Source organism: Labedella gwakjiensis (assembly GCF_003014675.1).
Lineage (GTDB): Bacteria > Actinomycetota > Actinomycetes > Actinomycetales > Microbacteriaceae > Labedella > Labedella gwakjiensis.
This window is the reverse complement of sequence record NZ_PYAU01000001.1, coordinates 1638558-1696228: the sequence shown is the minus strand read 5'-3', so window position 1 is coordinate 1696228 and position 57671 is coordinate 1638558. Positions and strand designations below refer to the sequence as shown.

The window sequence follows — 57671 nt, the reverse complement described above, 5'->3', positions numbered from 1 at the left end:
CGAGTCCACGGAGAGGATCGACAGTCCCATGTTGAGGACACCCATGATCATCGCACCGATGACGGCGCCGATCACGGTGCCCACACCGCCCGTGACCGCCGCGCCACCGATGAAGGCGGCCGCGATCGCGTCGAGCTCGTAGGCGTTACCGGCCGACGCGACCGCACCACCCGCTCGAGCCGCCGTCACGATCCCGGCGAGCGCGGCGAGCACTCCCATGTTCACGAAGATGAAGAAGTTGACCCACTGCGTCTTCACGCCGCTCATCTGCGCTGCGAAGAGGTTGCCGCCCATCGCGTAGACGTGCCGCCCGAAGACCGTGCGGTTGAGGATGAACGTGTAGAGCAGGATGAGGGCCGACAGGATGATGAGGATGATCGGCAGTCCGCGGTGTCCCGAGAGGAGCCACGCGAAGAACAGCACGGCCACGGACATGAGCACGAGCTTCACGATGAGCATCCGGCCCGACTCCACGGGGAGACCGAGGGACAGCTGCTTCCGCCGGGCGCGCACCTGCTGCAGCGCGACCGCGATGACCACGACGATCGCCGCGATGAGGGTGATGACGTCGTGACCGCCGAGCATCGTGCCGAACGGTTGCGGGAGCGTTCCCTTTCCGATCGCCACGAAGCCCGCGGGCAGCGCGTTGATCGTGCCGCCCGTGAGCAGCACGAGGGTCAGTCCGCGGAACAGGAGCATGCCGGCGAGTGTCACGATGAACGCCGGTATACCCACGAAGGCGATCCAGAAGCCCTGCCAGACGCCCACCAGAGCACCCACGAGCAGGCCCACCAGGACGGCGCCGAACCACGGCAGGTCCCACTGCACGATCGCCGTGGCCGTGACGGCACCCACGAGGGCGACGACCGACCCGACCGAGAGGTCGATGTGGCCCGCGATGATCACGATCACCATGCCGACCGCGAGGATCAGGACGTAGGCGTTCTGCTGGATGAGGTTGTTGATGTTCGCCGGCAGCAGGAGCTTTCCGCCCGTGAGCACCTGGAACAGGATCACGATGATCGCGAGGGCTCCGAGGATGCCGTACTGCCGGAGGTCCACGCGCAGGCGCAGGCGGCGCCCCTCGGAACCGGGTTTCTGCGCCGAGATGGTGCTCATCGCTCGTCGTCCTTTCCTGCGGTCATGTAGTGCATGAGCGTCTCCTGGTCGGCGTCCGCCCTGGACACCTCGCCGGTGATCCGGCCCTCGGAGATCGCGTAGATCCGATCGGACAGCCCGAGGAGCTCGGGAAGCTCCGACGAGATGACGATCACGGCCTTCCCCTGCGCGGCGAGCTCGTTGATGAGGCCGTAGATCTCGTACTTCGCCCCCACGTCGATCCCGCGGGTGGGCTCGTCGAGGATGAGGACGTCCGGGTGCGTGTGCAGCCATTTGCTGAGCACGACCTTCTGCTGGTTGCCGCCCGAGAGTCGACCGGTGAGCGTGGCGACCGACGACGTCTTGATGTTCATCGACGAGCGGTAGCTCTCCGCCACCTGGTACTCGCGCAGCCCGTTCACGATGCCCCACTTCGCGAGGCGACCGACCGCGGCGGCCGAGATGTTGACGCGGATGTCACCGATCAGGTTGAGCCCGTACCGCTTCCGGTCCTCGGTGGTGTACGCGATGCCGTTGCGGATGGCCTCGTCGATCGTCCGCGTGGAGATCTTCTTGCCGTCCTTGAAGACGGTGCCCGAGATGCCCACGCCGTAGCTGCGACCGAAGATGCTCATCGCGAGCTCCGTGCGCCCGGCGCCCATGAGTCCCGCGAATCCGACGATCTCGCCGGCCCGCACCGAGAAGCTCACGTCGTCCGAGACGAGCCGCGAGGAGTCGACCGGGTGATGCACGGTCCAGTGCTCGACCCGGAACTTCTCCTCGCCGATGTCCGGCGTGCGCGGCGGGAACATGCTGCTGAGCTCCCGGCCCACCATCGCCTTGATGATGCGGCCCTCGTTCGCCGACGGCTCGGACATGTCGATCGTCTCGATCGTGCTGCCGTCGCGGATGACGGTCACGCGATCCGCGATCCGGCGGATCTCCTTGAGCTTGTGGGAGATGATGATGCTCGTGATGCCCTGCTCGCGCAGGTTGTTGATGAGGTCGAGCAGGTGGGCGGAGTCCTCGTCGTTGAGGGCGGCCGTGGGCTCGTCGAGGATGAGGAGCTTGACCTCCTTCGACAGGGCCTTCGCGATCTCGACCAGCTGCTGCTTGCCCACCCCGATGTCCTGGATGCGGGTGGCCGGGTTCTCGTTGAGGCCGACCCGCTCGAGGAGCACCGCCGCCTCCTTGTTCGTCCGGTCCCAGTCGATGACGCCGCGCGTCTGCAGCTCGTTGCCGAGGAAGATGTTCTCGGCGATCGACAGGTAGGGACTCAAGGCGAGCTCCTGGTGGATGATCACGATGCCGTCGCGCTCGCTGTCGTTGATCGTGCGGTAGCGCGCCTCGTGACCGTCGAACTCGATCGTCCCGCCGAAGGTCCCGTAGGGGTACACCCCGCTCAGCACCTTCATGAGCGTGGACTTCCCCGCGCCGTTCTCGCCGCAGATGCCGTGCACCTCGCCGCGCTTCACATCGACGCTCACTCCGGAGAGGGCCGGAATCCCGTTGAACTCCTTCACGATGTCGCGCATCGTGAGGATGGTGGAGCCGTCCTCTGACGTCATCCTGAGTGCCTTTCGTTTTCAGGGTCGAGCGGTCGGGGTGGCGCTCATCGCGCCACCCCGACCGAGCGGTGAATCAGAGTCCGACGTCCTCAGCGGTGAGGAAGCCCGAGTCGATGAGCTTCGTCTGGACGTCGTCCTTCACGACGACCTCCGGCTGGAGGAGGTACGACGGCACGACCTTCTCGCCGTTGTCGTACGTTTCGGTGTCGTTCACCTCGGGCTCGTCGCCGGCCTTGAGCGACTCGATCATCGCGAAGACCTGCTCGCCGAGCTTGCGGGTGTCCTTCCAGACCGTCATGGACTGCTTGTCGGCCAGGATGTTGATGACGCTCGCCTTGTCGGCGTCCTGTCCGGTGAGGATCGGCCAGTCGGAACCGGGGGTGTAACCGTTCGAGGCGAGCGCCTCGGAGATGCCCTGGGCGAGGCTGTCGTTCGGGGACAGGACCACGTCGACCTTGTCGTCCGTGTAGAACGAGGCGAGACGGTTCTCCATCTCGTCCTGAGCGCCGGCGCTCTCCCAGCCCTGGATGCCGATGGTGGCCCAGTCGTCGTTCGAGGCGGGCTCCTTGCCCGACTTCACGACGAGCTTGCCCTCGTCGATGTACGGCTTCAGCACGTCCCACGCACCCGAGAAGAAGAACTTCGCGTTGTTGTCGTCGGGGCTTCCGGCGAAGGGCTCGAGGTTGAACGGGCCGTCCTCGTTGTCGAGGTCGAGCGTGTCGACGATGTACTGGCCCTGCAGCTGACCGACGAGGTAGTTGTCGAAGGTCGCGTAGTAGTCGACGTTCTCGGTGCCGTTGATGAGGCGGTCGTAGGCGATGACCTTGATGCCCTCGTCTGCGGCGTCCTGGAGCACCGGAGCGAGGACGGATCCGTCGATCGCGGCGATGACGAGAACGTCGGCGCCCGAGGCGATCTGGTTCTGGATCTGGCTGATCTGGGTGTCGGTGTCGTTCTCCGCGTACTGGAGATCCGTGGTGTAGCCGGCGTCCTCGAGGTTCGCCTTGAGCTGCTCGCCGTCGTTGATCCAGCGTTCGAGCTCGCGCGTGGGCATCGAGATGCCGACGCTCTCGATGTCGCCTCCGCCCTCTCCGGCGGGGGTGTCGGACGGGGCGTCGCACGCGGCGAGCCCGATGACGAGCCCTCCGGCCAGGGCGAGACCCAGCAACTTCTTCGTTACGGACATCGGTGCATTTCCTCTCTGAAATGTGATGGGCAACACCGGGATCCGCGTCAGGGTGCGCATCCTCGTAAGTTGCTTGCGTCAACATATAGCACCGCGAGCCCACCATGTGAACGTTTCATCTCAAATCGGCGGCAATCGAGACCTGCGCGTGATTTTGGACTCTGACAGATGCTCCGGGTGCACCGTCGCCGACCGTGACCTTTGACAGGACGGGGCCTGCGCGGATATGTTGTGAGCCGATACTTATCACCGACGTCGTTGAGAACGGAAAGCACCATGTCCCTCACCCCCACACCCGCCGACCGCTTCTCCTTCGGTCTCTGGACCATCGGCTACAACGGTGCCGACCCGTTCGGCGGACCCACCCGCGAACCCCTCGACGTCGTGCGCGGAGTCGAGAAGCTCGCCGAGCTGGGCGCCTACGGCCTCACCTTCCACGACGACGACCTGTTCGCCTTCGGATCGACCGACGCAGAGCGCCAGACGCAGATCGATCGCCTCAAGGGCGCCCTCGCCGACACCGGCGTCATCGTGCCGATGGTGACGACCAACCTCTTCTCCGCGCCCGTCTTCAAGGACGGCGGCTTCACGTCGAACGACCGAGCCGTGCGCCGCTTCGCCCTGCGCAAGGTGATCCGCAACATCGACCTGGCCGCCGAGCTCGGCGCCAAGACCTTCGTCATGTGGGGCGGCCGCGAGGGCGCGGAGTACGACGCGGCGAAGGACATCCAGGCCGCACTCGAGCGCTACCGCGAGGCCGTCAACCTGCTCGGCGACTACGTCACCGACAAGGGCTACGACATCCGCTTCGCGATCGAGCCCAAGCCCAACGAGCCCCGCGGCGACATCCTCCTCCCCACGCTCGGCCACGCGATCGCGTTCATCGAGACGCTCGAGCGCCCCGAGCTCGTGGGCGTGAACCCCGAGGTCGGGCACGAGCAGATGGCCGGACTCAACTTCACCGCGGGCATCGCCCAGGCGCTCTACCAGGGCAAGCTCTTCCACATCGACCTCAACGGTCAGCGCGGCATCAAGTACGACCAGGACCTCGTGTTCGGTCACGGCGACCTGCAGAACGCGTTCTCGCTCGTCGACCTCCTCGAGCACGGCGGCGTGCACGGCGGACCCGCGTACGACGGCCCGCGCCACTTCGACTACAAGCCGAGCCGCACCGAGGACGACAACGGCGTGTGGGAGTCGGCCGCCGCGAACATGCGCATGTACCTGCTGCTCAAGGAGCGCGCGCAGGCCTTCCGCGCAGACCCCGAGGTGCAGGCCGCACTCGAGGCCGCCCGCGTCGCCGAGCTCTCCACGCCGACGCTCGGCGAGGGCGAGACGTACGACGCGCTCCTCGCGGACCGCTCAGCGTTCGAGGACTTCGACGCAGCCGAGTACTTCCACGGCAAGGGCTTCGGCTTCGTCCGCCTGCAGCAGCTCGCGGTCGAGCACCTCATGGGCGCCCGCGGCTAGTCGTCCCACACCCCCGGGCCCCCGGGGTGGAGCGTTTGCGCCGATTCGCGGCGGTGTACTGCCGCGAATCGGCGCAAACGCATGATGTGGGGCGAGGTTCGACAGCGAAGAAGAGGACTACACGATGCTGGTAGCGGGGATCGACTCGAGCACGCAGAGCTGCAAGGTCGTCGTGCGCGACGCCGAGACCGGGGCGCTCGTGCGTTCGGGGCGCGCGTCGCACCCCGACGGCACGGAGGTGGATCCGGCTGCGTGGTGGACCGCCCTCGGCGAGGCCCTCGCGGCCGCCGGTGGGATCGACGACGTCGCGGCCATCGCCGTCGCGGGGCAGCAGCACGGGATGGTCGCGCTCGACCAGCACGGCCGCGTCGTCCGCGACGCCCTGCTCTGGAACGACACCCGCAGCGCCGGCGCCGCCCGCGACCTCATCGCCGAGTTCGGCGCAGAGCAGCTCGCCGAGCGGACGGGCCTCGTGCCCGTCGCCTCGTTCACGATCACGAAGCTGCGGTGGCTGCGCGACGCCGAACCCGACAACGCCGCCCGCGTCGCCGCGGTCGCTCTCCCGCACGACTGGCTCACGTGGCGCTTGCGCGGCTACGGTCCGGCCGACGAGAGCGAGCTCGGTCCCGTGTTGGAGGAGCTCGTGACCGACCGGTCCGATGTGTCCGGTACCGGCTACTGGTCGCCCACCACGGGCGAGTACGACCGCGAGCTCCTCGTCGCCGCCCTCGGCCACGATGCGATCCTCCCGCGCGTGCTCGGCCCGGACGAGTCCGCCGGCCGGACGTCCGCCGGTGTCCTCGTCGGTTCCGGAGCGGGGGACAACGCCGGAGCGGCACTCGGACTCTCCGCCGGTCCCGGCGACGTCGTGGTGTCGATCGGCACATCGGGCACCGTCTTCTCGGTGTCGGAAACCCCCGTCCAGGACGCCAGCGGAACGGTCGCCGGCTTCGCCGACGCCGCCGGACGGTTCCTCCCGCTCTCCGCCACGCTCAACGCCGCACGCGTGGTCGACACTGTCGCGAACGTGCTCGGCGTGGACTTCGACGAGCTCGCGCGCCTCGCGCTCGACGCCGAACCCGGCGCCGCCGGACTCGTCCTCCAGCCGTACTTCGACGGCGAGCGCACCCCCGACCTGCCCGACGCAACCGCGACGCTCTTCGGGATGACGCGTGTGAGCTTCACCCGCGCGGGCCTCGCCCGCGCGGCGATCGAGGGCATGCTGTGCGGACTGGCCGACGGGCTCGACGCGCACCGCGCCCTCGGAGTCGAGGCGAGACGTGTGCTGCTCATCGGCGGCGCCGCACTCAACCCCGCCGTGCGGGAGATCGCCTCGACCATCTTCGACGTGCCCATCGTGGTGCCCGCGCCCGGCGAGTACGTGGCCGACGGAGCCGCACGTCAGGCGGCCTGGGTCGCCCTCGGCGCGGCACCCGAGTGGCCGGTGTCGACCGTCGCAGAACTCGAGGCGCGGCCCGCCACCGTGGTGCGGGAGCAGTACGCGGCCCGTCGCTGACGCCTCACCCCTCCCCACCTGCAGCGTTTGAGCGCGTTTGCACCGCTATACCGGTGTCATCGCGCTCGAACGCTGCAGGTGGCGGCGACGGCCATCGCATCGCGGTCCTCGTCCGTCTCGATGCGGGCGTCGAAGCCGGCGTCGGCGAAGAGGGCGCGGGTGCGCTCGGACTGCTCTGCACTCGTCTCGATCACGAGCAGCCCGCCGGGCGCCAGCCACGCGGCGGCCTCCTGGGCCACGCGACGGTGCATGTCGAGGCCGTCCTCGCCGCCATCGAGGGCGATCGACGCCTCGAAGTCGCGCGCCTCCGACGGCATGTGACGGATCTCGTCCGTCGGCACGTAGGGGGCGTTCACGGCGATCACATCGATGCGCCCGCGCAACTCCACCGGAAGCGGTGCGAAGAGGTCTCCCTCGAACACCCGGTCGGCGCGTTCGACATTGCGTCGCGCACACCGGACGGCCGCCGAGTCGATGTCGGCCGCGAACACGTCGAGCGCGACACCCGCTTCCGCGTCGATTGACGCGGCGAGAGCACCGATCCCACAGCACAGGTCGAGCACGACGGCCCCCGGTCGCGCGGCCTCGAGCGCGAGGTCGACGAGGAACCCGGTCCGCAGCCGGGGGACGAAGACTCCGGGCTCCACCACGAGTCGGATCCCTCGGAACTCGGCCCACCCGAGGATCTGCTCGAGGGGCGTGCCGATGACGCGTCGCTCCACCAGCGCATCGAGCTCCACCTCGGAGGACGCAGACTCCACGAGCAGGGCAGCCTCGTCCTCGGCGAACACGCAACCGGCCGCGCGCAGGCGGGCGACGATGCCGTCGATGTCCGCCTCCGCTGCCCGCACCCCGTCAGGCTAGCGGCGCGACACGCCGGAGGGGAGACGCCGGCCCGCGTGAGGGGGTCGCGGACCGGCGTCGTCTGATCCCGCCGGTCCTCAGCGGAGGACGACGCTCCAGCCGACGGATCGCGGCCAGAGCGCGTGTCGCGGCAGCACGTCCGGACCGCATGCGCGCGAGCCGAGGCCGTGCTGCGCCGCGTCCAGGTACAACCACAGGGCGGAGGATGGGGGGAGTTCGTGGTGGTGACCGGCGCTGCTCAACTCCTGCGCGGTGTGGAGCGAGAGTTGGAAGCCCGGCTGCGGGAGTCCGGTCCGCGCGTCGTCGGAGGCGAGGTGGAGCGGACCGAGGTCGAGACGTCGCAGGCCGGGACGGTGTCCGGTCTCCTGCGGCCGACCGTACGTGACGGCCAGCCCGTCGACGGTCGAGACGAAGCGGCCGACCGTCGCGGCCGTGGCGCTGTCGGGATACGACTCCGCCGGTCCGGTGCCGAACCAGGTGGCGGGTGCGTCGGAGAGCTCGACGGGGAGCGCGAACCGGGCGCCGACGCGCGGCCACGTGCAGTCCCACTCGCCGACGGGACGAGCGTCGAAGCGCAGCCGCAACGCACCGTCCTCCACCGTCCACTCGAACGTGGACTCGATCCCGATGGACGCGTGGGCCGGGAGGGACCGGACGCGCTGGACGAGTCCCGACGCCGTGCGCTCGACGGAGAGGACACGGTGCTGGAGGCGATCGAGGCCGCGCTCGAGCCAGCGGGACGCCGCGGACGGGGCCTCCTCCTCGCCGCGACCGCTCGTGAGCGCCGGGTCTGCTGTCTCGTACGAGCCCGAGGACTTCCCCCTGTCGTTCTCGGTGGGTGCACGCCACAGCTCGGGAACGGGGCCCGAGATCGGGAGCGATTGCCAGGACGAGAGGTAGCCGCGGGCGTCGAAGACGGCGTCGCCGATGCGCCGATCGTCGCACCAGGACGCGTACAGCGGGGCCGGGCCGAGCTGCAGCTCCACGCCGAGTCGATGCTGGGCGCGGGCGACGACATGCCCGGCAGGGCCCCATGACGGCGCATGGCGCCAGGCGATCTCGACCGTGAGCCAGCGCTCCCCCTGCACGGTCTCGCCCACGGGTGGCGGGAGGGGAAGGGTCGACGACTCCCCGGGGGCCAGCGCGGGGAGCTCGATCACTCCGCTCTCCACCCCGACCCCGTCATCCTCCACCCGCCATCGCACCTCGAGGTGCTCGGTGCCGAGGGTGTGCTGACGGTTGCGGAGGTGGATGCCGTCGTCGTCCACGGATGTGGCGATCGGTGCCCACACCGTCGCGAGTTCGCCGAGCCCCGGGGAGGGGGTGCCGTCGGAGAGGACGAGTCCGTCCATCACGAACGGACCGTCGTGCACCGGCTCGCCGAAGTCGCCGCCGTAGGCGAAGAACTCGCGTCCGTCCGGTGTCCGGGAGCGGAGTCCGTGGTCTCGCCACTCCCAGACGAAACCGCCGTGCAGGCGAGGGTAGCGGTCGACGAGCTCCTCGTACTCCGCGAGCGCGCCCGGTCCGTTGCCCATGGCGTGGGCGTACTCGCAGAGGATGAACGGCTTCGCCCGCTGCCGGGCGCCGGCCGCCGGCCCCACCTCGTGCACGCCCATCGTCTGCTCGCCGCACACCGAGTGGATCTCCTCGAGCGCCGGATACATGCGCGAGTACACGTCGGTGTACGCGCCCTCCGTGTCTCCCTCGTAGTGGATCGGACGCGACGGATCGCGGCGGCGGGTCCACTCGGCCATCTCGGCGAGATTGCGACCCGTTCCGCTCTCGTTGCCGAGCGACCACATCACGACGGACGGATGGTTCTTGTCGCGTTCGACGGTGCGGCGCATGCGATCGATGCACGCGGCGCGCCACTGCGGGTCGTCTGTCGGGTTGTCTCGCCACTCGACGTCCCAGAAGCCGTGCGTCTCGAGGTCGCACTCCAGGATCACCCAGAACCCCATCTCGTCCGCGAGATCCAGGAACCGCGGGTGCGGGGGCTGGTGCGCCGTGCGGATCGCGGTGATGTTGTTCCGGCGCATGAGCTCGAGGTCGCGCCGGGCATCGACCTCGTCGAAGACCCGCCCCCTGTCGGGGTGCGTCTCGTGCCGGTTGACGCCGCGGAAGACGAGGGGCCGACCGTCGGCGAGGAGCCTGTCGCCCACGATCTCGATGCGCCGGAAGCCGACCCGGAGACTCACGGTCTCGCCGGGCGACGAGATGGTCAGGTCGTAGAGCCGCGGGATCTCCGCCGTCCAGGCGTCGACGCGGCCGACAGCGAGCGCCCGCACATCCGTGGGACCAGCCCACGTCTCGTCGACGCCGAGTTCCGGCAGACTGACCTGCAGAGGAAAGGCCGCCTGCACCTCGATATCGAGCAGGCCCTCGCCGGTCACGGGCTCTCTGTCTGCGTGAACGAAGACGTCGTCGATGCCGTGGGCGGGTCGGACGAGCAGGGTCACGTCGCGGAAGATCCCGGGGAGCCACCACTGGTCCTGGTCCTCGAGGTAGCTCGCGGCCGACCACTGGTTCACGCGCACCGCGATCACGTTCTCGCCGGAGACGAGCAGCTCGGTCACGTCGAACTCCGTCGCGAGGCGGCTCCCGGTGAACCATCCGACCTCGCGACCGTTGAGCCACACGGTCGCGAGGGACTCGACTCCGTCGAAGCGCAGCACGACCCGACCGCCCTCTCGAGCGGGGCCGTCCCAGTCGAACGTTCGGCGGTATTCGCCCGTGGGGTTCGCGTCGGGAACGAACGGGGGATCGATGGGGAACGGGTACTGGAGGTTCGTGTACGTGGGGTGGCCGTGCCCGTTCAGCACCCAGTGCGACGGAACGGGGATCCGGTCCCATCCCGACACGTCGGCGCTCGGATCGGCGAAGGCGGGGACGGCGTCGTCCTCCGGCGCCGTCTCGTGCAGCCGGAAGGCCCACTCGCCGTCGAGACGCACGACGGGGGCATCCGAGCGGAGAGCTGCTCGGGGCGGAAGTCGGCTCGGCGACCCGGGGGTCGGGTCGGAGACGCGGGTCACGCGGGTGTCCCGAGGGCCTCGTGGTCCGCGACGACGGTCACGTCGGGGTGCAGCTGGAGGAACGACGCCGGGACGTCGGCCGTCACAGGGCCCATGAGCGCAGCTCGCAACGCGTCGGCCTTCGCCTCCCCGCTCGCGAGCAGCACGATGCGGCGCGCCGAGAGAATGGTCGCGAGCCCCTGCGTGATGGCCCGGGCCGGGACGGCGTCGACGTCTCCCCCGAACGGACCGGCGTTGTCCCGGCGGGTCGACTCCGCGAGCTCCACGATCCGCGTCCGGGACGTCCGCTCGGACCCGGGCTCGTTGAATCCGATGTGCCCGTTCCGCCCGATGCCGACGATCTGGAGATCCACACCGCCGAGGGACGCGATCGTGCGCTCGAAGGCGAGTGCGTCGTCGTCGTTCGAGCCGGTGGGCACGTGCACGCGATCGGCGGGCACACCGAGCGGCTCGGCGATCGACGATCGCACGTACGCGGCGTACGAGCGGGGATCGTCGGCCGACAGCCCCAGGTACTCGTCGAGCGCCACGAGCGTGACGCCCGTGGTGTCGAGACCGTCGGCCCTGCGGGCGACGAGGTCCGCGTAGAGCGCGAGCGGAGAGGAGCCGGTCGCGACGCCGAGGACGGCTGCGGGCGACGACGACAGCGCGTCCGCGACGATCCCGGCCGCCGTCCGCCCGACCTCGGCGCGCGGCACGGGGACGAGCGACGTGTTCGGCGAGGCCACCCGCACGTCCGTCACGGCTCCCCTCACTTGACGGCGCCCTTCGCGATGTCGCCGATGAACTGCTTCGCCCCCAGGAGGAACACGACGAGAAGGGGGAGGACCGAGAGAAGCGCCCCGGCCATCACCATGCCGTAGTCCTGCCCGAAGGCGGTGTTCAGCTGGGCGGTCGCGACCTGGAGGGTGACATGGTCGGGGTTCGTGAGCACGATGAGCGGCCACATGTAGTCGTTCCACGCCGCGATGAAGGTGAAGATGCCGAGGAAGCCGAGGCCGGGTCGGATGAGCGGGATGCACACCGTGACGTACTGGCGGAAGAAGCCGGCTCCGTCGATGACCGAGGCGTCCATGAGCTCGTCGGGGATGGAGGAGAGCATGTACTGGCGCAGCCAGAAGATCCCGAAGGCGTTGGCCGCCGCCGGGATGATGAGCGCCTGCAGCTGACCCGTCCAGCCAAAGTTCGTCATGGTGATGAACTGCGGGATGACGGCGAGCTGCATCGGCAGCATGAAGGTCACGAGCGTGATCGTGAAGAGGGTGCGTCGGAACGGGAAGTCGAACTTCGCGAAGGCGAAGGCCGCGAGCGAGTCGAACAGCAGCACGAGGAAGGTCACGGAGCACGCGACGATGATCGTGTTGAGGAGCGAGCCGCCGAAGTCGATCCGCTCGAAGACCTTCGTGATGTTGGCGAAGAGCTCGGGACCCGGGAGGAATGTGGGGGGCGATTTGTAGATGTCGCTCGTCGAGTTGCTCGCCATGACGACGAGCCAGTAGAGCGGGAAGATGGAGATGAGGGCGCCGACGCCGAGCACGGCGTACAGGACGACGCGAGAGGTGCTCGCGGGCCGACGGCGACGCGACGGGTGGACTCCGCCGGTCGTGATGCGCTCGGTGGCTGTACGGGTGAGAGTGCTCATGACCGGGGTCCCTCTTCCTTCCGGCCCACGGTGGAGCGCCAGCTGATGATCGTGAAGATGACGACGATGAGGAACACGCCCCACGCGATCGCTGCCCCGTAGCCGAAGCGGTTGTAGCTGAAGGCCTGCTGGTAGAAGTACAGGACCATCGTCAGTCCGCCCTGTCCCGCACCGCCGCTGTTGGGGTTGGTCGTGCTCGAGCTGCCCGTGAGCACTTGAGCCTCCGTGAAGCTCTGCAGTCCCGTCACCGTGGAGACGACGAGCACGAAGATCACCGTGGGCCGCAGGAGGGGGAGCGTGATCGAGAAGAAGGAGCGGATGGGTCCAGCGCCGTCGAGCTTCGCGGCTTCGTACACCTCGCTCCCGATCGCCTGCATCCCGGCGAGGAAGATGATGGCGTTGTAGCCGGTCCACTGGTACGTGATGAGCAGCGAGATCGTGAGCTGGATGCCGAACGGCGTCGACAGCCACGGCACGTCGGCGATGCCGAGCGCGTTGAGGAACGCGTTCGCGATGCCGAAGTTCTCCCCGAAGATGGAGCCGAACAGCACGGCCATCGCCACGACGGACGTGATGTTGGGGATGAAGTACGCGATGCGGAAGACCGTGCTGAATCGCACGGCGTTGTTGAGCATCGCCGCCACCGCCACCGCGATGATGAGCATCGGGAAGGTCGAGAGCACGAAGATGACGAAGGTGTTGCGGACGGCGAGGTAGAACGTGTCGTCGGAGAAGAGACGGACGAAGTTCTCCGTGCCCACCCACTCGGGCGCGCCGAGCCCGTTCCAGTCCTGGAACGACAGCACGAGCGAATACAGCGTCGGGTACACGCCGAAGACGAGGAACAGGATGAAGAAGGGCGCGATGGCCACGTACATCGGCCAGTGCCTCACGAACCCGCGACGGCGGGGGCGCGACGAGCGCGCCCCCGCTGCCGCTACACGGGTGACAGATGTCACTGACCGGTCTCCCACACCTGCTTGGCGGCGGCCACGGCGTCGGTCCACGCCTGCTCCGGGTCCTTGTCGAGCGATTCGATGTTCGTGAGCTCGGTGTAGAACGCGGCGGACACCTCGTTGTCGAGCGGGCTCGTGTACGTGGTGGGCATGTCCTCGGATGCAGCCTTGAAGACGTCCGTCGTCACCTGCCCGCCGAAGAAGTCGTCGCCCGTCTGGAGCGCCGGCTCGTCGAGGGCTGCGGTCGACGACGGGAAGTTGCCGATCTCGGTGTACGTCGTTGCCTGGTTCTCCGGGCTCAGGAGGAACTTGATGATGTCGATGGCCTCGTCGGCGTTCTGGGTCGACGAGGGGATCGTGAGGAACGAGCCGCCGACGTTCGCCGGACCACCCGGCATCGACGTGACGTTCCACTTCCCGGAGGTGTCGGGTGCGTTGCTCTTGATGTCGCCCTGGTACCAGGCCGCTCCGAGCAGCGTTGGCAGGGTTCCGTCGTTGACGGCGGAGGCCCAGTCGGGGCTTCCGTCCTGGATGCCCGCGACGATTCCGCGGTCCCAGGCGTCGATCGTGAGGTCCCAGGCGTCGCGCACGGTGTCGCTGTCGCCGAGGAATTCCCCGTCCTCGCCCACGAACTTCGTCTCCGCCTGACCCATGACCTTGCTGAAGATGTCGCCGAGGGACACTTCGAGATACGACCCCGTCTCGGCTTTCAGCGTCTCGCCGAAGGTGAAGTAGTCCTCCCACGTCGACGTCGCCGCGGCCACCTCGGCCGGGTCGGTCGGCAGGCCGGCCTCTTCGAGGATGTCGGTGCGGTAGAACAGCGCCGTCGGTCCGATGTCGGTCGGGAGGCCGATGAGCTTGCCGTCGGCGGTCGTGGCCTCGGCGAGCTTCCACTCGGGGAAGTCGTCGAGGAGGTCGTCGATGCCGAGCGTGTTGAGGTCGGTGAAGAGACTGTCCTCCTGCAGGAAGTAGGGCATGTCCTCGCCCTTGACGCCCGTGATGCTGGGGATGCCGCTCTTGCCGGTGAAGACCGTGACGAGCTTCTGCTTGAAGTCGTCTCCGACGGTCGTGAACTCGATGTCGTCGTCCGGGAACTCGTCGGAGGCTGCGGCCGTGACGGTCTCGCTCAGTCCGCCTGGCCAGGTCCAGACGGTGACCTTGCCGGAGGCGTCTCCGCCCGCGGAGCCGGAGCACCCCGAGAGGGCGAGTGCGGCGACCGCGGTGACGGCGACCGCCGTCCAGCGGGATCGGTGGGTGGGGGTTCTCATGGGAGGGTGGTTCCTCTTTCGGTCGTCGGGTGGGATGTGGCGGGTCTAGGAGCGGTCGTCGTCGGATGGACGGGGGGTCGGCGCCGTGACGACGAAGGGGTTGTGCCCCTCCGCCCGCAGAGCGTCTCTGAGGAAGTCGAAACGGCCGGGCTCGGTGGCTCCAGGGTGCGCGTCGAGCCAGGGGACGAGTTCGCCGAGAGCGGGAGCCGCGGCTCCGCCGCCCGGTCGCGAGACGGTGATCGCGGCCACCAGGGAGGCGAAGTCCACCCGCTCGCACAGGTCCCACCCGGTGAGGCAGGCGGCGGCGAGCGCACCCCCGAAGACGTCGCCCGCTCCGGTCGCGTCGATCGCGACGACGCCGACGGAGGGGCGCACGGCCTCCTCCCCGGTGGTCGCGTCCACTGCGATGACGCCGCGCGAGCCGCGTGTGACGACGCTCAACGGCACGCGTTCGGCGAGGCGGCGGGCGGCGGTGATCGGGTCGTCGGTGCGCGTGTAGGCGAAGGCCTCTCGGTCGTTCGGGAGGAAGGCGAAGCTGCCCTCGAGGAGGTCGAGGAGGCCGCGATCCCAGTCGTCCTCCCACCCGACGTCCGCGAACACGCGCGTTCCCCGGGCAGCGCTCGAGGAGATCCAGTCGCCGAGGGAGGCGTCGAGGTGCACGCACGCCACGTCGGTCGTGGGCGAGTCGACGATGAGGTCGGCGAGCAGGGGCGCGGGGGTTCCGCCGGTGACGAGGGCGCGGTCGCCGTCGTAGCCGATCGACGCCGTCACCGGGAGCGTCCAGTCGTCGACCTCGCGCGTCGCGTCGATGATCCCCTCGGCCGCGAGCCGTGAACGGATGAGCGATCCGAGGTCGTCCGCCGGGCCGCCGACTGCTCCGGCGATCGCGGTGGGCACGCCGAGCCGAGCGGCGGCGACGGCGAAGTTCGCGATTCCTCCGGGGGTCCATCCGAAGGACGTCGTCCACCGCTCCTCGCCCAGCCGAGGCGCGTGGGGCAGGTCCGCGAACACGAAGTCCACGAACAACTGCCCCGCGGCCAGGAGCCGAGGAGTACCGAGCGGGAGTGCTGACGTCATCGTCCATCCGATTCTGCGTCGATGAGCGGGTGGTTTCAGCAGTTATAGCACCATTCACGCAGAATCGGTCAACATTGTGATCGAAAAGATTTGCACTGTGAGCGATTTTGAGCGATATAGTGACCGAGATGAAAGACCTTCGAGAGCGAGCAATCCTCCACCACCTCCGAGAGGCACGGGCCGCGTCCGTCGCCGAACTGGCCGAGTCCACGGGCTCGAGCATCGCGACGATCCGTCGTGATCTGCAGCGACTCGACGAGGCCGGTGTGCTGCACCGTACCCACGGGGGTGCGGTCATCGGCGAGGGCGACGCTCCCTTCGCCACGGTGGAGCCGGTGAACCGCGATGCGAAGGAACGGATCGCCCAGGCGGCGTCTGCGCTCGTCCACGACGGCCAGTCCGTGATCCTCGACATCGGCACCACGACGCTCCAGCTCGCGCGGCTCCTGCGTGGCCGACCGATCACGATCGTCACGCCGAACCTCGCCATCTATGAGGCGCTCCGCGACGACCGCGACGTACGCCTCATCCTGCTGCCGGGCGAGTACGACCCCGTCTACCGGAGCGTGTCTGGGCACCTCGCCACCGAGACCCTCCGCCTGATCCGGGCGGACATCGCCTTCCTCGGTGTGAGCGGGATCTCGAACGACGGCGACCTGCGGGACACGACGATCGCGCAGGTGCCGATCAAGCAGGCGATGGCGGCGGCGTGCGACAGTGCAACTGTGCTCGCCGACCACAGCAAGTTCCCGGGAAGCGGGGCCGGCCGCATCGCGATGCCGTCCACCGTCACCCGCGTCATCACGGACGAGAGGCCCCCGTCGGACGCGGGACTCTCGCTCACCGCCCACGACGTCGAGGTGGTCGTCGCGTGAAGCTCACGATGATCGGCGGCGGCGGATTCCGCACGCCCCTCGTCTTCGCCGCCCTCCTGCGGGACACCCAACCCGGGCGCATCGACCACGTCGCCCTCGTGGACACCGACGAGTCCCGGCTTCGCACGATGTCGAGGATCCTCGCCGACCAGGCGGCCGGCGTGCCCGACGCCCCACGAGTGACCGTGCACACCGATACACGAGAGGGCCTCACGGGCGCCGACTTCGTGTTCTCCGCCATCCGGGTGGGCGGGATGGATGGGCGCGCGGCCGACGAGCGCATCGGTCAGTCGCACGGCGTCATCGGCCAGGAGACCGTCGGCTACGGCGGCATCTCCTACGCCCTCCGCACGCTGCCCGTCGTGATGCGCCTCGCGGAACTCGTCCGCGACGTCGCGCCCGACGCGTGGGTGATCAACTTCACGAACCCCGCCGGCATCGTCACGGAGGCGATGTCGCGTGTGCTCGGCGACCGCGTCATCGGCATCTGCGACTCCCCGATCGGCCTCGCCCGGCGGGCACTCGGGGCTCTCGGCATCCGGTCGATGGAGACCACGGAGATCGAGTACGCGGGCCTCAACCACCTCGGCTGGGTCACCGCTCTGCGGGTCGACGGAGTCGACCGTCTCCCCGACCTCCTCGCCGCGCCCGATCGCCTGGGCTCCTTCGAAGAAGGCAAGCTCTTCGGTCCGGAATGGATCCAGACGATCGGCGCCCTCCCCAACGAGTACCTGCACTACTACGCGTTCCAGCGCGACGTGCTCCAGGCCGACCAGTACGCGCCGCAGACGCGCGGCCGCTACCTCCTCGTGCAGCAGGATCGGTTCTGGTCCCGCGCGGCCGACGCTGAACACCCGTACGCCGTGTGGCAGGACTTCCGCCACGAGCGCGAGACCACGTACATGGCGACCAACCGCGATTCCGCCGGTATGGGGGACCGGGACGAGGACGACCTCGTCTCGGGCGGGTACGAGGACGTCGCCCTCGCCTTGATGCGCGGCATCGCCTACGACCAGCGCGCCCGCCTCATCCTCAACGTCCGCTCCGGCGGCGCGCTCGAGGGCGTCGACGCCGACGCGGTCGTCGAGGTCCCCTGCATCGTCGACGCGAGCGGAGCGCACCCCGTCCCCGGAGCACGCGTCCCCGCCCACGGCCGCGGGCTCGTCACCGCCGTGAAGTACGTGGAGACCCAGACGATCGAGGCCGCGATCTCCGGCTCCCGTTCCGCCGCGCTCCGAGCGCTCGCGCTCCACCCGCTCGTCGACTCCGTCCGCGTCGCGGGGGCCCTCCTCGACGACGCCCGCTCGACCTTCCCCGACCTCTCCTACCTGCGCTGATCCGGCCCCGCGCCGACCACCGATCCGCCGATCTCCCGAAGGAACCACCGTGCACCGGAACCAGAAGCTCGTCGAAGAGCGCATCAAGCGCGTGCTCGATGAGCGCATCACGCCAGCCGTCTACTCCGCCCGCGTCCCGGTGACGCTCGCCGCGTGGGCGGTCCCCGATGAGCCGGTCCCCGCTGCTGAGGCTCTCGCCGCCGCCTACGAACCGTTCGCTGTCGGTGACATGTGGGGCCGCGCCTGGTCCACGTGGTGGTTCGAACTCACGGCCGACATCCCGGCGGAGTGGGCAGGCCGCACCGTCGAGCTCGTCGTCGACCCGGGCTTCCAGGGCGACTGGCCGGGGAACCAGGCGGAGGGCCTCCTCTTCACTCCCGATGGTGTGCCCGTGAAGGGCATCCACCCGCGGAACACCTACGCACGCCTGGCCGAGTCCGCCGTGGGTGGAGAGCGGATCCACCTGTATCTCGAGGCCGCTGCCAACCCGGACATCCTCGTGAACGAGTTCATCCCCACCCCGTACGGCTCGAAGAAGACCGCGCCGGCCGAGCCCATCTACCGCTTCCGCACCGCTGATCTGGCCGTCTTCGAGCCCGAGGTGTGGGGGCTGCGCTTCGACGTCGAGGTGCTGTACCAGCTGCTCAAGGAACTCCCGGAGACGGAGCCGCGCCGCCACGAGGTGCTCCGCGCGCTCGAGCGAGCGCTCGACGTGCTGCTGCTCGACGACATCGTCGGGACGGCCGCCATCGCCCGCGCCGAGCTCGTCGACGTGCTCAGCCGCCCGGCGAACGCCTCGGCGCACGTGCTCTCCGGAATCGGTCACGCCCACATCGACAGCGCCTGGCTGTGGCCCATCCGCGAGACCAAGCGGAAGACGGGCCGCACGTTCTCCAACGTCCTCGCGCTCGCCGAGCAGTACCCCGACTTCAAGTTCGCCGCCTCCTCGGCCCAGCAGTACGCGTGGATCAAGGAGAACCACCCGACCGTATGGGACGGCATCCGACGCGCCATCGAGGCCGGCCAATGGATCGTCGTCGGCTCCCAGTGGATCGAGCCGGACGGCAATCTCCCCGGAGGCGAGGCCATGTCGCGCCAGATCACTCAGGGCCTGCGCTTCTTCCGCGACGAGCTCGGTGTCGACACGCACGGCATCTGGCTGCCCGACTCGTTCGGGTACACGGCGGCGTTCCCGCAGATCGCACGCCTCGCGGGGCTCGATTGGTTCCTCACGCAGAAGATCTCCTGGAACCAGACCAACGAGTTCCCCCACCACAGCTTCTGGTGGGAGGGCATCGACGGCACCCGCATCTTCACGCACTTCCCGCCGATCGACACCTACAACTCCACGCTCGAGGGCGAAGAGCTGCACCACGCCGTGCGGCAGTTCCGCGACAAGGGCCGTGCCACCACCTCGCTCGTCCCGTTCGGCTACGGCGACGGGGGCGGCGGACCGATCCGCGAGATGATGGAGCGGCAGCGCCGCGTCGAGTCCCTGGAGGGGTCGCCGATCGTGAAGATCGAGCACCCCGACGACTTCTTCGCGCGCGCCGAGGAGGAGTACCCGGACGCGCCCGTGTGGGTCGGCGAGCTCTACCTCGAGCTGCACCGCGGGACGTTCACGTCGCACGCCCGCGAGAAGCGCGGCAACCGTGAGGCGGAGCACCTCCTGCGCGAGGCCGAACTGTGGTGGACGGCCGCGGCCCTCCGCGGCGCCGAGTACCCGTACGAGGTGCTCGACCGGCTCTGGCAGTCGACCCTGCTCCAGCAGTTCCACGACATCCTGCCGGGGTCGTCGATCCGGTGGGTCCACGAGGAGAACGAGGCCGACTACGCCCGCAACATCGGGGAGCTCGACCGGCTCGTCGCCGACGGTATCTCCCGCGCCGGTGGCGCCGGCGCCGTCGTGAACTCAGCCGACCACGAGCGCCGCGAGCTCCTGCTCGACGCCGACGGCGCCCCCGCCGGTGTCGTTCGGGTTCCCGGCAGCGGCTTCGCCTCGCTCGACGTCGTGGAGCCGGCCTCCCCCGTGACCGCGCACCGGGACGGCGACACGATCGTCGTGGAGAACGGCCTCGTCCGGATCGTCGTCGACGGACGCGGACTCGTCGTCTCCATCGTCGACCTCGGCGGCGACCGCGAGCTCGTCCCGGCGGGACGCGCAGCCAACCTCCTGCAGCTGCACCAGGACGTGCCCAACGCCTGGGACGCCTGGGACATCGACGCCCATTATCGCAACACCGTACGCGACCTCGACGTGGCCGACGAGGTCGACCTCGTGGAGGCCGGACCGCTACGCGCCGTCGTCCGCGTCCGTCGCGCCTTCGGCACATCGCGGGTGGAGCAGACCATCGCGGTCCATGCCGACGACGTCCGGGTCCACCTCGGCGTCGAGCTCGAGTGGAACGAGCGCGAGAAGCTCCTCAAGGCCTCCCTGCCCTTCGTCGTGCACGCCCAGCACCACAGCGCCGAGATCCAGTACGGGCACGTGCGCCGCGCCATCCACACGAACACGTCGTGGGACGACGCACGCTTCGAGGTCATGGCGCATCGATGGGTCCACGTGGAGGAGCCCGGCTACGGCATCGGCGTCACGAACGCCGCGACCTACGGCCACGACATCACGCGTCGCGTCGGTGCCACGGGCGAGGTCGAGACGGAGGTCCGCCTGAGCCTCGTGCGTGCCGCGAACTCACCGGACCCCGAGCAGGATGCCGGCCATCACTCGTTCCGGTACGCCGTGCATCCGGGCGCCGACATCGCCGACGTGGTCGCGAGCGGTTACGAGCAGAACCTGGCTCTACGAGCCCCGACGACGGACGAAGCGGTGGCCGTGGAGGCGTGGAGCGTCGTCGCATCGGCGCATCCCGCCGTACGCGTCGAGGCCGTGAAGCTCGCCGACGACCGTTCCGGCGACGTCGTCGTGCGCGTCTACGAGTCCCTCGGCCGCCGCTCGTCGACGACGCTCACACTCGGCTTCGACGTCGCGGAGGCGACGGAGGTCGATCTGCTCGAGCGCCCGCTCGCCGAGGACGGTCCGCGGGCTCTCGCGTTCGCCCGCGCGGACGAGCGCACGGTCACTCTCCGCCTCCGCCCCTTCCAGGTGGTGACGCTCCGCTTTCGGCGCGCCTGACGGCATGCATCGCTACCGTCGACGTGCCGAGGTGGAGCGGGCTCAGAGGCCGTCGTCGCGTGTGACGTCGGCCGGCGTCCTGTCCGGACGGAGGCCCCGCCACACGGGGTGACGGAGGCGGCCGCCGCCGGTCCAGTCGGCGAAGGTCACCTCGCCCACGAGATCCGCGCGCACCCACTCGGCGTCGTCGGCGTCGGGACGGGGCACATCGACGACCGGTGTCTTCCGTGCCCGCGCGTCGAGCTGCGCGCGCAACCGTCGACGAGCCGAGTCCGTGAACCCGGTGCCCACTCGACCGGCGTAGACGAGCGCACCCGAATCATCCGGCACGGCGACGAGCAGTGAACCGAGCGACTCGGCGAGCGCGTTGTTCCCCGGTCGCCACCCCACGATCACGACCTCCTGCGTCTTCTCGTGGACGAGCTTGATCCAGTCCCGCGACCGCCGCCCCGCCCGATAGACGGAGTCCGTGCGCTTCGCCACGACTCCCTCCAGGCCGAGCCGCTTCGAGGTCGACACCGCGTGCTCCACGTCGCCGTCGAGCGCCGGCGGGATCTGCACGGTGGCCTTGCCGCTCGTCGTCCCATTCCGCACGACGGCGAGCTCATCGAGGATCGCGCGGCGTCGCGTGTAGGACTCCCGTGTGAGATCCTCGCCCTCGCGCTCCAGCACATCGAAGACCATGACCGTCGCCGGGATGCGGGCCATCGCGCGCGCGACGTCCGCGGGCTTCGTGATCCCCAGCCGGTTCTGCAGGGCCGAGAACACGGGTCGCCCCTTCTCGAGTGCGACGATCTCCGCATCGAGGACGACGTCCGACGGGAAGGCCTCGGCGAGCGCCTCCGCGATGTCGGGGAACGTCGCCGTGAGGTCGAGTCCGTTCCGGGATCCGAGAACGGCGCCGCCGTCCTCGATCCGCGCGATGCACCGGATCCCATCCCATTTCATCTCGAACGCCCAGTCCCCGTCGGTGGAATCGACGTCGGACACGGAGCCGCGCGTCGCGAGCATGGGGGAGGGGAGGCGCCGTGACGATCGGTCGGTCGCGCCCACACGCCGCCGCGCCGGCGAGGCCGGTCCTCCGGCCGCGGTCGCCGTCGGTGCCGCGTCGTCCCCCTCGTGCTCAGCGGCCGTGTAGGTGCCCTCGAGCTCCATGCGGTGGAACAGCCAGTTCTTCGGATCACCGCCGGCTTTGGTGCGGATGAGGGCGATCTTCGCGCGCCCGCCGAGGCCGCCGTCCGCGCGGCCGTCGAGGGTCACGATGATCTCGTCATCCCGCCACTTCTCCGTGACATAGGTACCCGCGTCCCAGATCGTCACGGTGCCGGCGCCGTATTCCCCCGTCGGAATGCGTCCTTCGAAGCTCGCGTAGTCGAGTGGATGATCCTCGGTCTGAACCGCGAGGCGGTTCTTCTCGCCGAGGTCCGGCACCCCCTTCGGCAGCGCCCACGACACGAGCACCCCGTCGCGCTCGAGGCGGAAGTCGTGATGGTGGCCGCGGGCGTGGTGGTCCTGAACGACGAACGTGTCGTCGTTCCCCTGCGCCGGACTCTCCTCGGGGACGGGCTCCGGCGTCTTCGCACCGTCGCGCTTCGAGCGGTAGACGGTGAGCCTGTCCGGGGTCCGGACCACGGCTCCCTCGTCTCCGAGGATCGCGGCGAGCGGGTCGTCGATGGTCTGCATCCGGTCGAGCACCTCGGAGTATTCGAGGTGTCGCAGCTCGGGATCGTCGAGCTCCTCCCATGTGCGCGGCACGGCGACCGTGGGGTGCGCGCGGCCGCGGAGGGAGTACGGCGCGATCGTGGTCTTCGCTCCGCTGTTCTGACTCCAGTCGACGAGGACCCGCCCCCCGCGCTTCGCCTTCTTCATGTCGCTCACGACGAGGTCGGGATGGTCCGCCTCGAGTACCCGGGCCAGCTCGTGTGCGACCTCCGACACGGCGTCGGAGGTCTGCGAGCCGTCGAGTGCCGCATAGAGGTGGAGGCCTTTGCTGCCGCTCGTCACGGGCACGGGCTCGAGGCCCATCCCCTGCAGGAACTCGCGCGCGCTGCGTGCGACCGTCACGCACTCGGCGAGTCCCGTGCCAGGTCCCGGATCGAGGTCGAGCACGAGCCGGTCGGGGTTCTGCCGAGCGCCGTGAGAGTCCACTCGCCACTGCGGCACGTGGATCTCGAGGCTCGCGATCTGCGCGAACCACGCGAGCGTGGCCTCGTCGTTCACGAGCGGATACACGTTGTGATGGTCGCTGTGCTCGATGTCGACCCGCGCCACCCAGTCGGGAGTGGAGCCGTCGAGGTTCTTCTGGAAGAAGACCTCGCCAGGGTCGTCGTCGGTGCCCACCCCATGCACCCAGCGCTTCCGCGTGGCGGGACGGTCGCGCACGAACGGCAGCAGGTGCGGGGCGATCGACGAGTAGTAGCCGATCACGTCGGCCTTCGTCGTGCCGGTCTCCGGGTAGAGCACCTTGTCGAGGTTCGTGAGCCGCAGCCGGCGTCCGCCGATCTCGACGAGCTGGGGTCCCCCCGACCTGCCCGAACCTCGTGACACCATGCCCCACCATAGGCTTCGGCGCCTTCCGAGCGTCAACCCCCTCGGTATTGCAGGCCCCACCGGTGTTTACTGTGTTCATGAGGTCCATCTGGAAGGGCTCGATCACGTTCGGTCTCGTGAACGTGCCCGTGAAGCTGTACTCGGCCACCGAGGACCACGACGTCTCCCTCCACCAGGTGCACGATGCCGACGGCGGCCGCATCCGGTACGAGCGTCACTGCGAGATCTGCGGCAAGAAGGTGGCCTACGAGCACATCGACAAGGCCTACGACGACGGCGAGAACACGGTGGTGCTGTCGAAGGAGGACATCGGGAGCCTGCCGGAGGAGCGCAGCAAGGAGATCGACGTCGTCGAGTTCGTGCCGACGGACCAGATCGATCCGATCATGCTCGACCGCAGCTACTACCTCGAGCCCGACTCGAAGTCGACGAAGTCGTACGTTCTGCTGCGTCGCACCCTCGAGGCCACGGAACGCACGGCCATCGTGCAGTTCGCACTGCGCAGCAAGACGCGGCTCGCCGCGCTCCGTGTGCGCGACGACGTGCTCGTGCTGCAGACGCTCCTCTGGGACGACGAGGTGCGCGAGGCCGCGTTCCCGTCGCTCGACGAGGATGTCAAGATCGCGAAGCGCGAGCTCGACATGGCCGGACAGCTGGTCGCCTCGTTCGAGTCGGACTTCGAGCCGTCGAAGTTCACCGACGAGTACCAGCAGCAGCTGCGCACCCTCATTCAGGCGAAGATCGAGCAGGGCGACACGATCGACACGGACGCGACCTTCGGCAAGACGGAGGACGACGAGGGCGACGGTGAGGTGATCGACCTCATGGAGGCGCTCAAGCGCAGCGTGGAGTCGACGCGGAAGAAAACCGGGAGCAAGAAGGGCGCGTAATCCCGCCGGGCGAATCACTCCCCGGGGACGTCCTCCGGGACCGCCTCGTGGTGACGGAGGCCGTGCGTCCGCCGATCCTCCTTCATCTCCGCCTCGAAGAGGTGCCGCTTCCCGTCGGCGAGGGTCTCGCGCGCCTCGCGCTCGAGGTCCTTGAACGTGGCGTAGTAGCCGTCGTCGTAGTCCTCGACGATCTGGAAGGTCCACCGGCCCTCGATCGCGTTGCGTCCGACGAGGTCGCGCTGGATCCTGTCGGCCAGATCCGCGTGTCCGGCATCGCGGAGCGCGTCCACCGCCTCGCCGAGGTTGAGGTCGGCCTGACCCGTCATCCGATGGAACCCGTACAGCAGACCCCGCGCGTGCTCGACGACCTCGAGCGCCTCGGAGAGCTTGCCGAGCGCCTCGACGGTCGCGTCGTCGAGTCCGGCGGGTCGGAGGTGGGCGGCATCGGGTCGGTCCTGCTCGGAAGAAGTCATGTCCTCATCCTGCGTGCGGCCGTCCCGTCCGGGTAGGGGTCGACGCGAACACGTCGCTGTGGCACGTGCACATCACAACTCGATGTCGACGACCGCCACCCCGTATCGCGATGGGCATCGTCCCGACAAGATGGGGGAATGCGTGTCGTCTTCGCCCCCGATTCCTTCAAAGGCACGGCGAGCGCCGATCGCGTCGCGGCAGCCCTGGCCTCAGGCTGGCGAACCGTTCGCCCTGACGACGAGCTCGTCCTCGTTCCGATGGCCGACGGCGGCGAGGGCACGGTCGACGGCTTCGCGATGGCACGACCGGACGGCGTGCTCCATGATGTGGAGGTCGAGGGACCGGAGGGGCCCTCCCGTAGCGCGTGGCTCGAGCTGCCCGATGGCACGGCCGTCGTCGAGCTCGCGTCGGCGTGCGGGATCGAGCTGTGGGGCGACGAGTACACCTTCGATGCGGGGACCCACGGGCTGGGCGAGGTCATCACGGCCGCCCTCGACGGCGGTGCGCGCCGCCTGCTCGTCGGCATCGGGAGCAGCGCGTCGACCGACGGCGGTGCCGGCATGCTCGCCGCCCTGGGCGCACGCATCGTCGACGTGGACGGCGACGCGATCGGACCCGGCAATGCGGGGCTCGCCGAGGCCGCGACTCTCGACCTCTCGGATATGCGGCCCCTTCCCGAGGGTGGTGTCGTCGTGCTGTGCGACGTCACGAACCCCCTCCTCGGACCGGCGGGTGCCGCCGCGGTGTTCGGCCCGCAGAAGGGGGCGACCCCCGAAGACATCCCGTTCCTCGAGGAGAATCTCGCGCACCTCGCTTCGCTCGGCACCGTCGATCCGTTCACTCCCGGGGCCGGTGCTGCCGGCGGAACGGGCTGGGCTCTGCTCCAGTGGGGCGCCACGATCGAGGCGGGCGCGGGCGCCGTGGCCCGGGAGGTCGGACTCGAGGGCGTCGTCGCCACGGCCGACATCGTCGTGACGGGCGAAGGGCGCTTCGACGACCAGACCGCGGCGGGGAAGGTACCCGCGCACGTCGCCTCTCTCGCACCGGGGCGCGTCATGCTCGTGGCCGGGTCCATCGACGCGGACACGTCCTCGTTCCTCGCGGCCGTCGACCTCGTCGGACTGGTGGGGCAAGACCGCGCTCTCAGCGATACGGCCGAGGCTCTCGAACTCGCCGGATCCGAGCTCGCACGCGTCACTCCGCGCTGATCTCGTCCCGTCACCCGGCAGCGCGTGTCGGCGCGGGCACGGCTTGCACGCGCTCCCCCCTCACCTCACGGGCGAGCACCGCGGCGACTCCGGCTCCGCACAGCGCGAAGCCGGCGAGGGTCAGGCCGGTGAGCGGCTCGCCCAGAAGGACGAAACCGGCGAGCGCCGTCGCCGGTGCGATGAGGAAGAGGAGCGCGTTGAGCGCCGTGATTCCGATCCGTCCGAGCAGCCACCAGTAGAGCCCGTACGCCGCGAGGGTGGGCAGCACCGCTGCGAGCGACGCCGAGAGCCAGAACGACGCGGTCATCGGGGGAATGAGGGTGCCGGTCACCGCGGCGAGGACCAGGCACACCAGCGCGGTGACCGCGATGTGCACCGTGAGGACCACGATCACGGGGCTTCGGGTCGAGGAGCGCCGTTCGAGGAAGGTGCCCACGATGAGGCAGGCCATCGCGAGCACGGGGAAGGCGTAGGCGAGCGGGTGCGCGACCGCGCCACCGATCTGCGACCCGACCACGAGCGCGACCCCGATAGCTCCCGCGCCGAGCCCGGCCCACTGAGCCCCGTGCACCCGTAGCCCGAGCAGCGGACCGACGAGGGTCGCGACCACGAGCGGCTGCACCGCATCGATGAGGGCCGTCGTGCCGACGGCCACCCCCGACCCCACCGCAGCGTAGACGAAGACGCAGTATCCCGTCTGGGCGAAGAGACCGATGATCGCCTGCCGCTTCAGCGCGCCCCCGGTCACGTCACGATGCCAGCCGCGCCACAGGACGACGGCGACGAGGATCGCGGCGAGCGGCACGAACCGCCAGACCAGAAGGGTCGTCCACGACACGTCGGCCGGGAGGAGAGCCGGGATGACGAACCCGGAGCTCCAAGACAACACGAAGCCGATGGCCGCCCCGATCGTCATCAGGCGCGCCGTGACGACACTCGAATGTATACCGACCTGTTTACCCATGACGCCTACTATACAGATCTGTTTAGTCGGCTCCTCTCGACGTTGGGGCGGCAAGGAGGCCGACCGCGCCGTGCCTGAATGCTGGGGAGTGCGGGACGGGCCACAAGGGAGGACTCTTGACCTGGGACCCGCGATCCCGCGGGCCCTCTCGCCATCGACCTCGATGGCATGGAGAGGACGCATCATGCTCACGATCCAGAACCTGGCCCCCGTCTTAGACCTCGCATCGACTCACGGCGGTCTCCGTGACGACAGACACGTGTCGTCCGTCCTGGCCGAGACCGGCTGGGATCCGAGCCCGCCCGATCACGACGGCGCGATCGACGACTGCCGATGGCGGTTCGCGGGGCCGTCGAGCGACCCGGTTCTCGGTGCCCACACCTGGACGTCCTCGTCAGGAGGGACGGGACTCGGTCTCGGGATCATCATCGAGACCGCTTCCCTCCCTGCGGCCCGCGCACTCCGCGACACCATCCGGGCCCACATCGTCTCGATCGGGTCGTTCGTGCAGGTCGAGTCCGGCGAGGGCTGGTGCGCCTGGTCGGACGGACGGGTCCGCGTCGACCTCGGCGTGCTCGCCGGCTCGGAGGACGACGGTGAGAGCATCCGCTCGACCGTGCAGGTGGGTCTCGAGCCGGAGGGCCTGGATGCCGAAGGCGGCGCCGGGATTCCGATAGCGGGGGTCGATCACCCAGCCCGGCTCTGAGAGCCTCCTATACCGAGCGGTATACTCGGTTCATGGTCGCAGCGGTTCCGGTCCTTCCCGAGCTCACTCCCGCGGCGCGGCGGGTCCTCGACGCGGCGTCCGTCCTCTTCTACGAGCGGGGGATCCACGCCGTCGGGGTCGACACCATCGCGGAGTCCGCCGGCGTCACGAAGAAGACGCTCTACGACCGCTTCGGCTCGAAGGAGCAACTCGTCGTCACCTACCTGCAGGCGCGCGACGCCCGCTGGCGCGACCACGTCGCGACACACCTCGAGCAGCACCCGGAACCAGGGGTCGATCGCGTTCTCGCGATCTTCGACGCGTCCATCTCCTGGTCGGACGAGAACAGCCCGAAGGGCTGCAGCGCCATCAACGCCCGCGCCGAGATCGGCGACGGACACGACGGCCATCCCGTGTTCCCCGAGGTGGCCCGGCAGAAGACGTGGCTCCTCGAGACGTTGACGGAACTGTGCGGGGAGGCCGGCATCGCCGATCCCGGGCACACGGCGCGCCTCCTCATGCTGCTCTACGAGGGTGCGATCGTCACGGTGGGCATGGAGACGTTCCCGCACCCGTTCGAACTCGCGCGCGACGCCGCGCGCGACGTCCTCGCCCTTCGATCCACGGAGCGTTCATGACAGCCACCGACGGCACTGATGACCTCGACGCCCTCGCCCGCATCGCGGCCGACCTCGACGACTCCGACCCGCTCGCGGCCTTCGTCGACGAGTTCGAGCCGGCGGACGGCGTCGTCTCCTATCTGGACGGGAACTCGCTCGGCCGACCGGTCCGCGGCACGGGTGAGAGGATCGCCGACTTTGTCGCGAACGATTGGGGCACACGCCTCATCCGTTCGTGGGACGAGGGCTGGATGGAGCTGCCTTACGCTCTCGGCGACAGGATCGGCCGCATCACCCTCGGCGCAGCCCCCGGCCGGACGGTCGTCGCCGATTCCACCACGGTGCTGCTCTACAAGCTCATCAGCGCCGCGGTGCAGGACGCCCCCGCCGGGTCGCGCATCCTGATCGAGCGGGGAAACTTCCCCACGGATCGGTTCCTCGTGGAAGGGATCGCGGCGCACCGGGGTCTCGTCATCGACTGGGTGGACCCGGATCCCATCGCGGGCGTCACGGGCGACGATGTCACCGCCGCGCTCACCCCGGACACCGTCCTCGTCGTCCTCAGCAATGTGGACTACCGCTCGGGAGCCCTCGCGGATCTCCCGGCCATCACGCGCGCGGTTCATGACGCCGGCGCCCTCATCCTCTGGGACCTCTGCCACAGCGCCGGTGTCGTCCCGATGACCCTCGACGCGAGCGGGGTCGACCTCGCCGTGGGCTGCACATACAAGTACCTCAACGGCGGACCCGGTTCGCCCGCCTTCGCCTACGTGCGGGCCGGCCTGCAGGAGAGGCTCGAACAGCCGATCTGGGGATGGATGGGTGCTGCGGACGTCTTCGCGATGGCACCCGAGTACCGCCCGGGCACGGGAATGCGCCGCTTCCTCAGCGGCACACCTCCTGTTGTGGGGATGCTCGCGATGCAGGGGATGCTCGACCTCATCGAGCGGGCGGGGATGGACGCGGTGCGCGCCAAGTCGATCGCGCTCACCGAGTTCGCGATCCGTGCGTATGACGCCCTTCTCGCACCGGCGGGTGTCGAGCTGCTGACCACCCGTGATTCTGAACACCGCGGTTCCCACATCACGATCGGCCATCCGTCGTTCCGTGAGGTGACGGCGCAGTTGTGGACGGAGGGTGTCGTGCCCGACTTCCGGGCGCCGCAGGGCATCCGCCTCGGCCTGTCCCCGCTCAGCACGACCTTCGCCGAGACGCTCCGCGGCGTGACGGCGGTCGCCGCCGCCCTCCCACGCTGAGGGCGCATCGGAGCGGGAGCATCCGAAGCGACTAGGCGCCGACGGTGTAGTGCGTCACGATCCACTCCCGGTCCACCAGGAACTGGTCGTCCTCGGGGTAGAAGCGCGCGCGGTCGATCTCGTCGCCCGCGAAGGCGCGGATCGCGTCGAAGGACTCCCAGTACGAGACCGTGACGATCGTGGACCGTCCGTCCTCGTGGTCGCGCGACATGATGTACGCGCCACGGTTGCCGGGGGTCTCGCGGTAGCCCGCCATTCCCGACCGGTCCATGTAGGCGATGTACTCGTCCTTATTCACGGTCTCGACCCAGCCGTGCCACAGGCGCACGACGCTGCCGACGGGGGGTGCGGGTCTTTCGGATGATGCGGTCGGTTCACTCATGGAATCAGGCCTCCGCATCCAGGAGACCACGGATGGAGAACGCGGGCAACCGCCTTGAGGGGGATATCCGCGGCGTCGTGCCGGACCGATCGAGAAACTGTGGAGCCTGGGAGAATCGAACTCCCGACATCCTGCTTGCAAAGCAGGCGCTCTACCAACTGAGCTAAGGCCCCGCACTCATCGGTTCGTGCCCTGACGACGTGGCCACCAGGTTTTGATCTTGATGAGCGGAGTGGGGATACGAGGACTTGAACCTCGGACCTCTTCGTTATCAGCGAAGCGCTCTAACCGCCTGAGCTATATCCCCGTGGGTGGACCGAAGTAGAGATTACCTGAATTAGCGAGCTAATCCCAATCGGCCCATCAACCGACGCCGAGCGTCAGTTGTTGGTGAAGCCCACGAGCACGCCGCCCGTGATCTTGACGCTCAGGTTGTACAGCGCGGCGCTCAGAGCGCCGAGCGCCGTCACGACGATGAGGTTCAGCACCGCGGCCACGAGCGCGAAGCCCATGATGCGGTTGAGGCCGAACAGCGCCGTGAGGTCGTCGCCCTCTCCGGCGACCGCCTGGTACAGCCCGTTGATGCTGTCGAGGACGCCCGTGCGCTCGACCACCGTGTAGATGAGGAACGCGGCGACGATCGTGATGATCGCGACGGCGATGGCGAGAAGGAACGAGAGCTTCACGGCCGACCAGAAGTCGACGTACACGAGCTTCAGTCGGACCTGCTTGCTCGACGGCTTCTTGGCCGACTTCTTCGCGAGTTTGTCTGCGACGGTACTCATTCCTGCTCTTCCTTGTCCACGACGATCGTCTCGGGGGTCTCGGTGGCGGCCTCCTCGGAGTCCGCGGGCACCTCGACGGCGAGATTCCGGTCGCTGTTCTTCGCGAGTGCAATGATGCGGTCGTCGTCCGCGAAGCGGGCGAACACCACGCCCATCGTGTCACGTCCCTTGGTGGGGACCTCGGCCACGGCAGAGCGTACCACCTTGCCGCTGGCAAGAACCACAAGCACCTCGTCGTCCTCGCCGGCGATGAGGGCGCCCGCGAGGTCGCCCCGATCCTCGCTCAGCTTGGCCACCTTGATGCCGATTCCGCCTCGTCCCTGCAGCCGGTACTGGTCGACGGCCGTGCGCTTCGCGAAGCCGCCCTCCGTCACGACGAAGACCGAGGCGGACGTGCCGTCCGTCGGCAGGACCGACGCGGACAGCAGTTCGTCATCACCGCGGAAGTGCATGCCGATGACGCCGGAGGTCGACCGGCCCATGGGCCGCAACGTGCCGTCATCGGCCGTGAAGCGAATCGACATGCCGTGCCGCGAGACGAGGAGCATGTCGCTGTCCTCCTCCACGAGCAGAGCGGACACGAGCTCGTCGCCGTCGCGCAGGTTGATCGCGATGATGCCGCCCGAGCGGTTCGTGTCGTACTCGGTGAGCGTCGTCTTCTTCACGAGACCGTTGCGGGTGGCGAGCACGAGGTACTTCGCCGTCTCATAGTCGCGGATGTCGAGGATCTGCGCGATCTGCTCGTCGGGCTGCAGCGCGAGGAGGTTGGCGACGTGCTGGCCCTTCGCGTCTCGGCCGGCCTCCTGCACCTCGTACGCCTTCGCGCGGTACACGCGGCCCTTGTCCGTGAAGAAGAGGAGCCAGTGGTGAGTCGTGGTGACGAAGAAGTGCTCGACGACGTCATCAGCGCGCAGCTGCGCACCCTTCACGCCCTTGCCGCCGCGGTGCTGCTGACGGTAATTGTCGCTGCGCGTGCGCTTGATGTACCCGCCGCGGGTGACGGAGACGACCATCTCCTCCTCGGGGATGAGGTCCTCCATGGACATGTCGCCGTCGAAGCCGAACATGATCTCGGTGCGACGGTCGTCGCCGAAGCGCTCGACGACCTCGGTGAGCTCGTCGGAGACGATCGTGCGCTGGCGTTCGGGGCTCGCGAGGATCGCCTTGAACTCGGCGATCTCCAGCTCGAGCTCGGCGAGACGGTCGATGATCTTCTGGCGCTCGAGAGCAGCAAGGCGGCGGAGCTGCATCGCGAGGATCGCGTCGGCCTGCAACTGGTCCACACCGAGGAGTTCCATGAGGCCGGTGCGTGCCTCCTCCGCGTCGGGGGAGCGGCGGATGAGGGCGATGACCTCGTCGAGCGCGTCGAGCGCGAGGACGTAACCGCGCTGGATGTGCGCGTCGGCCTCGGCCTTCTTGAGACGGTACTGCGTGCGCCGGACGATGACCTCGATCTGGTGCGCGACCCACGCAGAGATGAATCCGTCGAGGGCGAGCGTGCGAGGCACACCGTCGACGATCGCGAGCATGTTCGCGCCGAAGTTCTCCTGCAGCTGCGTGTGCTTGTAGAGGTTGTTGAGCACGACCTTCGCGACGGCGTCGCGCTTGAGCGTGATGACGAGGCGCTGGCCCGTCCGACCCGACGTCTCGTCGTTGATGTCGGCGATGCCCGAGATCTTGCCGTCCTTCACGAGGTCGGCGATCTTGATGGCGAGGTTGTCCGGGTTGACCTGGTACGGCAGCTCGGTGACGACGAGCGAGGTGCGTCCCTGGATCTCCTCCACGCTCACGACGGCACGCATCGTGATCGAGCCGCGACCCGTCAGGTACGCGTCGTGGATGCCCTTGGTGCCGAGGATCTGCGCGCCGGTGGGGAAGTCGGGGCCCTTGATGCGCTGCATGAGCGCCTCGAGCAGCTCCTCACGGGGCGCCTCCGGGTGGGCGAGGTGCCACAGGGCGCCTTCGGCCACCTCGCGAAGGTTGTGCGGCGGGATGTTGGTGGCCATACCCACGGCGATACCGACCGAACCGTTGACGAGCAGGTTCGGGAAACGGGCGGGGAGGACGAGCGGTTCCTGCGTGCGACCGTCGTAGTTGTCGCCGAAGTCGACGGTGTCCTCGTCGATGTCGCGCACCATCTCGAGCGCGAGAGGGGCCATCTTCGTCTCGGTGTACCGCGGGGCCGCGGCGCCGTCGTTGCCGGGGGAGCCGAAGTTGCCCTGGCCGAGCGCGAGCGGGTAGCGGAGGCTCCACGGCTGGACGAGGCGCACGAGCGCGTCGTAGATGGCCGTGTCTCCGTGCGGGTGGAACTGGCCCATCACGTCGCCGACGACACGGGCGCACTTCGAGAACGACTTGTCCGGACGGTACCCGCCGTCGTACATGGCGTAGATCACGCGGCGGTGCACCGGCTTCAGGCCGTCGCGCACCTCGGGGAGGGCGCGACCGACGATCACGCTCATCGCGTAGTCGAGGTACGACCGCTGCATCTCCAGCTGGAGGTCGACCTGGTCGATCTTGCCGTGGGGGCCGACCGGTTCCGCGGGCGTCTCGTCCGGGGTGATGTCTTCGTCTGCCATGTTTCTCTTCCTACCGTCGTCGCTTCGACAAGCTCAGCGACCGTGGATCGCCCGTCTTCCGGTCCCTGAGCTTGTCGAAGGGCAGGGACCGTGCCACCGCGCTAGATGTCGAGGAAGCGCACGTCCTTGGCGTTCTTCTGGATGAAGGAGCGACGACTCTCGACGTCCTCTCCCATGAGGGTCGAGAAGATCTCGTCCGCCGCGGCCGCGTCGTCGAGGGTGACCTGGAGGAGCGTGCGCGTCTCCGGGTTCATCGTGGTCTCCCACAGCTCCTTGTAGTCCATCTCGCCGAGACCCTTGTAGCGCTGGATGCCGTTGTCCTTGGGGATGCGGCGACCGTTCGCGACACCGTCGGCCAGGAGAGCGTCGCGCTCCGCGTCGCTGTACACGTAGTCGTGCGGCGCGTTCGACCACTTGAGGCGGTAGAGCGGCGGCTGCGCGAGGTACACGTAGCCCATCTCGATGAGCGGCCGCATGTACCGGAAGATGAGCGTGAGGAGCAGCGTCGTGATGTGCTGCCCGTCCACGTCGGCATCGGCCATGAGCACGATCTTGTGGTACCGCGCCTTGTCGGTGTTGAAGTCCTCGCCGATGCCGGCACCGAACGCCGTGATCATGGCCTGGACCTCGGCGTTGCCCATGGCGCGGTCGAGCCGGGCCTTCTCCACGTTGAGGATCTTGCCCCGCAGCGGGAGGATCGCCTGCGTCATCGGGTTGCGCCCCTGCGTGGCGGAACCGCCGGCCGAGTCGCCCTCCACGATGAAGATCTCGGAGATCGACGGGTCCTTGGACTGGCAGTCCTTGAGCTTGCCGGGCATGCCGCCGCCCTCGAGGAGTCCCTTGCGCCGCGCGGTCTCGCGCGCCTTGCGGGCGGCCATGCGCACGGTCGCGGCCTGGATCGCCTTGCGGATGATCTCCTTGGCCTGCTGCGGGTTGCGCTCGAACCAGTCGCCGAGCTGATCGCCGACGACCTTCTGCACGAACGACTTCGCCTCGGTGTTGCCGAGCTTCGTCTTCGTCTGGCCCTCGAACTGCGGTTCGCCGAGCTTCACGGAGACGACGGCCGTGAGGCCCTCGCGGACATCCTCGCCCGAGAGGTTGTCGTCCTTCTCCTTGAGGATGTTGTTCGCCTTGGCGTACTTGTTCACGAGGAGGGTGAGCGCCGCACGGAAGCCTTCCTCGTGCGTGCCTCCCTCGTGCGTGTTGATGGTGTTCGCGTAGGTGTGCACGCTCTCCGTGTACGCCGTGGTCCACTGCATGGCCACCTCGAGCGCGATCTTGCGCTCGGTGTCCTCGGACTCGAAGGAGATGATGTCGCCGCCGACGATCTCCGCGCGCTTCGCGTTGTTGAGGTACTCGACGTAGTCGACGAGCCCGCGCTCGTAGAAGAAGACGTCCGCTCGACCCTTCTCGTGCGCTGCTTCGTCGATCTCGCCCGCGACGTCCTGGATCTCGCCGCGCGAGGTGCGCTCATCGGTCAGCTCGATGCGCAGCCCCTTGTTGAGGAACGCCATCTGCTGGAAGCGCGAGCGGAGGGTGTCGTAGTCGAACTCGACGGACTCGAAGATCTCGCCGTTCGGCCAGAACGTGATGGTCGTACCGGTCTGGTCGGACTCGCCGACCTTCTCGAGCGGGGCCTCCGGAACACCGTTGTGGTACCGCTGCGTGTAGACGGCCCCCTGACGGCGCACCTCCACCTCGAGCTTGTGCGAGAGCGCGTTCACGACGGAGGAACCCACGCCGTGCAGTCCACCGGAGACGGCGTATCCGCCGCCGCCGAACTTGCCGCCGGCGTGGAGGATCGTGAGGACGACCTCGACGGTCGACTTCTTCTCGACCGGGTGGATGTCCACGGGGATGCCGCGCCCGTTGTCGACCACGCGCACGCCGCCGGACTCGAGGATCGTGACGACGATCTTGTCGCAGTAGCCGGCGAGCGCCTCGTCCACCGAGTTGTCGACGATCTCGTACACGAGGTGATGAAGACCGCGTGGACCGGTGGACCCGATGTACATTCCGGGTCGCTTGCGCACTGCCTCGAGGCCCTCGAGAACCTGGATCTGACTTGCGCCGTAGTCGTTGCCGTCAGTGGTCGCGTTGGGTTCCTGAGACATATGGAATTGGGCTCCAAACCGTGGGTGGATTGCAACCCCATTCTACCAAGAAGCGGTCGCCGGAAGCGCCTTATTCGCCCGTCTGCGGGGTTTTTTCTGGACAGGTGACCGTATTTGCCTGCCTAACCATAGGTATCGCGTACGCCCCGCCCCTGGACCGATCTGGGGCCGCGTTTCCAGGACGGGACGTCGGGGCCCAGGAATCGGATGTTCGAGATGCCCGCCTCGGGGAACCGAGTCGCGATGTGTGACATGATCTCCGTCCGCATCAGCCGGAGCTGGGTGGCCCAGGCCGTGGACTCGCACTGCACCGTGAGGAGACCGTTCTCGATCCCCACGGGAGAGGAGTGCTTCGCGGTCTCCTCCCCGGCCAGCTCGGCCCAACGATCCATGAGCTCCGACTGGGCGAGGGGGGAGTCCCACCCGAGACTCGCTGTGAGGGCGCCGACCACGTCGCCGAGTCCCCTCGGATCGCGACCATGTCCGAACGGCACGCTGTCGTCGTCCCCCCGCGAGCGCTTGGACCGGTTCGGTCGGGAGCGCGTCCCGGTGAAGATCTCACGGAAGCGGAGGTAGACCCTGGACGCCTCCGAGAGGTCGGCGTCGTCGATCTCGTCAGCCATCGACGACCTCGCCCGCACGGATGTGGACGGTGTTCGCCGTGAGCGTCTCCGGCACGTCCTCGAGCACCGCCGCGGTGATGAGCACCTGCTCGAAACCGGAGATCGCGGCGGCCAGTCGGCTCCGGCGTCCCTGATCCAGCTCGGCGAAGACGTCGTCGAGGATGAGCACCGGGTCGCCGAGAGAGGACTCCGCGCGCAGGAGTTCCGCGGCCCCGAGCTTGAGGGCGAGGGCGAACGACCAGGATTCTCCGTGACTCGCGTACCCCTTCACCGGCAGACCGTTGAGTCCGAAGGCGACGTCGTCACGGTGCGGACCGACGAGGGTGAGGCCACGGTCGAGCTCGGAACGGCGTCGAGCCGCGAGGGCCGTTCGGAAGAGAACCGCAGCCTGATCGGAGGAGGTCGGCACGACGGCGTCCGAGCGCGCCTCCTGCTCTCCGCGCACTCCGGACTCGGGTTCCTCTGCGTCGACGCCCGCGATGGACAGGACGGGGGAGAGGGTCGGACCGTGGTCGTCTCCCACGACGGCCGAGTACGCGTCGGCGACCGGTCGCGCGAGCGCGGCCACGAGGGCCCCGCGCATCACGATGATCTCGCTACCGAGCGTGACGAGCTTGTCGTCCCAGATCTCGAGCGTCGTGAGCTGCGATTCCTTGAGTCCGGTGGAGCGAGCCGACTTGAGGAGGGTGTTCCGCTGCCGCAGCACCCGGTCGTAGTCGGCGAGCACTCCCGACATCCGAGGGGATCGCGACACGATGAGCTGGTCGACGAAACGCCGGCGCGCCGACGGATCTCCTCGGACGATCCCGAGGTCCTCCGGCGCGAACAGCACACTCGAGAAGTAGCGGGGGAGCTCGCGCGGCTTGATCTGGGAGCGATTGACCTGCGCGCGATTGGCCGACGCACGGTTGATCTGCACCTCAGCGAGCAGCTCGCGGCCGTCATGTCGGAGGCGTGCGCGGATGACGGCGGATTCGGCGCCCGCTCGGATGAGGGCCTGGTCGCTCGACACGCGGTGGGATCCCAGTGTGGAGAGGTAGCCGAGCGACTCGACGAGGTTCGTCTTGCCCTGACCGTTACGCCCGACGAAGAGATTGGCGCCCGGCAGCATCGGCACCTCGGCTGCCGCGTAATTGCGGTAGTCCCCGAGGCTCAGATGCGTAACGATCACCACGCCACGATAGCCGCCGGTGGTGACATCATCCGAGTCGGACGGCGTCTCCTACCGACCCTGCCTCTTCTTGAACGGCTTCGGCTCGCCCTTCACGACGGGCGCCCGTCCCTTCCCCTTCGACGCCTTCGCCTTGCCGCCGCGATTGACCGGCGGCGTCGGGGCGTTCGACACGCGGGCGACGGCCTCGTCGAGGAAGAGCCGGCCGTCCTCGGTCAGATCGACGCCGTCGTCGTGCTCCTCGACGAGAGACCGGCCGATCTCCCCTTCGAGCGCCGCGATCGAGGCCTGGATCGTCGCCCGTGACACGTGCTCCCGGTTGGCCGCGCGGGAGTAGTGTCCCTCGTCGGCGACGGCCAGAAAGTGTCGGAGTGCGCTGATGTCCACAGTCACCGAGGCTACGCCCCCGCCGCCGCGCGATTCACCGGCGTGCGCCTCGTCGCTCAGTCGGCCGTCGCCCAGGCCGACGCCACGAGGGCCGCGAGTGCGGTCACCTCGTCTCCCGCGTTCGGTGGAAGCTCGATGTCGATGTCGTCCGCCACGACGAAATCGAGGTCGTTCGAGAACCCGTTCGTGCGGTCGGCCGACACCTGCACGGTGCTGCCCTCGACGAGCAGCGGACGGAACGTCGTGAACAACGATCGCAGCGACTCGAGGTCGGGCTCGGCATCCACGTCGAACCGGGTGATGTCGTCCCAGACCGACAACCGGCTGAGCACATCGACGTCCTGCCCGGCGGAGATCATCTGTCCTTGTCGCACGAGGTCGCCGGGAACGCCGGACACCTCGAAGCCGGGCGACGAAGGATCACCAGCCGAGAGCGTGACGAGGGTCACGACGTCGATGTCCGCCTGGGTGAGGAGCGTGTTGATCGTCGCGGTGAGGGGTGTCGCATCCGGAAGGGTGACGGAGATCTCCGATCCGGAGACCCTGACGGATTCGACCCCATCGACGCCGTCGAGAGCCTGGGCGACCCCGAGGACCTCGGGGTAGGCGGTGCCGTCATCGCTCACCACGCCACCGTTGACGGTGAGGTCGATGCCGAGATCGATCGCGCGCGACTCGAACAGATCACGGACCGAACCCACATCCCGCGTGCTCTCCAGTCGGATGTCGAGCGAATCGGACGTGGCGATGACATCGCTCACGGGCGCGGCCGAACCGACGGCCGTGGCGAGGGCGAGAGAGGTCGTCGGCGCGACGGACCGGGCCGTCCCACCCACGATGCTGTCGCTGTCGGACACGGCGGACGTTCCGTCCTCGGTCTCCGCGACCACGGCGCTGTCGTCGAGATCGGGAACGAGGGCGGCGATCGAGCGCACGAGGTCGTAGGCCTCCGTGAGGGGAACGTCGTTCGTCACGATCGCACGCATGGTGCCATCCGCCTCGCCGATGGCACGACGGGGCGGGCGATCCGTCGCGGTGTCGTCCGGCTGGACGATGACATCGTCAGCCGATTGCACGAAACCACCGACGACACGATCGTCGCTGCGCAGGGCCTCGACGGCGACGATCCGGAGACCGCGCTCATCTGCGTCCTCATCGACTCCGAATCGGAACGCTCCGACCTGGAGGTCGAGGTACGACCAGTGCGCCGTGCCGCCATCCTCTTCCTCGAGGAAGGCCCCGAGCGTCTCCGTCATCTCGGCGAGGCGATCATCCGACGTCTCGGATGTCACGATGACGGTGGCCGAGGCCTGACCCGTCCAGGGGAGCGTGTTCGTCGCGCTCTCGTCCACGTCGAGCGTTTCATCCCAACCGTCGACGATCGCGTGGAGCTTGTCGAGTGCGCCGGAGCCGGCGTTCACATCGCCGCACCCGGCGAGACCGAGCGCGATCGCGGCAGCTCCGGCGATCGCGGTGATGCGGAGGAGGGGTCGACGCACGGACACGGTCAGCCGATCAGTCGTCGGCCTTCTTCACGGCGTGCCCGCCGAACTGGTTGCGCAGCGCGGCCACCGCCTTCATCGCCGGCGAGTCCTCCTGGCGCGAGACGAAACGCGCGAAGATCGACGCCGAGATGGTGGGCACCGGAACCGCGTTCTCGATGGCCTCTTCGATGGTCCAGCGGCCCTCGCCGGAATCCTCGACGTAGCCCTCGATGTCGCCGAGCTCCGGATCCTGCTCGAGCGCGCGGACGAGGAGTTCGAGGAGCCAGGAGCGGACCACCGTGCCGCGCTGCCACGCCTTGAAGGTGCCGGGGACGTCCTTGATCAGGTCTACCCGCTTCTCGAGGAGCTCGTATCCCTCGGCGTACGCCTGCATGAGTGCGTACTCGATGCCGTTGTGCACCATCTTCGCGTAGTGGCCGGCGCCGACGGGGCCGACGTGCACGAAGCCCTCTTCGCGCGGACCCTCCGGGCGCAGCGCGTCGAAGACGGGCATGAGGCGAGCGACCTGCTCGTCAGGACCGCCGACCATGAGGCCGTAACCGTTCTCGACACCCCAGACGCCGCCGGAGACGCCGACGTCGATGTAGTCGATCTTCGACGCGGACAATGTCTCGGCGCGTCGCATGTCGTCGCTGAACTTCGTGTTCCCGCCATCGATGATGAGGTCACCGGCCTCGAGCAGCCCGCCGAGCTCGGTGATGACCGACTCGGTGATCGGCCCGGCCGGAACCATGACCCACACGGTCCGCGGTGCGGGGAGCGCGGCGACCAGATCGGCCACGGATGCGACGTCCGTGACCTTCGGGTCGCGGTCGTATCCCGTGACCTCTACTCCGGCGGCGCGCAGACGGGTGCGCATGTTGCCACCCATCCGACCGAGACCGACGAGACCGATGTGCAGATCGCTCATGGCGTGGGTGTTCCTCTCAGCGCAGCAGCAGGTTGGGCTGCAGCAGGTACTTGAAGCTGTCGGCTCCGGGCTGGTCCTTCGAGGACTGGCTCGTGATCAGCATGGGGCCCGGCTTGTTGGTGTTCTCCGACTTCGTGAACGAGAACCGGACGAACTCGCTGCGGACGGCGTTGAGGCCATCGATCAGGAACGACGGCTTGAGCGACAGCACGATGTCGTCGCCCGTCAGCAGAGCGTCGATCGACTCGGAGGCCTGGGCGTGCTCCGATCCGATGGCCTCCATGGTGAGGCCGTCGATCGAGAAGCTGAAGCGCAAGGCGGCCTCACGCTCGAGGACGAGCGAGACGCGGCGGACCGATTCGATGAGCTCGCCCGTGTTGATGACCGCGTGGTTGTCGACCTGCTCGGGGAAGAGCCGGCGCACCGGGGGGAAGGATCCCTTGATGAGCAGCGATGTGACGGTCTTGTTGTCGGCGGAGAAGGCGATGATCTCGCGATCGTCCTTGCTCGTGAACGACACGGTGATCGTTCCGCTGTGACCGAAGGTCTTGCCGACCTCCTGCAGGGTGCGCGCCGGCACCAGGGCACTGAGCTCGGGGGCGTCGGCTCCGCCGTCCCACTCGATCTCGCGGACGGCCACGCGGTAGCGGTCGGTCGCGACGAGGCTGATCTTCGTGCCGGTCACTTCGAGCTGGACACCGGTGATGACGGGGGTCACGTCGTCACGGGATGCGGCGACGGCGACCTGGGCGATCGCCGTCGCGAACTCCTCGGCGGGAACGAGGCCCTGCGAACCGCTGACCTGCGGGATCGTGGGGTACTCCTCGACCGGCATCGAGAGCAGAGTGAAGTGCGCGGATCCGCACGTCACGGAGATGCGGTTGTCGTCCGTGCTGAATTCGACGGGGGCGTTGGGGAGCCGTGAGGCGATGTCGGCGAGGAGACGACCGGAGACGAGGATGGATCCCTCTTCTGTGATCTCGGCCGCGATGGTCGTCTGAGCGGAGACCTCGTAGTCGAAGCTCGAGAGCGTGAGACCGTCGGCGGAGGACTCGATGAGAACTCCACTGAGGATCGGGAGGGTCGTTCGCTGCGGGAGAAGCTTGACTGCAAAGGACACAGCTTCGCTGAACACATCTCGATTGACGCTGAACCGCACTTGTCACCTCTGTCCTGAAGGGCACTGAACGTGACCATGCTATCCGCAGAGAGACCACGTGCCTCGACCCGAGTCTGAGATGGCCTCGAGAGGTCACACGCCGTCGATCAGAAGGTTGGCGGACCGAGAGAAGGATTAATTAACTCTTAACGGTCTTAACGCCTGTGGAGAGTGTGGATAACCCGAGCGCGACCAGATGGCCGTAAGGAACTACAACCGTGTGAGTTGTGTGCGCCGTGTGGGATTCGAGGCGGAAGTATGGTCGTGGCCGACGGACGGAAAACCTGTTGTTCACAAGGCGGGCCGCTGTTTCAACATTAAGTGCGCGGTTTCCCGAGGGAGTTTCCACAGGTTATCCACACTGTGCAGAGTCGTATTGTGGCGATCCGAACCACCTGTGTCAACACGCTCAAGAGGGGGGCGCTGCGACGGCCTCATCCCGGGCGATTCGTGTCGAGGCGCAGATCGCCGATCCGACCCGGTTCCGGCCGGTGTCCTCGGCGCGTCGTGGGTCGTGCGGGCGCCTCGACGAGGCCGACGACGCCGCCGGATGCGGCGCTCTGAGACGTGATGACGCGTCGGCAGGCTCATCGGCCGTGCGGTGGAGACATGAGCGCAGGGACCGTGTGGTGTCGACACGCGTCGGTCCCACGGTCCCTGACGAGCGATCTAGCGGTTGCCCTGCTTGATGCGGCTGGTGAGCTCGGTGACCTGGTTGTAGATGGAGCGACGCTCCTGCATGAGGTCGGAGATCTTCTTGTTCGCGTACATCACCGTGGTGTGATCGCGGTTGCCGAACAGCTGACCGATCTTCGGGAGCGACAGGTTGGTGAGCTCGCGGCAGAGGTACATCGCGATCTGACGGGCGATCGCCACGGCTTGCGAGCGACTCGAGCCGTACAGGTCCTCGACGGAGAGCTTGAAGTACGCAGCCGTGGTGTTGATGATGTCGACCGGCGAGATCACGTTGTCGTCGTCGAGAGTGATGAGGTCCTTGAGCACCGTCTGCACGAGCGCCATGTCGACGGGAGTGCGATTGAGGCTCGCGAAGGCGGTGACGCGGATGAGCGTGCCCTCGAGCTCGCGGATGTTGGACGACACCTTCGACGCGATGAACTCGAGCACCTCGTCGGGGATCTGGAGCCGCTCGCTCTGGGCCTTCTTGCGCAGGATGGCGATACGCGTCTCGAGGTCGGGGGCCTGCACGTCGGTGATGAGGCCCCACTCGAAGCGCGACCTCATCCGGTCCTCGAAGCCCGTGAGGTGCTTCGGCGGCAGGTCGCTCGTGATGACGACCTGCTTGTTGTGGTCGTGGAGGGTGTTGAACGTGTGGAAGAACGCTTCCTGCGTCTCAGCCTTGTTCTGAAGGAACTGGATGTCGTCGATCAGGAGGATGTCGATGTCCCGGTATCGGGCCTGGAAGGCCGCTCCCCTGTTGTTAGCGATCGAGTTGATGAAGTCGTTGGTGAACTCCTCGCTCGAGACGTACCGCACCCGGATGCCGGGATAGAGCGAGATGGCGTAGTGGCCGATCGCGTGGAGCAGGTGGGTCTTGCCGAGTCCGGATTCGCCGTAGATGAAGAGGGGGTTGTAGGCCTTGGCGGGTGCCTCGGCCACGGCGACGGCCGCGGCATGAGCGAAGCGGTTGGACTGTCCGATGACGAAGCTGTCGAAGGAGTACTTCGCGTTGAGGCGGGTGTCGTTCTGCCGGGCGGGGAGGACCTGATCCGTGATCGGCACGACATTCGCGGTCTGTTCCGTGTACGCGCCGGGGACCGCGGTGGGCTGGCCGGCCGATGCCGGGGGGACGGTCGTCGGCTCGAATGCCGGTTCGAGCTCGCTCTCGATGATCTCGGGGTTCACGACCACGGCGAACGTGTGCGCGCCGTGCTCGCTCTCGGTCGCTGCGAGCGCGGCGAGGATGGCAGCGCGCATGCGCTGGTTGAGCTGTCCGGCCGTGAAGTCGTTGGGCACCTCGAGATAGAAGGTCCCACCCATGACGCCCTTCGGAACCACGAGCCCGAGGAACCCGTGAAGTGGTGCCGTGATCCGGTCGTCGACGGAGAGCACGTCGAGCACCCGCTGCCAGCGCTGTGCGATGTCGTGCTGGTCGTCCGCCATGGTGCCCCCGAGGGTCGTCGGCCTGTCGAGGACATGCCTGTCGTGTAGAAGATGTGCGGGAGGGCGCAGAACGCCCGCCGCAGTGGAACCGTCATAGCCGCAGACTCTCGCGAGGCCGTGTCCTTCGCGGCCGTGTCGTGTCCTGTGGATAACCGCCTGAACACGGTAACCAGAACCGGGGAATGAGGCAAAACACACCATACGTCGCGTGGACAGGGTGCGGCCAGGCCCTGACGAACTCCTGTGCATACCTCTTCCGACACGGGCCCGGTTTGACCGACGCGCCGAGAAGCCGTAGTTTTAATCAGTTGACGCCTGCCCTTCGGGCACCGAGCTTTCCCTGCCGCATGTATTCGCGGCATGCGGATCATTCATCAGGAGAGACATCATGAGCAAGAGAACGTTCCAGCCGAACAACCGCCGCCGTGCCAAGGTGCACGGCTTCCGCCTGCGCATGCGCACCCGTGCGGGTCGCTCGATCCTCGCGGCTCGTCGCCGCAAGGGTCGCACCGAACTCTCCGCGTAATCGCGTCCCGGCTACGACGTTCGGCGCCAGACGATGCTCGCGAAGGTGAACCGCATCGTGAAGGGCGACGACTATCGTGCCGTCGTCCGTCGCGGTCGCCGCGTCGTATCCGGGAACACGGTGAGCTACATCTCGATGAACCCGAATGGTGGTCCGCCACGATTCGGGTTCATTGTTGCGAAGACCGTCGGCAACGCCGTGGTCCGCAACACGGTGCGACGTCGTCTCAAAGCCGCGTCGTTCTCCGCTTTGACCAGGACCAATGAGGGGACGGACATCGTGATTCGCGCACTCCCCCGCTCCGCCGGCGCACACTACGCCGAGCTGGTCGACGAGGTCGAGCGCGCCATCGCCACACCGGTGAGACCGCGATGACGATCACCGGTAGGACCACCACAGGGCCCTCATGGGCGACGGTTCTGTACCTTTTGCGTCTCCTCGTGGACGGCGTGCTCCTGATCCCTCGCAATGTCGCGGTGGCGATCCTCGTCGTCTATCGACGCCTGATCTCCCCTCTCTACGGCGATGTCTGCCGGTACTACCCGTCCTGCTCGTCGTACACGCTGCAGTCGATCCAGCGACACGGGCTCGTCATCGGAGCCTTCTTCGGCGCCCGTCGGCTCCTGCGGTGCCACCCGTGGGCCGAGGGTGGATTCGATGAGATCCCGGTCAAGAGATCCTTCCGGTACGTCGTGACGCGATCCGGCTTCATTCTTCCCTCCAGCCAGCGAAAGGGCTGATCACCACATGGACCCGTTGTCAATCATTCTCTGGCCGCTCAAATGGGTGGTGGAGCTCCTCCTCACCGGGTGGCACGCTCTCCTGTCGGCGGCGGGCCTCGACCCGGCCGCGGGTATCACGTGGGTGCTGTCGATCGTCGGGCTCGTGCTCGTCGTCCGTGCGGCGCTCATCCCCCTCTTCGTCAAGCAGATCAAGAATCAGCGGAAGATGCTCGAGGTCGCGCCTCAGCTGAAGAAGATCCAGGACAAGTACCGCGGCAAGCGCGATCAGCTGTCCCGCGAGGCCATGAGCCGCGAGACGATGGCGGTCTACAAGAACGCCGGCACGAACCCGCTCGGTTCGTGTCTCCCGCTGCTGGTGCAGATGCCGATCTTCTTCGCGCTCTTCTCAGTACTGAACGACGCTCAGCACTCGAAGACGGGTGTCGGTCCGCTCAACGAGCAGCTCGCTCAGCAGTTCGGTAGCGCGAGTCTCTTCGGCGCCCCGCTCCACATGAGCTTCTCCACGGCGATGGGCGAAGGCGAAGTCGGTGTCATGGTGATCGCCGCGGTCATGGTCGTGCTCATGACGACGTCGCAGTTCATCACGCAGCTGCAGATCGTGTCGAAGAACATCTCGGAGGAGACGAAGGCCTCCCCCATGTTCCGTCAGCAGCGCATCCTCCTGTACCTGCTCCCCTTCGTGTTCCTCTTCTCCGGCTTCGCATTCCCGCTAGGAGTCATGTTCTACTGGCTGACCAGCAATATCTGGACGATGGTCCAGCAGTTCATCATCATCCGCAACATGCCGATGCCTGGCACCGAGGCAGCCAAGGAGCGCGAAGCGCGACTGGCGCGCAAGGGCAAGCTGGAGGTCACGGAGAGCACCGACGGTGCCGGTACGGTCGTGATCCAGGAGAAGAAGCCCACGCAGCGGCAGCAGCCCGTGGGTAAGAACCGTGCCAAGAAGGCCAGCCAGAACAAGCGACCGGGAGCTCCGGAATCCGGGCCCGCGACGAGTGGAAAGTAGAAGCATGTCGGACGTGATCGACCGCGACGCGACGGATCAGCCCCGTCGTGACAACCCCACCATCGAGCAGCTCGAGGAAGAGGGTGAGATCGCTGCGGACTACATCGAGGAGTTCCTCGACATCTGCGATCTCGACGGCGACATCGAGATCGATGTCCGGAACGGCCGTGCGTACATCTCGGTGACGTCGGATGACGAGAGCGACCTCCGTTCGCTCGCTCGGCCTGAGGTGGTCGGAGCGCTCCAGGAGCTGGTCCGTCTCGTCGTGCAGAACAGCAACGGTGCGTTCTCTCGCCTCATTCTGGACATCGGGGGTTCCCGCGATGCCCGCCAGGCGGAGCTCGCTCAGCTGGTCGATGCGGCTGTCGCCCGCATCGATGCCGGCGCGGCCGATGCGGCACTCCCGCCGATGTCGAGCTACGAGCGCAAGCTGGTTCACGACCTTGTGTCTGAGCGCGGCTTCACGTCGGAGTCACAGGGCGAAGGGCGAGACCGCCACACGGTGATCACGCGCTCGTGACCACCGTTTCACGTGAAACATCGGATGCGATCCGATGAGCAGCATCGTCGTCGAGGACGAACCATCGGTGGCGGTCGAGCTCGCCGGCGACCGTATCGACGTTCTGCGCGCCTTCACCGCGAACCTTGGCGCGTTCGGTGAAGAGCGCGGACTGATCGGTCCCCTGGAACCGCCGCGGCTGTGGAGTCGTCACATTCTGAACAGCGCGATCATGGCGCCTCTCCTGCGCCCTGGGCGTGTCGGCGACATCGGAACAGGTGCCGGGCTTCCCGGCCTCGTTCTGGCGATCGTCCGCCCCGACGTCGACTTCATCCTCATCGAACCGATGGAGCGTCGGGTCGCCTGGCTCAACGAGCAGTCGGATGAACTGGGCCTGACGAACGTGACGGTGCTGCGTGCGCGTGCCGAGGACGTTTCCCTTCCGCAGCCACTCGACCAGGTCACTGCCCGAGCGGTCAGTGCGCTGCGGACTCTCCTACCGCTGACAGCACCATTGCTTCGTGATGGAGGCGAGCTCGTCCTGATGAAGGGGGTGTCCGCCGAGAAGGAGATCGCGGCCGCAGAGAAGCAGCTTCGCAAATTCAAGGTGTCCGACGTCTCTGTGGAGGTGCTGGGCGAGAACCTTCTGGATGATGTCACCCGCGTCATCCGTGGGACCGTTCGTGCGCCTCACGGTCCGGGGATGTAGCCGGACCGATCAGCTCGAGCAGAGGCCGTGCATGTTTCACGTGAAACATGCACGGCCTTTGTCACGAGGCATGCGTAGAGACCGGGGGATCCACGGGCTCAGCTGAGGGCAGCAACCCGGGAAGGCTGCTTCTTCTTGTGAACGCTTTGCTCGCCGACGGACGACACGGGATCATCGTCGATGACGGTGAGCAGGCGTCATTGAGGATTTCGCGGGTGATCGATCCTCGGCACGCTCATCCGCGTCACCGCCCTCTCGTAGACTGTCGGACCCGTCGTGTCGGTCAGTGTGGCCTGATCTCGTGCTGGCGGTCCGTCGCCTGCATAACCGCGCGCCGCATCGCGCCGTCCAGCGAACGATGTTTCACGTGAAACATTGCTCGGTGTTCTGCGTCCGCCGTGGACAGTCCGTCTCTGCGTACGGTCTGTGCTGTCCGCGATGTGTGATGCCTTCGGTGCGAGATGGATATCGCCTGTGATGACGACCAGAGGAGAGGAGCCTCTGACGTCAATGTCACCTCACTCTGAATCGAGAGCCGACGACATCGAGTGGACCACCGGAGCGGTCGACGTGTGACAGTGCGACCGCGGATCCGACGGCGCGTGGTCGATGGAAGGTTTCACGTGAAACATTCCCGTCGGGCGCCAATGGACTCACTGCCGGTGATACCCGACCGGTGGATAACTCTCGATATCCACAATTCCATTAACACTGTGGAGGGATCCAGGGATCCGCGGGATTCCGCGGATCTCGCGGGTGGGCGAGGCGTAACGGTCAAAAGTTTTCCACCGTTATCCACAGGTTGTGTGGATAACCATCATCAGAGAATCCAGACTTTGTCTCTCGTCGGTCAGCCCCTAGACTGACACTCTCACCCGCGTTGCGGGACGCGACATGTCACCCCCGCCATCCACGGCGGGGTGCACACACCGCGGCGCTGAATCTCTCGGATCGTGCCGCTCGGGTGGTCGGGACGATGAGGGTAGTTCGAAGACACGGCACATGTTTCACGTGAAACATGTGCCAGATGAGGGAGTGGCATGGAGACCGAGCGTTTCGATGTCTCGACTCCTCTCGCCCGAGAGATCGCAAATCTCACGTCGCGACGAAGGGCGCTCGAGACGATGGATGCTCCGCTTCCGAATCACACCCGTGTGTTCACTGTGTCGAACCAGAAGGGCGGGGTCGGCAAGACGACGACAACCGTCAACATGGCCGCTGCGTTCGCGAAGGCCGGCGCTCGCGTCCTGGTGATCGACCTCGACCCGCAGGGGAACGCGTCGACCGCCCTTGGCGTCGAGCACACGGCCGACATCCCCAGCGTGTACGACGTGCTGATCGATGACTTCCCCCTTGCCGATGTTGTGCAGAGCAGCCCGGAGAGCGAGTCGCTCTTCTGTGCACCCTCGACCATCCACCTCGCCGGCGCCGAGATCGAGCTCGTATCGCAGGTGGCTCGTGAACACCGCCTCCGGACGGCCCTGGACGAGTTCCTCGCGTCGTCGGAGGAGACGTGGCACTACGTCCTCATCGATTGCCCGCCGTCGCTCGGTCTTCTGACGATCAATGCGTTCGTGGCTGCACGTGAGGTCTTCATCCCCATCCAGTGCGAGTACTACGCACTCGAGGGCCTCAGCCAGCTCCTCGGCAGCATCGAGCTGATCCAGAAGCACCTCAACCCCACGTTGTCTCTCACGACGATCCTGCTGACGATGTTCGACGGACGCACCAACCTCGCCAACCAGGTGGCCGACGACGTTCGTACGCACTTCACAGATCGTGTCCTCACCACGGTGATTCCGCGATCGGTCCGAGTGTCAGAGGCACCGAGCTTCGGGCAGACGGTGATCAGCTATGACCCGACGGGCGTCGGGGCCATCTCCTACCTCGAGGCCGCAGCGGAGATCGCTCGGCGAGGGTTCTCGAGCGAGCACGACAAGGAAGCACGCGGTTAATGGCAACGAAGCGAACAGGTCTCGGCCGGGGCATCGGAGCCCTCATTCCGACACAGACGGACCAGGCCGAGCGCCCCGTCGATGTCTTCTTCCCCGGGGCGTCAGCCGCGAAACGCGGCGCCGAAGCTGCCGCTGCGGAGGCAGCCTCGGAAACGACGGCCGCAGAAACCGTCCCTGACGAGGCCAGCGAAGAACTCGTGGCGGTGCCCGGTGCCCGTCTCGCTTCCCTCGACCCTCAGAGCATCGTGCCGAACGCCTCGCAGCCGCGCACCGTGTTCGACGGGGATGCCCTCGCGGAACTCGTCCACTCGGTCCGCGAGTTCGGGGTCCTCCAGCCCATCGTCGTACGCTCCATCGCGGGTACGGACACGTACGAACTCATCATGGGAGAGCGTCGTCTCCGCGCCTCGAAGGAGGCCGGCCTTGCGACGATCCCGGCGATCGTCCGCGAGACCGCCGACGAGGACATGCTGCGCGATGCGCTTCTCGAGAACCTGCACCGTGCGCAGCTCAATCCGCTCGAGGAGGCGTCCGCCTACCAGCAGCTGCTCGCCGACTTCGGGATCACGCAGGAGGAGCTGGCGACGCGGATCGGCCGCTCACGGCCTCAGATCTCGAACACGCTCCGCCTCTTGAAGCTTCCGGGTGCCGTGCAGCTCCGCGTCGCGGCCGGTGTCCTGTCTGCTGGACACGCACGTGCGATCCTGTCGACGGGGGATCCCGAGTCCATGCAGCGCCTCGCGGACAAGATCGTCAACGAGGACCTCTCCGTGCGCGCCGCTGAGGCTGCTGCCGCCCAGTTGTCGGCGCCCGCGAAGCGTGCGAAGCCGCTGCCCGGCGGGCGGCGTGGTCACCTCGACGAGGTGGGAGAGCACCTCGGCGATCGCCTCAACACGCGCGTGAAGATCAACCTCGGAGCGAAAAAGGGCCAGATCAGCATCGAGTTCGCGACGATCGCCGACCTGAATCGCATCCTCGGGGAACTGGGCGAACCGGGCTACGGCGGCTAGTCGACGCCGTGTCGTCGGACGCTTGATCGCGCGGACGTCACACGCCGTAGGAGGTTGCGCTTCGACAGGGTCAGCCGACGGCTGCCGTACGGGCGAGGTCGGAGTAGAGCTCAGACAGCTCGAGTCCGGCCGCCTCGATCGCGAGCGGAGCGAGGGACGTCTCCGTGAGACCCGGAAGCATGTTGGCCTCGAGGAACCAGGCGGTGCCGTCGGCGGCGACGATCAGGTCGATGCGGGAGATGTGACGCAGTCCGAGGAGTTCGTGGACCGCGACGGCGGTGCGTGCGGCGGCTGCCGAGACATCATCGGACACACGAGCCGGCGCATAGAACGTCGTCTCGCCCGCGTTGTAGCGCGCCTCGAAGCTGTACACGCCTGAGAGTGGCTGGATCTCCACCGCTGGAAGCGCACGAGGTCCGTCTCCGGTGTCCACGACGGTCACGGCGAGCTCCGTGCCCTCGATCTTGCGCTCGATGAGCGCCACGTCCGAGTAGGTGTACGCGTCGACCATCGCGCGCGGCAGCTGCGAGGCGTCGTCGATGATGGAGACACCCTGTGCCGAGCCTCCCTGGGACGGCTTCACGACCGCCGGAGTACCGATGGTGCGTGCGACCTCGCCGAGGACCGCTCCGGCACCGAGTTCGGTGAACGTCTCACGGGGAAGAGCGAGCCACTCGGGTGTCGCGATGCCCTCGCGGGCCACGAGAGCCTTCGCCGTGGGCTTCGACCAGGCGAGGCCCGCCGCCTCGGGGTGCGAGCCGACGTAGGGGATGCCACGGCCGCGCAGGAGGGCCTGCAGGGCACCGTCCTCGCCGCTGGCGCCGTGTAGCGCCGGCCAGACGACGTCGGGGGCTGTCTCCACGATCCAGTCGAGGATCCCTGCGCCGGGGTCGCGGAGAACCGCGGTGTGCCCTGCCTCGGCGAGTTCGTCGGCGACCCGGCGACCCGAGCGCAAGGAGACGTCCCGCTCGTGGGAGATGCCCCCGGCGAGAACAGCGATGGTGAGTTTCCGGCTGTCGGTCATTCGTTGATCTCTCTCGATCGGGAGGGCTGGTCAGTCGATGTTGGGCGGCGGTGCGGACACGTGCAGTTCGCGGGAAGCGATCTGGAGTGGTCCGGTGCCGGCGAAGGTGTCGAGGAGGTCGAGCTCCCCATTGATCACGGTGGCGAGGCGTCGGATTCCCACGCGGATGTTCTCCGGTGTGGGGTAGCAGAAGGACAACCGCATGGCGTGCCGCCCGCGCCCGTCTGCGAAGAACGCTGTACCGGGGGTGTAGGCCACGAGTTCCTTCACCGCACGGGGCAGCATCTGCTTGGAGTCGAGCCGGTCCGGCAGGGTGAGCCACACGTAGAAGCCGCCGTTGGGGTCGGTCCACGACAGGTCGGGGAGGTACTCCTCGAGGGCCGCGATCATCGCCTCTTTGCGCTGCTTGTAGACCCCGCGGAAGGTGTCGATCTGCGCCATCCAGTCGGTCGACCGCAGGTACTCCGATACGGTCAGCTGGCTGAACGCGCTGGGTGACAGGATGGCGGACTCGGCGGCGAGGATGAGCTTCTCGCAGATCGCGTGCGGCGCGAGCGCCCAGCCGACGCGGAAACCGGGGGCGAGGGTCTTCGAGAACGAGCCGAGGTAGATCACGCCGTTCTCGTCGATCGACCGCAGTGCGTCCGGAGCTTTCTCCTCGAAATGCAGGAGGCCGTACGGGTTGTCCTCGAGCACGAGGATCTCGTTCTGGCGGCAGATCTCGAGGATCTCGGGGCGGCGCGCGGCGGAGAGCGTCACGCCGGCAGGGTTGTGGAAGTTCGGGATCGTGTAGAGGAACTTGATGCGGCGACCCTGCCCGCGCAGATGCGCGATCGTCTCGCGGAGCGCCTCCGGGTTGAGTCCGTCGTCGTCCATCGCCACGTGCACCACGTTCGCCTGGTACGAGCGGAAGACGCCGATCGCGCCGACGTAGCTGGGTGCCTCGGCGAGGATGACGTCACCCGGGTCGATGAAGAGCTTCGTGACGAGGTCGAGGGCCTGCTGCGACCCCGTCGTGGTCACGACGTTGTCGACCGTGCCCCTGATGCCCTCGAGCGCCATGACCTCGAGGATCTGCTCGCGCAGCGCGGGCTGCCCGGCCCCCGATCCGTACTGGAGGGCCATTCCGCCCTGCTCGCGCATGACCTTCTCGAGAGAGCCCGTGATGAGCTCGGCCGGGAGCGCGGAGACGAACGGCATGCCGCCGGCGAGCGACACGACCTCCGGGCGACTGGCGACGGCGAAGAGGGCTCGCACCTCGCTGGCCGAGAGGCCGGAGGTGCGTTCCGCGTAGTTCGCGTACCAAGGGTCGAGGTTGTTGCCCGGTGAGCGGGAGATGCTCTGGTCTGACACGTTGCGTTTCCGTTCTCGTCTGTACGAATGCTATCGGGGGAGTCCGAGAGGGGTCGAAACGCCGGGTACGCGAAAGGCCCGCCCGGCGTAACCGGACGGGCCTCTCGAGGTGTCGGTTACGCCAGGACGGCGGCCAGGTCGGCCTCGAGGGCGGCCTTCGGCTTCGCGCCGATGACCGTCTGGATGACCTCACCGTTCTGGAACACCTTCATCGCCGGGATGGAGACGATCTGGTACTCCATCGCGAGCTGCGGGTTCTCGTCGACGTTCACCTTGACGATGTCGAGCTTGTCGGCGTTCTCCGCGGCGATCTGGTCGAGGATCGGGGAGACCATGCGGCAGGGGCCGCACCATTCCGCCCAGAAGTCGACGAGGACGGGCTTGTCGCTCTTCAGGACCTCTGCCTCGAACGAGGCCTGGTCCACTGCACGTGCTGACATGATGTGTCTTCTTTCTCTGGCTTTTGGTCCCTGAGCGTGTCGAAGGGACGCTGGTCTTCGGGTCAGGCGGAGGCGATGAGGGCTTCGGCTTCCGCTGATTCGCCCTCCTCGTCGAGTTTCTCGGCGTCGTCGAGGGCCGACAGGTAGTGCTCGGCGTCGAGCGCCGCGACCGTTCCCGAACCGGCGGCCGTGATGGCCTGGCGGTAGTGGGGGTCGATCACGTCGCCGGCGGCGAAGACACCCGGCAGGTTGGTGCGCGAGGAACGGCCCTCGACGGCGATCGTGCCCTCGTCCGTGAGATCGAGCTGGCCGTGGATGAGGTGGGTGCGCGGGTCGTTGCCGATCGCGACGAACAGCCCGCCGATGTCGAGCTGGCGCTCGGAACCGTCGACCGTGTCGCGGAGCACGACGCCCTCGACCGCGTTCTCGCCGACGATGCCGGCGACCTCGGAGTTCCACACGAACTCGATCTTCTCGTTCGCGAACGCGCGATCCTGCATGATCTTGGACGCCTTGAGCGAGTCGCGGCGGTGGATCACGTAGACCTTCGAGGCGAAACGCGTGAGGAAGGTGGCCTCCTCCATCGCGGAGTCGCCGCCACCGACGACAGCGATCTCCTTGCCCTTGAAGAAGAAGCCGTCACACGTGGCGCACCACGAGACGCCGCGACCGGAGAGCCGGTCCTCGTCACCGAGGCCGAGCTTCCGGTAGGCGGACCCGGTGGCGAAGATGACCGTGCGACCCTCGAAATCGCCCGAGTAACCGGTCTTGATGGTTTTGGTCTCGCCCGTGAGGTCGAGCTCCGTGACGTCGTCGAGGATGACCTCGGTACCGAAGCGCTCGGCCTGCTCCTGGAACTTGGCCATGAGATCCGGGCCCATGATGCCGTCGGGGAAGCCGGGGAAGTTCTCGATCTCCGTGGTGTTCATGAGCTCGCCGCCCGCCTCGACCGAGCTCGCGAGCAGGACGGGCTCGAGCCCGGCGCGTGCCGCGTAGATGGCAGCGGTATAGCCCGCTGGGCCGGAACCGATGATGATGACGTTGCGCACTCGAACTCCTCGTTTCATGTGTCGCCTGCTGAAACTCATTGTAGGTCCGCGCTATTCCCGGCGGCTGGGTGTTGCGCCGCCCCTATCGGCGCCACGGTGCAGCGGAGATTGTTCGCGTGGTGTTCGACGCCCGGACGTGTCGGTGTGGTCCCCGCGGAGTAGGTTCAGGGCAGAAGAGGACGGCACGCTCTGTCAGGAGGCGAACCGATGCCGACGATGGCCACTGAACGGACGGATCCCGAGCACGGCGACCGGGACCCGGGTCGTGCTCGCCCCCGGACAGCGACGCTCGTCTGGCTCTCGGTCCTCCTTGTCGTGGTCGCGGGCTGCGTGACCGGGGCCGTCGTGGTGTTCGGGTGGATGGTGGACGAGACGCACTTCGACCGGCCGAGCGCGTCGTTCGACGCGTTCGAATCCCAGGTGGAGGACCTACCCGGCGTCGCGAGCGTCGATACGGAGCGCTGGGTCGAGGCGCCGACCTTCCTCAGCCCCACGTCGTGGATGACCGTCACGGTCGAGGAGGCCGGGCTTCCCGGCCTGCTCGATGCGGCGTGCTCGACGGACTATCCCGACCCCGTAACGTGGTCGATCATCGTCCGGACAGACGCGTCGACCGAGGTGTCAGTGCACACGGGTCCCGGCGTCTCGTCGACGATCGCGGCCGACGACGCGGGGTGTCCCGCCTTCGGGTTCGACGTCGTGCGACTCGTCGAGGAGCTCGACGAGGTCGCGCCGGGCCTTTCCGTCCAGCCTGCCATCTGGGAGGACGGCCGGTTCGCGCTCGTCGCGCTCGACGAGGATGCGTCGACCGGTTTCACGCACCTCCTGCCGCTCGTCGAGCACGCCGACGATCTCATCGCCGCCGCCGGTCTCGACGCCGAGACGGCCGTCGAGATCAACTCGGCGAACCTCATCCTCGTCCTCGAGCCGGGAGAGACCGACGACTACGTCGAGCTCCTCACCGAGCTCGCCGATGACGGCGACGTCGAGAGCTACTGGGCGGACGGTGGCGGCACACCGATCGACGGAGTCGAGAAGGTGCAGATCGTCGCGCCGGAAGAGCATCACCCTGCGATCGAGGGGATCATCCGATCGTCTGAGCTTCACATCTCCGATTTCCCGGTCCGCTTCATCGGGTGATCCCCGCGGGGAGAACGGCTCCCGGACCGCGGTTCAGCGGCGGCGGAAGCGGCGGGCGATCGGGGCGACGGCTGACTGCAGGTCGGGTGAGCGCATGACGATGAGGACCGAGAAGTAGACGGCGGCCGAGACCGTGCCGATGACGACCATCGAGACGAGGGCGCCGATCACGGTCGTGGTGGCGAAGCCGCCGTCGGTGAAGGCCCCGAGGAACACCGCCGCGCCGAGTCCCGCCCCGAGTGCCGGGATGGCCGCGACGGCGAAGCCGACGATCGCCTGGACGACGGGCGCAGCATCGAGACCGCCGATCTTGCGCCGCAGGAGGATGAACGCGAGGAGCATCTGCACGGTGCCCGCGATCGAGATCGACGCGGCGACACCGATACCGATGAGCCCATCGGGGAGGAGGAAGCCGCACGCGAGCGCGAGCCCCGAGAACACGACGACCTGCGCGACGGTGAAGAAGAAGGGCGTGCGGGTGTCGCTGAGGGCGTAGAACGTGCGCTGCAGGACGAAGAGGATCGTGAAGGGTACGAGACCCACGATGTAGGCGACGAGCGGACCTGCCAACGCGCCGGCGTCGTCGAACGTGCCGGTGAAGAGGCTCGCGAACGGCATCGCGCAGGCGGCGATCACGGCGGCGGCGAGAACGATCAGGAGGCTGATCTGCCGCGTCGCCGATGCGACGTCGGCCTTCAGCTCCGTGGTGCGACCGGCGTGGGCGTGCTCGGCCAGGCGTGTGAAGTACGCGGTGGCCACGGACACGGCGATCACGCTGTGCGGGAGCATGAAGATGAGCCATGCGTACTGCAGGGCCGCCGTGGCGGCGTTGCCGCCGGACGCGAGCATCGTCACGTTGGTCTGGACGATGCCGGCGACGAGCGTGGCACCGATCATGGCGAGCGTCCAGCCGGCCATCTTCCCCGTCTGGGCGAGACCGATCCCGCGCCAGCCGAAGTCGGGGCGGAAACGCAGTCCCACCTTCTTCCAGAAGAAGAACAGCACGACCGCCTGCACGGCGATGCCGAGGGTCGCGGATCCCGCGAGCACGGCGACCATGGGGGTACTCCATGTGGTCACGCCGCGCTCGCCCGTGGGGTCGGCGCCGAAGAGGGCACCGAAGACGAGGAGACCGGAGATCGCGACGATGTTGTTGAACACGGGCGCCCAGGTGAACGGGCCGAAGAGCTTGTGGGCGTTGAGGACCTCGCCGAGCAGCGCGTACAGGCCGTAGAAGAACACCTGCGGAAGGCACCAGTACGCGAAGGTCACGGCGAGGTCGAACTGCGACTGGGGCATCGTCTGGCCGTACAGCCGGACGAGCAGCGGAGCCGCGAGCACCGCGACGACCGTGGCTGCGAAGAGGATGACCATGCCGAGCGTGAGCAGCTTGTTGACGTAGGCGCGGCCGCGATCCTCGCTCACGATCGCCTTCACGATGCTCGGCACGAGGATCGCGCTCACCACGCCGCCGGCGATGAGGGCGTACAGGTTGTTCGGCAGCCGGTTGGCGAGGGCGAACGCGTCACCGCTGAACCCGACCGCACCCACGGTCTGCGCGAGCAGGATCGCCATCACGAAGCCGAGAAGGCGCGACACCATGGTGCCGGAGGCGAGGAACGCGCTCGCGCGTCCGATGGACGGTCCGTTTCCGGTGGTCACGGGCGTTCCTCCGTGTCGGGGCGGGGAGCGGTGTCTCCCGAGTCGCTCGTGTCGGATGCGGGGGTCGCGGGGTCCGTCTCGGCGGCGGCTGTTCCCTTCGCGTCGACTGCTCCCTTCGCGGCGGCCGCTCCCTTCGCGTCGGCCCGTTCCGCGAGTCGCGTGCGACGGCGGAGGACGGTGCGGACGATACCCGCGACGAGCATGGCGACCACGAGGACCACGGCGATGACGGCTCCGATGCCCTCCCAATCGGCGCGGACCGCGACCGTGGCGGTGACGGGGTTCCCCACGCGGACGCCGGAGACGGACGACAGGGTGACGGTGAGACCGACGTCGCCGTTTCCGAGCTGCGCCTTCACCGGCACGCGCACCGTCTGGCGCGATTCCGCCGAGACCTCCACCGTCTGCGGCTCGCCCACGTCGAGACGGATGTTCGACGGGGTCGCGTCGATCACGACCTGCACGTCGTACGGGGAGTCGTTCCGGACGCCGAAGGGGATGGCGCTCTCGTTGCCGACGAGGAGCACGTCGCTCGAATTGAGGATGGAGACGGAGCCGAGGAGGTCGGTCGTCTGCTGGCTGTGGGCGGAGAGGGCCTCCGACCACTCGTCGTTCGTGTCCGCCCAGTCGACGGAGAGCAGCGTGAGGATCTGCACGCGTTCCCTCCCCGTGAGGAGGGCCGGTGTGGTGAGGACGGACGAGAACTCCGTCAGCTGGGCCTCGCGGTCCATCAGGAGCGAGACGGCGCCGGTGCGAGACGCGTCGGGCTCGACATCAGCGAGAGCGACGTCGATGCGCTCCTCGTCGCGGACGTCGGAGAGGGCGATGGGGTCCACCGTGGGGAGGTCGGAGACGGCGTCGAGCGCTTCGCCGAGTCGCGAGGCCGTCGGCGGCCAGCCGCGGTCGAGCGTCGCGAGCATCGCGCGACCGGTGGCTCCCTGCTCGCGCGCGCTCACGGCCAGTTCCGCCGAGATCGTCGACACAGCATCGGCGAAGTCGCTCGCGGTCACGGCGGTGGCGGCCTGCCGGAGGGCCGAGGACACGGCGTCGTCCGAGACGAGCGCGTCGCGGTCGCCCACCCGCGATGCGGCGGGGTGGGCCGTGGCATCGGCGACGTTGCCCGAACTGA

Annotated in this window: 49 protein-coding genes and 2 tRNA genes (2 of these 51 cut by a window edge); 19 read left to right on the top strand and 32 right to left on the bottom strand. The window is 67.9% G+C overall.

Features of this window, described 5'->3' with window-relative positions; all coding sequences use genetic code 11:
- From mmsB to chvE, 3 genes are all read right to left on the bottom strand, one after another.
- Positions 1 to 1119: the 5' portion of a multiple monosaccharide ABC transporter permease gene (gene mmsB, locus CLV49_RS08020; protein WP_106563070.1), read on the bottom strand. The gene continues 87 nt to the left of window position 1, outside the view; 1119 of the gene's 1206 nt are visible here — the first part of the coding sequence; it begins with the start codon at positions 1117 to 1119; its stop codon lies beyond the left edge, outside the window.
- Positions 1116 to 2666: a multiple monosaccharide ABC transporter ATP-binding protein gene (gene mmsA, locus CLV49_RS08015; RefSeq protein WP_106563069.1), complete on the bottom strand. Its 1551-nt coding sequence runs from the start codon at positions 2664 to 2666 to the stop codon at positions 1116 to 1118. The genes mmsB and mmsA overlap by 4 nt, the downstream gene beginning before the upstream one ends.
- A gap of 73 nt (positions 2667 to 2739) precedes the next feature.
- Positions 2740 to 3852 (bottom strand): multiple monosaccharide ABC transporter substrate-binding protein, encoded by a 1113-nt coding sequence (gene chvE, locus CLV49_RS08010; protein ID WP_106563068.1) that lies wholly within the window; start codon positions 3850 to 3852, stop codon positions 2740 to 2742.
- Between the two features lie 276 nt (positions 3853 to 4128).
- On the opposite strand from chvE, the gene xylA reads away from it, so the two are divergent.
- Complete coding sequence (xylA, locus tag CLV49_RS08005) at positions 4129 to 5322, top strand: xylose isomerase (protein ID WP_106563067.1); 1194 nt, start codon at positions 4129 to 4131, stop codon at positions 5320 to 5322.
- 124 nt (positions 5323 to 5446) lie between these two features.
- A complete protein-coding gene (gene xylB, locus CLV49_RS08000) occupies positions 5447 to 6838 on the top strand; it encodes a xylulokinase (protein ID WP_106563066.1) in 1392 nt (463 codons plus the stop codon).
- Between the two features lie 56 nt (positions 6839 to 6894).
- Here xylB and CLV49_RS07995 read toward each other — a convergent pair whose 3' ends face one another.
- The 7 genes from CLV49_RS07995 to CLV49_RS07965 all read right to left on the bottom strand — a co-directional run bounded on the left by CLV49_RS07995 (position 6895) and on the right by CLV49_RS07965 (position 15677).
- Positions 6895 to 7689, bottom strand: coding sequence for a putative protein N(5)-glutamine methyltransferase (locus tag CLV49_RS07995; protein ID WP_243696642.1), 795 nt, complete (start codon positions 7687 to 7689; stop codon positions 6895 to 6897).
- A gap of 90 nt (positions 7690 to 7779) precedes the next feature.
- Positions 7780 to 10734: a glycoside hydrolase family 2 TIM barrel-domain containing protein gene (locus CLV49_RS07990; RefSeq protein WP_106563065.1), complete on the bottom strand. Its 2955-nt coding sequence runs from the start codon at positions 10732 to 10734 to the stop codon at positions 7780 to 7782.
- Complete coding sequence (locus CLV49_RS07985) at positions 10731 to 11477, bottom strand: glucosamine-6-phosphate deaminase (protein WP_243696643.1); 747 nt, start codon at positions 11475 to 11477, stop codon at positions 10731 to 10733. Before CLV49_RS07985 ends, CLV49_RS07990 begins: the two co-directional genes overlap by 4 nt.
- Positions 11478 to 11485: 8 nt before the next feature.
- Positions 11486 to 12376: a carbohydrate ABC transporter permease gene (locus tag CLV49_RS07980; RefSeq protein ID WP_106563064.1), complete on the bottom strand. Its 891-nt coding sequence runs from the start codon at positions 12374 to 12376 to the stop codon at positions 11486 to 11488.
- On the bottom strand, positions 12373 to 13254 hold the full coding sequence (locus CLV49_RS07975) for a carbohydrate ABC transporter permease (protein ID WP_106563063.1): 882 nt from the start codon (positions 13252 to 13254) through the stop codon (positions 12373 to 12375). Before CLV49_RS07975 ends, CLV49_RS07980 begins: the two co-directional genes overlap by 4 nt.
- A 77-nt stretch (positions 13255 to 13331) precedes the next feature.
- On the bottom strand, positions 13332 to 14600 hold the full coding sequence (locus CLV49_RS07970) for an ABC transporter substrate-binding protein (RefSeq protein WP_106563062.1): 1269 nt from the start codon (positions 14598 to 14600) through the stop codon (positions 13332 to 13334).
- A 45-nt stretch (positions 14601 to 14645) separates the two neighbouring features.
- The gene (locus tag CLV49_RS07965) at positions 14646 to 15677 is read right to left on the bottom strand and encodes a carbohydrate kinase family protein (protein WP_106563061.1); all 1032 of its coding nucleotides are present in this window, start codon (positions 15675 to 15677) and stop codon (positions 14646 to 14648) included.
- 128 nt (positions 15678 to 15805) lie between these two features.
- Between CLV49_RS07965 and CLV49_RS07960 the strand changes: the two genes are divergently transcribed.
- The 3 genes from CLV49_RS07960 to CLV49_RS07950 are packed head-to-tail and all read left to right on the top strand — an operon-like array spanning position 15806 to position 21022.
- Complete coding sequence (locus CLV49_RS07960) at positions 15806 to 16552, top strand: DeoR/GlpR family DNA-binding transcription regulator (protein WP_106564965.1); 747 nt, start codon at positions 15806 to 15808, stop codon at positions 16550 to 16552.
- Complete coding sequence (locus CLV49_RS07955; protein ID WP_106563060.1) at positions 16549 to 17889, top strand: 6-phospho-beta-glucosidase; 1341 nt, start codon at positions 16549 to 16551, stop codon at positions 17887 to 17889. Before CLV49_RS07960 ends, CLV49_RS07955 begins: the two co-directional genes overlap by 4 nt.
- Before the next feature lie 49 nt (positions 17890 to 17938).
- Positions 17939 to 21022, top strand: a complete 3084-nt coding sequence (locus tag CLV49_RS07950) for an alpha-mannosidase (RefSeq protein ID WP_106563059.1) — start codon at positions 17939 to 17941, stop codon at positions 21020 to 21022.
- Between the two features lie 42 nt (positions 21023 to 21064).
- On the opposite strand, the gene CLV49_RS07945 is transcribed toward CLV49_RS07950, so the two are convergent.
- Positions 21065 to 23572 carry an ATP-dependent DNA ligase gene (locus tag CLV49_RS07945; RefSeq protein WP_106563058.1) on the bottom strand — a complete coding sequence of 836 codons (2508 nt, stop codon included), beginning with the start codon at positions 23570 to 23572 and terminating at the stop codon, positions 21065 to 21067.
- Positions 23573 to 23649: 77 nt separating this feature from the next.
- Here CLV49_RS07945 and ku point away from each other — a divergent pair, with 77 nt between their 5' ends.
- Positions 23650 to 24462, top strand: coding sequence for a non-homologous end joining protein Ku (gene ku / locus CLV49_RS07940; protein WP_106564964.1), 813 nt, complete (start codon positions 23650 to 23652; stop codon positions 24460 to 24462).
- Positions 24463 to 24476: 14 nt separating this feature from the next.
- On the opposite strand, the gene CLV49_RS07935 is transcribed toward ku, so the two are convergent.
- The gene (locus tag CLV49_RS07935; RefSeq protein ID WP_106563057.1) at positions 24477 to 24935 is read right to left on the bottom strand and encodes a hypothetical protein; all 459 of its coding nucleotides are present in this window, start codon (positions 24933 to 24935) and stop codon (positions 24477 to 24479) included.
- Between the two features lie 138 nt (positions 24936 to 25073).
- Here CLV49_RS07935 and CLV49_RS07930 point away from each other — a divergent pair, with 138 nt between their 5' ends.
- Positions 25074 to 26144 (top strand): glycerate kinase, encoded by a 1071-nt coding sequence (locus CLV49_RS07930; protein WP_106563056.1) that lies wholly within the window; start codon positions 25074 to 25076, stop codon positions 26142 to 26144.
- 10 nt (positions 26145 to 26154) lie between these two features.
- Here the strand turns inward: CLV49_RS07930 and CLV49_RS07925 are convergent, their stop codons facing one another.
- On the bottom strand, positions 26155 to 27108 hold the full coding sequence (locus CLV49_RS07925; RefSeq protein ID WP_243696644.1) for a DMT family transporter: 954 nt from the start codon (positions 27106 to 27108) through the stop codon (positions 26155 to 26157).
- A gap of 184 nt (positions 27109 to 27292) precedes the next feature.
- Between CLV49_RS07925 and CLV49_RS07920 the strand changes: the two genes are divergently transcribed.
- The 3 genes from CLV49_RS07920 to CLV49_RS07910 are packed head-to-tail and all read left to right on the top strand — an operon-like array spanning position 27293 to position 29690.
- Positions 27293 to 27814 carry a hypothetical protein gene (locus CLV49_RS07920; RefSeq protein ID WP_127054382.1) on the top strand — a complete coding sequence of 174 codons (522 nt, stop codon included), beginning with the start codon at positions 27293 to 27295 and terminating at the stop codon, positions 27812 to 27814.
- A gap of 32 nt (positions 27815 to 27846) precedes the next feature.
- Complete coding sequence (locus CLV49_RS07915) at positions 27847 to 28452, top strand: TetR/AcrR family transcriptional regulator (RefSeq protein ID WP_106563053.1); 606 nt, start codon at positions 27847 to 27849, stop codon at positions 28450 to 28452.
- A complete protein-coding gene (locus CLV49_RS07910) occupies positions 28449 to 29690 on the top strand; it encodes a kynureninase (protein WP_106563052.1) in 1242 nt (413 codons plus the stop codon). Before CLV49_RS07915 ends, CLV49_RS07910 begins: the two co-directional genes overlap by 4 nt.
- A gap of 31 nt (positions 29691 to 29721) precedes the next feature.
- Here the strand turns inward: CLV49_RS07910 and CLV49_RS07905 are convergent, their stop codons facing one another.
- The 13 genes from CLV49_RS07905 to dnaA form a co-directional block, all read right to left on the bottom strand.
- Positions 29722 to 30072, bottom strand: coding sequence for a hypothetical protein (locus CLV49_RS07905; RefSeq protein WP_127054384.1), 351 nt, complete (start codon positions 30070 to 30072; stop codon positions 29722 to 29724).
- A 100-nt stretch (positions 30073 to 30172) separates the two neighbouring features.
- A tRNA-Ala gene (locus CLV49_RS07900) sits at positions 30173 to 30245 on the bottom strand.
- Between the two features lie 60 nt (positions 30246 to 30305).
- Positions 30306 to 30379 (bottom strand) — tRNA-Ile (locus CLV49_RS07895).
- 73 nt (positions 30380 to 30452) lie between these two features.
- Positions 30453 to 30857 carry a DUF3566 domain-containing protein gene (locus CLV49_RS07890; protein ID WP_106563050.1) on the bottom strand — a complete coding sequence of 135 codons (405 nt, stop codon included), beginning with the start codon at positions 30855 to 30857 and terminating at the stop codon, positions 30453 to 30455.
- Positions 30854 to 33436, bottom strand: coding sequence for a DNA gyrase subunit A (gyrA, locus tag CLV49_RS07885; RefSeq protein ID WP_106563049.1), 2583 nt, complete (start codon positions 33434 to 33436; stop codon positions 30854 to 30856). The genes CLV49_RS07890 and gyrA overlap by 4 nt, the downstream gene beginning before the upstream one ends.
- Before the next feature lie 101 nt (positions 33437 to 33537).
- Entirely contained in the window at positions 33538 to 35550 is a 2013-nt protein-coding gene (gene gyrB / locus CLV49_RS07880; protein WP_106563048.1) for a DNA topoisomerase (ATP-hydrolyzing) subunit B, read from the bottom strand.
- Positions 35551 to 35672: 122 nt separating this feature from the next.
- A complete protein-coding gene (locus CLV49_RS07875) occupies positions 35673 to 36173 on the bottom strand; it encodes a DciA family protein (protein ID WP_106563047.1) in 501 nt (166 codons plus the stop codon).
- On the bottom strand, positions 36166 to 37344 hold the full coding sequence (gene recF / locus CLV49_RS07870) for a DNA replication/repair protein RecF (protein WP_106564963.1): 1179 nt from the start codon (positions 37342 to 37344) through the stop codon (positions 36166 to 36168). The genes CLV49_RS07875 and recF overlap by 8 nt, the downstream gene beginning before the upstream one ends.
- Positions 37345 to 37395: 51 nt before the next feature.
- Positions 37396 to 37731: a LysR family transcriptional regulator gene (locus CLV49_RS07865; protein ID WP_106563046.1), complete on the bottom strand. Its 336-nt coding sequence runs from the start codon at positions 37729 to 37731 to the stop codon at positions 37396 to 37398.
- 56 nt (positions 37732 to 37787) lie between these two features.
- Positions 37788 to 39236, bottom strand: a complete 1449-nt coding sequence (locus CLV49_RS07860; RefSeq protein WP_106563045.1) for a hypothetical protein — start codon at positions 39234 to 39236, stop codon at positions 37788 to 37790.
- 10 nt (positions 39237 to 39246) lie between these two features.
- Positions 39247 to 40146, bottom strand: coding sequence for a phosphogluconate dehydrogenase (NAD(+)-dependent, decarboxylating) (gnd, locus tag CLV49_RS07855; RefSeq protein WP_106563044.1), 900 nt, complete (start codon positions 40144 to 40146; stop codon positions 39247 to 39249).
- Between the two features lie 16 nt (positions 40147 to 40162).
- Positions 40163 to 41305, bottom strand: coding sequence for a DNA polymerase III subunit beta (dnaN, locus tag CLV49_RS07850; protein ID WP_106563043.1), 1143 nt, complete (start codon positions 41303 to 41305; stop codon positions 40163 to 40165).
- Between the two features lie 669 nt (positions 41306 to 41974).
- A complete protein-coding gene (dnaA, locus tag CLV49_RS07845; protein WP_106563042.1) occupies positions 41975 to 43426 on the bottom strand; it encodes a chromosomal replication initiator protein DnaA in 1452 nt (483 codons plus the stop codon).
- Between the two features lie 388 nt (positions 43427 to 43814).
- Here dnaA and rpmH point away from each other — a divergent pair, with 388 nt between their 5' ends.
- The 8 genes from rpmH (at position 43815) to CLV49_RS07805 (ending at position 49874) form a co-directional block, all read left to right on the top strand.
- Positions 43815 to 43952: a 50S ribosomal protein L34 gene (gene rpmH / locus CLV49_RS07840; protein WP_055823896.1), complete on the top strand. Its 138-nt coding sequence runs from the start codon at positions 43815 to 43817 to the stop codon at positions 43950 to 43952.
- Positions 43953 to 43985: 33 nt separating this feature from the next.
- Entirely contained in the window at positions 43986 to 44327 is a 342-nt protein-coding gene (gene rnpA, locus CLV49_RS07835; RefSeq protein WP_106563041.1) for a ribonuclease P protein component, read from the top strand.
- Positions 44324 to 44692 carry a membrane protein insertion efficiency factor YidD gene (yidD, locus tag CLV49_RS07830; protein ID WP_106563040.1) on the top strand — a complete coding sequence of 123 codons (369 nt, stop codon included), beginning with the start codon at positions 44324 to 44326 and terminating at the stop codon, positions 44690 to 44692. Before rnpA ends, yidD begins: the two co-directional genes overlap by 4 nt.
- Before the next feature lie 7 nt (positions 44693 to 44699).
- Positions 44700 to 45701: a membrane protein insertase YidC gene (yidC, locus tag CLV49_RS07825; RefSeq protein ID WP_106563039.1), complete on the top strand. Its 1002-nt coding sequence runs from the start codon at positions 44700 to 44702 to the stop codon at positions 45699 to 45701.
- Between the two features lie 4 nt (positions 45702 to 45705).
- Positions 45706 to 46221, top strand: coding sequence for a Jag family protein (locus CLV49_RS07820; RefSeq protein ID WP_106563038.1), 516 nt, complete (start codon positions 45706 to 45708; stop codon positions 46219 to 46221).
- A 34-nt stretch (positions 46222 to 46255) separates the two neighbouring features.
- Complete coding sequence (gene rsmG, locus CLV49_RS07815) at positions 46256 to 46909, top strand: 16S rRNA (guanine(527)-N(7))-methyltransferase RsmG (RefSeq protein ID WP_106563037.1); 654 nt, start codon at positions 46256 to 46258, stop codon at positions 46907 to 46909.
- Between the two features lie 1040 nt (positions 46910 to 47949).
- On the top strand, positions 47950 to 48864 hold the full coding sequence (locus CLV49_RS07810) for a ParA family protein (RefSeq protein WP_106563036.1): 915 nt from the start codon (positions 47950 to 47952) through the stop codon (positions 48862 to 48864).
- Positions 48864 to 49874 (top strand): ParB/RepB/Spo0J family partition protein, encoded by a 1011-nt coding sequence (locus CLV49_RS07805; protein ID WP_106563035.1) that lies wholly within the window; start codon positions 48864 to 48866, stop codon positions 49872 to 49874. Before CLV49_RS07810 ends, CLV49_RS07805 begins: the two co-directional genes overlap by 1 nt.
- Before the next feature lie 70 nt (positions 49875 to 49944).
- Here the strand turns inward: CLV49_RS07805 and CLV49_RS07800 are convergent, their stop codons facing one another.
- From CLV49_RS07800 to trxB, 4 genes are all read right to left on the bottom strand, one after another.
- Positions 49945 to 50898, bottom strand: a complete 954-nt coding sequence (locus CLV49_RS07800; RefSeq protein ID WP_106563034.1) for a D-alanine--D-alanine ligase family protein — start codon at positions 50896 to 50898, stop codon at positions 49945 to 49947.
- A 30-nt stretch (positions 50899 to 50928) separates the two neighbouring features.
- Positions 50929 to 52251 carry an aminotransferase-like domain-containing protein gene (locus CLV49_RS07795; RefSeq protein WP_106563033.1) on the bottom strand — a complete coding sequence of 441 codons (1323 nt, stop codon included), beginning with the start codon at positions 52249 to 52251 and terminating at the stop codon, positions 50929 to 50931.
- 116 nt (positions 52252 to 52367) lie between these two features.
- Positions 52368 to 52691 (bottom strand): thioredoxin, encoded by a 324-nt coding sequence (gene trxA / locus CLV49_RS07790; protein ID WP_106563032.1) that lies wholly within the window; start codon positions 52689 to 52691, stop codon positions 52368 to 52370.
- Positions 52692 to 52753: 62 nt separating this feature from the next.
- Entirely contained in the window at positions 52754 to 53740 is a 987-nt protein-coding gene (gene trxB, locus CLV49_RS07785) for a thioredoxin-disulfide reductase (protein ID WP_106563031.1), read from the bottom strand.
- Between the two features lie 216 nt (positions 53741 to 53956).
- Between trxB and CLV49_RS07780 the strand changes: the two genes are divergently transcribed.
- The gene (locus tag CLV49_RS07780; protein WP_127054388.1) at positions 53957 to 54880 is read left to right on the top strand and encodes a hypothetical protein; all 924 of its coding nucleotides are present in this window, start codon (positions 53957 to 53959) and stop codon (positions 54878 to 54880) included.
- 33 nt (positions 54881 to 54913) lie between these two features.
- On the opposite strand, the gene murJ is transcribed toward CLV49_RS07780, so the two are convergent.
- Both murJ and CLV49_RS07770 read right to left on the bottom strand, forming a co-directional pair.
- Positions 54914 to 56542: a murein biosynthesis integral membrane protein MurJ gene (gene murJ / locus CLV49_RS07775; protein ID WP_279432410.1), complete on the bottom strand. Its 1629-nt coding sequence runs from the start codon at positions 56540 to 56542 to the stop codon at positions 54914 to 54916.
- On the bottom strand, positions 56539 to 57671 hold the 3' portion of the coding sequence (locus CLV49_RS07770) for a DUF6049 family protein (RefSeq protein ID WP_106563029.1). It continues 1132 nt past the right edge of the window; only the last 1133 of its 2265 coding nucleotides appear in the window; its start codon lies off the right edge, out of view — the gene reads right to left on this strand; the stop codon is at positions 56539 to 56541. The genes murJ and CLV49_RS07770 overlap by 4 nt, the downstream gene beginning before the upstream one ends.

Bases quoted from the DNA above. Each gene is read 5' to 3' on its own strand.
- CLV49_RS07930 (WP_106563056.1), top strand. From the start codon at position 25,074: ATGCGTGTCGTCTTCGCCCCCGATTCCTTCAAAGGCACGGCGAGCGCC.
- CLV49_RS07780 (WP_127054388.1), top strand. From the start codon at position 53,957: ATGGCCACTGAACGGACGGATCCCGAGCACGGCGACCGGGACCCGGGT.
- CLV49_RS07800 (WP_106563034.1), bottom strand. From the start codon at position 50,898: ATGACCGACAGCCGGAAACTCACCATCGCTGTTCTCGCCGGGGGCATC.
- gnd (WP_106563044.1), bottom strand. From the start codon at position 40,146: ATGAGCGATCTGCACATCGGTCTCGTCGGTCTCGGTCGGATGGGTGGC.
- yidD (WP_106563040.1), top strand. From the start codon at position 44,324: ATGACGATCACCGGTAGGACCACCACAGGGCCCTCATGGGCGACGGTT.
- CLV49_RS07890 (WP_106563050.1), bottom strand. From the start codon at position 30,857: ATGAGTACCGTCGCAGACAAACTCGCGAAGAAGTCGGCCAAGAAGCCG.
- rsmG (WP_106563037.1), top strand. From the start codon at position 46,256: ATGAGCAGCATCGTCGTCGAGGACGAACCATCGGTGGCGGTCGAGCTC.
- CLV49_RS07915 (WP_106563053.1), top strand. From the start codon at position 27,847: ATGGTCGCAGCGGTTCCGGTCCTTCCCGAGCTCACTCCCGCGGCGCGG.
- gyrB (WP_106563048.1), bottom strand. From the start codon at position 35,550: ATGTCTCAGGAACCCAACGCGACCACTGACGGCAACGACTACGGCGCA.
- CLV49_RS07820 (WP_106563038.1), top strand. From the start codon at position 45,706: ATGTCGGACGTGATCGACCGCGACGCGACGGATCAGCCCCGTCGTGAC.
- CLV49_RS07960 (WP_106564965.1), top strand. From the start codon at position 15,806: ATGAAAGACCTTCGAGAGCGAGCAATCCTCCACCACCTCCGAGAGGCA.
- CLV49_RS07910 (WP_106563052.1), top strand. From the start codon at position 28,449: ATGACAGCCACCGACGGCACTGATGACCTCGACGCCCTCGCCCGCATC.
- gyrA (WP_106563049.1), bottom strand. From the start codon at position 33,436: ATGGCAGACGAAGACATCACCCCGGACGAGACGCCCGCGGAACCGGTC.
- CLV49_RS07970 (WP_106563062.1), bottom strand. From the start codon at position 14,600: ATGAGAACCCCCACCCACCGATCCCGCTGGACGGCGGTCGCCGTCACC.
- trxA (WP_106563032.1), bottom strand. From the start codon at position 52,691: ATGTCAGCACGTGCAGTGGACCAGGCCTCGTTCGAGGCAGAGGTCCTG.
- CLV49_RS07975 (WP_106563063.1), bottom strand. From the start codon at position 13,254: ATGTACGTGGCCATCGCGCCCTTCTTCATCCTGTTCCTCGTCTTCGGC.
- rnpA (WP_106563041.1), top strand. From the start codon at position 43,986: ATGCTCGCGAAGGTGAACCGCATCGTGAAGGGCGACGACTATCGTGCC.
- CLV49_RS07965 (WP_106563061.1), bottom strand. From the start codon at position 15,677: ATGACGTCAGCACTCCCGCTCGGTACTCCTCGGCTCCTGGCCGCGGGG.
- CLV49_RS07980 (WP_106563064.1), bottom strand. From the start codon at position 12,376: ATGAGCACTCTCACCCGTACAGCCACCGAGCGCATCACGACCGGCGGA.
- ku (WP_106564964.1), top strand. From the start codon at position 23,650: ATGAGGTCCATCTGGAAGGGCTCGATCACGTTCGGTCTCGTGAACGTG.
- CLV49_RS07925 (WP_243696644.1), bottom strand. From the start codon at position 27,108: ATGGGTAAACAGGTCGGTATACATTCGAGTGTCGTCACGGCGCGCCTG.
- xylA (WP_106563067.1), top strand. From the start codon at position 4,129: ATGTCCCTCACCCCCACACCCGCCGACCGCTTCTCCTTCGGTCTCTGG.
- xylB (WP_106563066.1), top strand. From the start codon at position 5,447: ATGCTGGTAGCGGGGATCGACTCGAGCACGCAGAGCTGCAAGGTCGTC.
- CLV49_RS07875 (WP_106563047.1), bottom strand. From the start codon at position 36,173: ATGGCTGACGAGATCGACGACGCCGACCTCTCGGAGGCGTCCAGGGTC.
- yidC (WP_106563039.1), top strand. From the start codon at position 44,700: ATGGACCCGTTGTCAATCATTCTCTGGCCGCTCAAATGGGTGGTGGAG.
- mmsA (WP_106563069.1), bottom strand. From the start codon at position 2,666: ATGACGTCAGAGGACGGCTCCACCATCCTCACGATGCGCGACATCGTG.
- CLV49_RS07805 (WP_106563035.1), top strand. From the start codon at position 48,864: ATGGCAACGAAGCGAACAGGTCTCGGCCGGGGCATCGGAGCCCTCATT.
- CLV49_RS07920 (WP_127054382.1), top strand. From the start codon at position 27,293: ATGCTCACGATCCAGAACCTGGCCCCCGTCTTAGACCTCGCATCGACT.
- dnaA (WP_106563042.1), bottom strand. From the start codon at position 43,426: ATGGCGGACGACCAGCACGACATCGCACAGCGCTGGCAGCGGGTGCTC.
- CLV49_RS07905 (WP_127054384.1), bottom strand. From the start codon at position 30,072: ATGAGTGAACCGACCGCATCATCCGAAAGACCCGCACCCCCCGTCGGC.
- CLV49_RS07945 (WP_106563058.1), bottom strand. From the start codon at position 23,572: ATGGTGTCACGAGGTTCGGGCAGGTCGGGGGGACCCCAGCTCGTCGAG.
- CLV49_RS07810 (WP_106563036.1), top strand. From the start codon at position 47,950: ATGGAGACCGAGCGTTTCGATGTCTCGACTCCTCTCGCCCGAGAGATC.
- rpmH (WP_055823896.1), top strand. From the start codon at position 43,815: ATGAGCAAGAGAACGTTCCAGCCGAACAACCGCCGCCGTGCCAAGGTG.
- CLV49_RS07935 (WP_106563057.1), bottom strand. From the start codon at position 24,935: ATGACTTCTTCCGAGCAGGACCGACCCGATGCCGCCCACCTCCGACCC.
- chvE (WP_106563068.1), bottom strand. From the start codon at position 3,852: ATGTCCGTAACGAAGAAGTTGCTGGGTCTCGCCCTGGCCGGAGGGCTC.